This is a genomic window from Microbacterium paulum, assembly GCF_015707995.1.
Taxonomy (GTDB): Bacteria; Actinomycetota; Actinomycetes; order Actinomycetales; family Microbacteriaceae; genus Microbacterium; species Microbacterium paulum.
This window is the reverse complement of the sequence record NZ_JAAGRY010000003.1, coordinates 1-55,100: the sequence shown is the minus strand read 5'-3', so window position 1 is coordinate 55,100 and position 55,100 is coordinate 1. Positions and strand designations below refer to the sequence as shown.

The following is a 55,100-nucleotide window of genomic DNA, read 5'->3' as shown; positions in this document are numbered from 1 at the left end:
GTCGATGGTCGGGTCGTTCTCGGGCATTCCCGCAGTCTATTCCCGCGCCGCGACGCGCTCGTGCGCGAGACGCACAAGGAGTGCCGCGAGCTCTGAGATGTCATCGACACGAATCTTCGCCGCCGTCTCGCCCGCGCCCACCCGCACGCCGAGGTCACCGGGCCGGAGCGCGCGGAGCGCGTCTTCGTCGGTGACGTCGTCGCCGGCGAACAGCACCCCGGTCGCGCCCGTGCGCTCGCGCAACCACGCGACGCCCGCATCTTTGCCCTCGGTGCGGAACGCGTACTCGACGATGTGGTGCCCCGTGCGGCGGCGCCACTGCGGCGCGCGCGCGGCGACGAGGGCGTCGACGGATGCCTCCACCCCGGCGCGGTCGCTCGGCGCGACCGTGCGGGTGGGCACCGCGAAGCCGAACGTCTTCGGTTCGATCCAGGCGCCCGGTACGTCGGCGACGAGATCTTCGGCCTCGGCCCGCAACCGGTCGCGCAGGGCGAGCGCCGCGGCGTCGTCGGTGCGAGGGAGCTCGCCAGCACCCGGCACCCAGTGCTCGGCGCCGTGCGAGCCGACGAGCAGGATCGGCGAGTCGTCGTCGTGCTCGGCGATCACCCGCAGATCGGGCAGGCTCCGCCCCGACACGAGCGCGACGGTCGTGTCGGGCGCGGCCACGAGGGCGGCGACCGCGTCGCGCGCGGCGGGAAGCATGCGCGCCGCCATCGGTTCGTCGACCAGGGGTGAAAGGGTGCCGTCGAAATCGAGGGCCACGAGCAGGCGCGGCGTGCGGGCGAGGGCGGCCAGAGCCTCGTCGTCGCTCATGCGCGCGTGTCCTCGGTGCCCTCGGCGTCCTCGGTGCCATCCGTGCCGTCGCTGTCGCGGGCTTCGCGGACGGCCGTGAGGTCGTGCAAGAAGGACCGCGACCAGTCGGCCACATCGTGGTCGCGGACGCGGCGGCGGAGAGCCCGCATGCGGCGGCGCTGCTCGGTGACGGGCATGTCGATCGCCGTGACGATGGCATCCTTCAGCCCGTCGATGTCGTGCGGGTTCACGAGCACGGCCTGGGTGAGCTCGTCGGCCGCGCCGGTGAACTCACTCAGCACCAGCACGCCGAGCCCGTCGACACGGCTCGCGACGTATTCCTTCGCGACGAGGTTCATGCCGTCGCGCAGGGCCGTCACGAGCATGACGTCGGCCGCGAGGTAGAGCGCCACCATCTCCTCACGCGGGTAGGCGTGGTGCAGGTAGCGGATCGCGGTGTGCCCCACGGTGTCGTGGTCGCCGTTGATGCGTCCCACCGTGAGCTCGATCTCGTCGCGCAGCTGCATGTAGGCCGCGACGCGCTCCCGGCTGGGGCTCGCCACCTGCACGAGGGTGACGTCCTCGACGTCGAGGCGGTGCTCCCGCAGCAATTCGCCATAGGCCTTCAGCCGGTGCCCGATGCCCTTGGTGTAGTCGAGTCGGTCGACGCCGAACAGCACCGTCTTCGGATCGCCGAGGCTCTCGCGGATCTCACGCGCCCGGGCCTGCACATCGGGCCGGCGGGCGAGCTCGTCGTAGGCCGCGGCGTCGATCGAGATGGGATACGCCTTCGCGATCGCGGTGCGCACGCCGCCGTCCGCCGTCGGCACGCGGATCGAGCCGGCCTTCGTCTCGAAGCCGAGCCGCCGCCGCACCGCGCGGGCGAAGTTGCCCGCGTCGGCCACCCGCTGAAAGCCGATCACGTCGGCGCCGAGCAGGCCCTCGAGCACCTGCGTGCGCCACGGCAACTGCGCGTAGATGCCGTAGGCGGGGAACGGGATGTGGTGGAAGTACCCGATCACGACGTCGGGGCGAAGCTCACGCAGCAGACGCGGCACGAGCTGCAGCTGGTAGTCGTGCACCCACACCGTGGCATCCGGCGCGGCGGCCGCCGCCGCCGCGCGAGCGAACCGCTCGTTCACCCGCACGTACGCGTCCCACCACTCGCGGTGGTAGGCGGGCGGCGAGATCACGTCGTGGTACAGCGGCCAGATGGTGTCGTTCGAGAAACCCTCGTAGAACAGCTCGACATCGTCGGTCGAGAGCGCCACCGGCGCGAGCCGCATGCCGTCGAACTCGAACGGTTCGACCTCGATGCCCGGCTGACCGGGCCAGCCGACCCACGCTCCGCCGGTCGACTGGATCATCGGTTCGAGTGCCGCGACGAGCCCGCCGGGCGAGCGGCGCCACCCGTCGTCATCTCCCGATCGATCGACCGGAAGGCGGTTGGAGACGACGACGAAGTCTGCCTGGGCAGTGGTGTCCATGATGCTGTTCCCGGCGCCGGCCGCGGTGGCCTCGCGCACGAGGCTCCTCTCGGCGGGCGTGTCTCCAGGCTAACGTGGAGGTATGCGCATTTTCTTCGGGTCGGGCCTGCTGTCGTCGATCACCAGCGGTCTGGCGCTGCTGCGCGCGGCGCGTGACGATGCGCCGTTCACCTGGCGTCAGGCGCTCGCCTGGCTCAGCTGGGGCATCACGCTCGCCCTCGCGATCGGATCGGTCGTCGACGCGCGACGGGCATCGCAGGGAAAGCTGATCCCGACCGACTCGCCGGTCCACGGCGACGAGCAGAAACTCCTCGAGAAGCGTCTGCGCCGCTGAGCCGGAGCCCCCGGATCGTCAGCGCCGGCAGGTGCAGCGGTCGGCGACCGCGACGCCCGCGAGGGCGCTGTCGACATGCTCGCCGCAGCCCGCCCAGGTCGTCTTGCCGCAGTTCGCGCACGTCACCGGGTAGCACATGGGATCCTCCGCACTCGTGGAGACTCCATCGTACCGATGCGCCCGCGCGCCAGGCGTCAGAGCGCGAGCTCGTAGTGGATGAAGCCGGTGCACGAACCCGACCGGCTGCCCGAAGTCGTCGCGGGCGATCGCGCCGTGCAGGCCGTCGGCGGCGGCCGCCCCGCCGCCTGCCGCGCCCCGTGGCTCGTCGTGTCAGCGGCTGAGGATGAGCGCCTCGCCCTGGCCACCACCGCCGCACAGGCCCACCGCAGCGGTGCCGCCGCCGCGGCGCACCAGCTCGTGCACGGCGTGCACGACGAGGCGGCCTCCCGACGCACCGATCGGGTGACCGAGTGCGATGCCGCCGCCGTGCACGTTGACGACGTCTTCTGAGATTCCGAGCTCGTGCTGGGAGTGCACGATGACCGCGCCGAAGGCCTCGTTGATCTCGACGAGGTCGAGGTCGGATGCCTGAAGGCCCTGCCGCTCGAGCGCTTGAGCGATCGCGCGCGCCGGCTGTGCGTGGAGCGAGTTGTCGGGGCCGGCGACCTGACCGGCGGCGCCGACGACCGCGAGCACGGGCCACGCGCGCTCGTCGGCGTGCGCGCGCGTCGTCAGCACGACCGCCGACGCGCCGTCGGAGATCTGCGAGGCGTTCCCCGCGGTGATCGTGCCGTCCTTGGCGAACGCGGGCCGGAGGTTCGCGAGCGTTTCCTCCGTCGTCTCGGGCCGGATGCCCTCGTCGGCGGTCACGAGCCGTGGGTCGCCCTTCCGCTGCGGCACCTCGACCGTGACGATCTCGGCGTCGAACAGACCGTCGCGCTGCGCCGCCGCGGCGCGCTGGTGCGACAGCGCCGCCACGCGGTCCTGCGCCTCGCGGGTGATGTGGAAGGTGGGGTTCAACCGTTCGGTCGAGGCGCCCATGGATTCTTTGTCATAGGCATCCGTCAGCCCGTCGTAGGCCATGTGGTCGAGCACCTCGACGGAGCCGTACGACCAGCCGTCGCGCGAACCCATCAGCAGGTGCGGGGCGCGGGTCATCGACTCCATGCCGCCCGCGACGACGACGCGAGCGTCGCCGGTGGCGATCATGCGCTTCGCGTCGATGATCGCGGTGAGGCCCGACAGGCACACCTTGTTGACGCTCGACGCGGGAACGTCCCACCCGAGGCCGCCGGCGAGGGCGGCCTGGCGGGCCGGGTTCTGCCCCGAGCCGGCCGGAAGCACCTGGCCCAGGATGACGGCGTCGACCTCGGCGGGGTCGATGCCGCCCTGCGCGAGGGCACCGGCGATCGCGAAACCGCCGAGCTCCGGGGCGGTGAACGAGGCGAGCGCGCCCTTCAGGCGGCCCTGCGGCGTGCGGGCGGCGGCGACGATCACGATGTCGTCGGGTGCGGTGCGGTCGGTCATGCGATCTCCTTCAGCGAGTCGGCGATGCGGAGGGCGGGCTCGGTGGCCGCAACGACCTCGTCGACGGTGACGCCCGGCGCGGTCTCGACGAGCACGAGTCCATCATCGGTCACATCGATGACGGCGAGATCGGTGATGATCCGATCGACCACGCCGCGCCCGGTGAGGGGCAGCGAGCACGCGTCGACGATCTTCGCCGACCCGTCGCGGGCGACGTGCTCCATGAGCACGATGACCCGCCCGGCGCCGTGGACGAGATCCATCGCCCCGCCCGGACCCTTGACCATCTTCCCGGGGATCATCCAGTTGGCGAGGTCGCCGGTGGCCGACACCTGCATGGCGCCGAGGATCGCGGCATCGATCTTGCCGCCGCGGATCATGCCGAAGCTCAGCGCCGAGTCGAAGAACGCGGCGCCGGGCAGCACCGTGACGGTCTCTTTGCCTGCGTTGATGAGGTCGGGGTCGACGTTCTCTTCGGTCGGGTAGGGTCCGACGCCGAGAATGCCGTTCTCGGACTGCAGCACCACCGTGACACCGGCGGGCACATAGTTCGGGACGAGCGTCGGCAGACCGATGCCGAGGTTCACGTACGAGCCGTCGGCGAGCTCGGCGGCCGCGCGGGCGGCCATCTCGTTGCGGGTGAGTGCCATGTCAGGCTCCTTCGGGGATGTTGCGGCGCGTGCCGTCGGAGTTCGTCAGGGCGCTCTCGACCGACACGGTGCGCCGCTCGATGCGCTTCTCGATGCCCGTACCGACCTCGACGATGCGGTGCACGTAGATGCCGGGCAGGTGGATGCTGTCGGGGTCGAGCGCGCCCGCGGGCACGAGCTCTTCGACCTGGGCGATGCAGACGCGCCCGGCCATCGCGGCCAGCGGGTTGAAGTTGCGCGCTGCTTTGTGGAACACGAGGTTGCCGTGCACGTCGCCGCGCGCCGCGTGCACGAGGGCGTAGTCGGTGACGATCGCCTCTTCTAGCACGTACTCGCCCTCGGCGCCGCCGGGCGCGAACGTGCGCACGTCTTTCTGCGGGGATGCCGCGGCGACCCCGCCCTGCCCGTCGTAACGTCGGGGCAGACCGCCCTCGGCGACCTGCGTGCCGACACCCGTCTGGGTGTAGAAGGCGGCGATGCCCGCTCCCCCGGCGCGCAGCTTCTCGGCGAGCGTGCCCTGCGGGGTGAGTTCGAGTTCGAGCTCACCGGAGAGGAACTGCCGTTCGAACTCCTTGTTCTCGCCGACGTACGACGAGGTCATCTTGCGGATGCGCTTGGCGTTCAGCAGCACCCCGAGACCCCAGTCGTCGACGCCGCAGTTGTTCGAGACGATCGAGAGGTCGCGCGTGCCCTGGGCGAGCAACGCCTCGATGAGGGCGATGGGGTTTCCCGAGAGGCCGAAGCCGCCGACGGCGAGCGAGGCGCCGTCGGGGATGTCGGCGACCGCGTCGGCCGCCGAGACGTAGGTCTTGTCGATCACGTGTACTCCCTTGTTCGTGTCGCCCCTCCATCGTGCGCGCCCCTGCGCCCGATCGCACGCGGACGTTTGCCATGTGGTCGCTCTCGCGCGTAGTGTCCACATCATGGACACCGCTGTCACGAGAACCGTCCCGGGCGCGCAGGCGGTCGCACGCGCCGCCGCGCTCCTCCGGCTCGTGACGGGGGCAGGCGATGAGGGTATCTCCGCCGCCGAGCTCGCCCGTCGCGCCGACCTGTCGCGTCCGACGGCGCACCGCCTGTTGAGCGCCCTCCGCCACGAGGGGCTCGTCGACCAAGACGAGCAGACGGGCAGATGGATGCCGGGGCCCGAGTTGTACCTGATGGGCACTGTGGCGGCATCCCGCTACGACATCACCGCCATCGCGCGCGACATCGTGCGCTCGCTCGCCGTGCGCACCGAAGAGAGCGCGTTCCTCTCGGTGCGTCGCGGCGACGAGACCGTCTGCCTGATCCGCGAAGACGGCAGCTTTCCGATCCGCTCGTTCGTGCTGTCGGAGGGCGTGCGCTTTCCGCTCGGTGTCGCCTCGGCGGGCCTCGCGATCCTGGCGTTCCTGCCGCCTCACGATGTGGACGCCTACTTCGAGCGTCACCCCGAACTCGCCGAGCGGCACGGGTCTTCCCATGCCGAGCCGCGCTTGCGGGCGCGCCTGCGCGAGACGCAGGCGCGCGGGTTCGCCCTCAATCCCGGGCTCATCGTCGAGGGCAGCTACGGCCTCGGCGCTGCCGTGTTCACGAAGACGGGCCACCCGCAGTGGGCGCTGAGCCTCACCGGGGTGGAGTTCCGCTTCTCGCCCGAGCGGATCACCGAGCTCGGCCGGCTGCTGCTCGCCCACGCGCACCAGCTCTCCACGCGCGTCGCCGCGGGCGCGCGCTGAGCCTTAAGCCCGAGAAACACGTTTGCGGTGGTGTCTCAGCGCGCGAGTGGTCTCTCGGCGGGCGCCTGCGCGAGCTCACGGCGGGCGAGCGCGGCCAGGCGCGCGGCGCCGGCGTCGCTCAGCACGACCGTGTAATGGTTGAAGTCGGGCCAGCGCTCGTGCACGATCGCCGGATTCGCGGCGAGAAGTCCCTGCAGATACGGCTCGGGGTAGAGCCCGGGCTCTTCGTTCTGCAGACCGCGCGGCACCGTGACGAGGGTCGCCGGGCGATGAAGCGCCGCGACGGCGTCGGCGATCGTCGAGGTCGTGTTCATGTCGATCGTGTCTTCGACCGTCGTCGCGTACGACGTCGCGGGCCGCAAAAGCAGGCCACCACTGGCGCTGGACTCGCCCACCGCGGGCACGAGATCGTAGGCGAGATACCGCTCCAGCGCGGGAGACCAGTCGTTCTGGAACGCGGGGTGCGGCCGCCAGAAGTCGAGGTAGTCGGCCGTCGAGTCGAACCGCAGGGTGAGGCGTGCGGCGGTCGGGCCGAGGATCACGTCGACGAGCTCGTCGGGCGAGAGACCGGCGGGCGCGTCGAGCGGCAAGCCGCCGTCGACGAGCACCAGCCGCGCCACGAGATCGGGATGCCGCGCGGCGAACACCATCGCGACGAAGGCGCCCATCGAGTGGGCTACGACGACGACGGGGCCGAGGCCGAGCCCGCGCGAGACGGCGGCGAGGTCGTCGGCGTGCCGCACCATACCGGCGGCGCCCTCGAGCTCGTTGCTGCGCCCGCGGCCGCGCAGGTCGGGGGCGACGATCCGCACTCCCGGCAGCTGCTCCGCCAGCAGCTCCCACGCGAGGTGCGATGACGTCACGCCGTGGATCGCCATGATGGTGGGCGCGTCGCCACCGGGCTCGCCCGCGTCAGAGGCATCCCACACCCCCACCTGAAGGTCACCGCCCGGCACGGGCACGGCGACGGCGCGCGCCGGCCTGCTCATCGCGCCGTCCACCCGCCGTCCATCGTGAAGCTCGCACCGGTGACCATGCCGGCGCGATCCGACACGAGCCAGCCGGCGAGCGAGGCGACCTCGTCGGCCTCGACGAGACGCTTGACGACCGTCTCGGTGAGCATGATCTTCTCGACGACCTCGCTCTCGGCGATGCCGTGCAGCGCCGCCTGATCGGCGATCTGCTTCTCGACGAGCGGGGTGCGCACATACGCCGGATTGATGCAGTTGCTCGTGACGCCATGCGGGCCGCCCTCGAGCGCGGTCACCTTCGACAGCCCTTCGAGTGCGTGCTTGGCCGCGACGTACGCCGACTTGTAGGCGCTCGCGCGCAGCCCGTGCGCACTCGAGACGTTGACGATGCGGCCCCAGCCGCGTTCGTACATGCCCGGCAGCGCGGCGCGGATGAGCAGGAACGGCGACTCGACCATCAACCGGTGCATGAAGCGCCAGCGGTCGGGGTCGAACTCGTGGATGGGTGCGACGGTCTGGATGCCGGCGTTGTTCACCAGGATGTCGACGTCGAGAGCCAGCTCTTCTTGGGCCGCGGTGTCGGAGAGATCGACGACCCACGCTTCTCCACCGACGGCGTCCGCCACCTCGTGCGCCGCGTCGGCGTTGAAGTCGGCGACGATGACGGTCGCCCCGCGCCCCGCGAACTCGTGCACGCACGCGAGTCCGATCCCGCTCGCACCGCCGGTGACCAGGGCGCGGCGGCCCTGCAGGTCGTACTCAGGCATCCGTCGCTCCTTCTGTCGCGTCGCCGCGCACGGCGAGGGCATTGCGGATGAACCGCATCATGTGGTCGATGATCTCGTCGGGCATCGCCTCGGGCGGGCGCCCCGCGCCGTCGCGTTCCCACAGCAGAAAGCGCATGCCGATGAGCTCGCCTGCGCCCATGAGGGCCCACGCGGTCACCTCGGGGTCGAGCGCCGCGTCGACGTCGCCGTCGTGCTGCGCGGCGCGCAGACCGGCCTCGTAGCCTTCGACGATGCGCGTATAGTGCAGCCGCAGCATGTCGGGTGAGACGAACTCGGCCTCGCGCACGACGCGGTAGAGCGCGGGGTGGGCGGCCGTGAACCGGAAGAACCCCTCGAACCCGGCGCGTTCGGCGTCGATGCGGTTGCTGGCCCCCGCCATCGCCTCGGCCATCGAGTGCCGCACCCGCCGGTTCAGGTCGACGACGAGCTCTTCGAAGATCTGCTGCTTGCTGTCGAAGTACAGGTAGAACGTGCCGAGGCCGATGCCGGCGCGCTCGGTGATCTTCACGATGGATGCCTCGTGGTACCCGAGACCCGCGAACACCTCCTCTGCCGCTTCGAGCAGTTTGCGCCGGGTCGCTTCGCCGCGCTTGGTGAGGGGTTTGCCCGTCGCAGACAGCGCTGCGACGGGTGCGAGCGACGCGTCGGCACCGAACGGCGCCGTCTGGTCGAACTGCTCGGTCGTGGTCATGCGGTGTTCCCCTTCACGAGCTCCGCCGCGCGTCGGCGCAGGCGGGAGCGGGCGAGTTTCTCGATGGTCGATTTCGGCAGCGCGTCAACGAAGGCGATGCGCACGGGCACTTTGAACCCGGCGAGTTCGGTGCGCGCGTGCGCGAGCAGTTCGTCCTCGCCGAGTGTGCGGCCCTCGGCGCGCACGACGAACGCGACGCCCCGCTCACCCCACACGGGATCGGCGACACCGACGACCGCGGCTTCGGCGACGGCGGGGTGCAGGCCGAGCGCGCGTTCGACCTCGGCGGGCGCGACGTTCTCACCGCCCGAAATGAAGATGTCCTTCAGCCGGTCGACGACGCGGAAGATGCCCTCGTCGTCGCGGTGCACGATGTCGCCGGTGCGCAGCCAATCACCGACCCTCGTGCGCGCTGTCGCGTCGGGATCGTGCAGGTAGCCGGCGAAGACGCTCGGCCCTCGTACCCACAGCTCGCCCGTCGCGGGGCCGTCGAGCACGAGTCCGGTCGACGGGTCGGCGACGCAGACGTCGACGTGCGGGTAGGGGCGCCCGACGGCGCCCGGCAGGCGCGCGCTGTCGGATGCCGGAAGGCACAGCACGTTCGGCGCCGCTTCGGTCAGTCCGTAGCCCTGGGTCAGCGGAGCACCTGCGGCGGCCCACCGCGCGGCGAGCTCGTGGGGCACCGTCGCTCCCCCGACGAGCACCTGGCGCAGCGGCCCCGAGGCGATCTGCGCGAACGCGGGGTCGTCGGCGAGCAGACGGTACTGCGTGGGAACGCCCATCATCGCGGTGACCCCCGCTCGGCGAGAAGCTGAAGAACACGACGCGGCTGGAACGACCGCTCGAGGACGACCGTGGCACCCACCCACCATGCCAGCAGCGGCTGACAGTTCCAGGCTGCGACATGGAACTGCGGCAGCATCGACAGCACGACGTCGTCGGCGGTGAGCTGCTGCGCACCGGCGAGGGCCAGGTTGTTCCAGAAGCAGTTGCCGTGCGTGAGCACGACGCCCTTGGGCGCCGCTTCGCTGCCCGACGTGTAGATGACGAGCAGCGCGTCGTCGTCGCGGACGGCCCGCGCGGGCACGGCGGGCCCGACGCGATCGGGCACGGATGCCTCGACACCGGTCGTCCCCAGGACGGTGACGGACGGGCGCCCCGGGGTGCGATCGAGCGCTTCGGCGGCGATGCCCTCGTATTCGTCTTCGACGAGCACCAGGGCCGGCTCGGAGCGTTCCAGCACGTCGGCGAGCTCGCGCGGCGTGAGACGCCACGACAGCGGCACGAAGGCGACGCCGCTCTTCGCGCAGGCGAAGAACGCGACAACGTGGTCGATCGAGTTGCCCGAGATCGTCGCGACGCGGTCGCCCGGTCCGTAGCCGGCGCGTCGGAGCGCGAAGGCGAGCTCGCACGCGCGCTCTTCGAGGTCGGCGTAGCCGATCGTCACCCCGCGGTCGTCGATCGCCGGGTGATCGGGTGAGGCGGCGGCACGGTCGGTGAGCCACCGGCCGATGGTGTGCGCGCCGTCGGGCTCGGCGCTGCCATCGGCGTGTGCGGCGCCGCGCGGGTCGGCATCCAGCGCGGTGCCGCGCGCCCCGGCATCCGTCTCGCGCTCAGCCTGCGCGTTCACAACTTCACCTCGACGGGCTCGTCGAGCTTCTCGTCGACGTCGGCGAGCTGGCGAAGCGGCGAGCGGGTGCGCTCACCGCGGCGGCGCCGCACCCACGTGTCGACGGTGCCGGCGATGCCGCCGGGCAGGAACATCACCACGAGGATGAACAGCGCGCCAAGGATGAACAGCGGCTCGGAGAGCGGGATGCGCAGCACGTCGGGCAGGGCGTGGATCCAGTCGGCGCGGGCGAGCACGGTGAGGCGCTGATCGAGGATCGTGTAGAGCACACCGCCTACGATCGCACCCCAGCGGAATCCGACGCCACCGAGCACCACCATGACGAGCACGGTGATCGTCAGGTCGGCTCCGACGCTCGAGGGCTGCGTGCCCGACTGCAGCAGCATGTAGGCGACGCCGGCGAGTGAGGCGCACAGCGCCGCCACGACGAACACCGTCAGCTTCGCCCGGTAAGGACTCAGCCCGAGCACCTGCACGCGCAGCTCGTTCTCGCGCGTGGCCTGTGCGAGGTGGCCGAGCCGGGACCGGTCGACCCACAGCACGACGAGGTAGACGATCACGAGCACGGCGAGGGTCACCCAGTAGAGGTTCCGCGTGTTGACCACCCCGACGAGCCACTCGGGCACCTGCGCGGTGGGCAGGCGCATGCCCTCTTCGCCGCCGGTGATCTGCTGGTTGCGGCGCACGAGCACTGATCCCGCCTGGGCGAAGGCGAGGGTCACCATCGCGAACGGGATGCCCGACACACGCATCGAGATCGCGCCGGTGAACAGGGCGATCGCCAGCCCGCCGACGAGGGCGATGATGACGCCCGGCCAGAGCGGCACCCCGAGGTACTGCAGGGCGATGCCGAGGCCGTACGCACCCGCTCCGAAGTAGAGCGCGTGCCCGAACGACAGCATGCCGCCCGTGCCGAGCAGCAGGTTGTACGAGAGTGCGAGCGCCGCGAACACCATGCACAGCGACAGCAGCGCGAGGGTGCCGGGCGTGTAGGTGGCGCCGGGCAGGATGCCGGGGATCGAGATGTTCAAGAGCGGCAGCAGCGCCATGAAGACGACGAGCACGGCGCCCGCGACGAACGGCAGGTACCGGCCGGCGCGGCCGCGGACGAGGGTGGGCACCCCGGTGGTGACGGTCATGCTTTCCTCCCCATGAGGCCGCTCGGTCGCACGAGCAGGACGACGGCGAGCAGGGCGACGACGATGAAGTCGCCCGTGCCGTTCAGATAGACGTTGGCGAACTGCTGCAGTACGGCGACGAGCACCGAGGCGATCGCGGCTCCGGTCAGCGAGCCGAGCCCGCCGATGACCGTGACGATGAAGGCGAAGATCAGGAGCGTCGCACCGAGGTGCGCCGAGACGAACGTCGTGTAGTGCATCGCGAGCACGCCGCCGATGCCGGCTGCCGCGCCCCCGATCGCGAAGACGAGGGTGAAGCTGCGCCGTACGTCGATGCCGAGCGCGGTGACCATCGCGCGGTTCTCGACGCCGGCGCGGATGATCATGCCGTAACGCGTCTTCTTGAGGAACAGCACGAGGGCGACGAGCACGAGCGCCGCCGCGATCATGAGCACCCAGTAGGTGTTCGGGATGCGGGCGCCGAGCACGTCGGTGGTGCCCTTCAGCCAGCTCGGGCCGGCCACCGTGATGGCATCCGTGCCCCAGATCCCCTCGAACAGCGCGACCGCGGCGAACGAGAGCCCGACCGTGACGAGCACCTGCTCGATGTGACGTTCGTACAGGGGACGGATGAGCACGAGTTCGGTGAGGGTCGCGAAGATCGCACCGACGACGGCGCCGACGAGCACCGAGGCGAGGAACGAGCCCCACGATTCGGTGCCGAGCGCGCGGGCGACCTGCCAGCCGACGAGTGCGGCGAGGGTGAGGAAGGCGCCGTGCGCGAAGTTCAACACGTGCATGAGGCCGTAGATGAGGCTGAGGCCCGAGGCGACGAGGAAGTACAGCGCACCGAGGCCGATGCCAGTGATGAGGATCAGGACGATGCTGCTCATGCGTGGGCCTCCGCGCTGACGCCGAGCAGGCGCATCGTGAGCGCCTCGTCGTCGAGGATCTCGCGTGCCGGCCCCGTGTGCACGACACGCCCACCGGCGATGACGACGGCGCTGGTCGCGAGGCGGCGCACCACGTCGAGGTTCTGTTCGACCAGCAGGATCGGAACGATCGTGGATGCCTCTTCGAGCGCGTCGGCGACTTCGTCGACGATCTTGGGGGCGAGCCCCTTGGTCGGCTCGTCGACGAGCAGGATGCGGTTGTCGTTGAGCAGCGCGCGGGCGACGGAGACCATCTGCTGCTGCCCGCCCGACAACGTGCCGGCCTGCTGCGCGCGCCGCGCGACGAGGTCGGGGAAGAGTTCGGCGACGAAGGCGCGCCGCGGGTTGGCCTCGCCGCGCAGGCGCGACCCGCGCTCCGCGAGGGCGAGGTTCTCGGCGACGGTGAGCCCGGCGAAGACCTCGCGGTCTTCGGGCACGTACCCGACGCCGCGCTGCACGATGCGGTGGGTGGGCAGGCCGTCGATCCGCTCGCCCGCGAGGGTGACCTCGCCCTGGCGGTGGATGAGCCCCAGGATGCCGCGGATCGTGGACGTCTTGCCTACGCCGTTGCGCCCCAGCACCGCGGTGATGCCGGTGGCGGGGACCTCGAAGCTGACGTCTTCGACGACCTGCTGGCCGGCGATCGACGCGCTCAGGTGCGAGACGGTGAGGATCGGGGTCGGCGCGGGGGCGTTCATGCCGCGCTCCCCTGCGCCCGACCGAGGTAGGCGCTCTGCACGAGGGTGTTCTCCATGATCCTCTGGGGGGTGTCGAAAGCGATGATCGAGCCGGCGTACATGACGGCGACGCGCTCGACGAGACCCATGAGCACGTCGATGTGGTGCTCGACCATGAGGACCGTGCACCCGGTTTCGCGCTGCAGGTCGCGGATGTTGTCGACGAGGCCGGCGACGTCGCCCGAGGCGACGCCCGCCATCGGCTCGTCGAGCAACACGATCTTCGAGCGCGTCGCGAGCAGCACCGCGATCTCGAGCTTGCGCTTGTCGCCGTGCGAGATGTCGCCGGCGGCGGTGTCGAGTTTGTGGGTGAGTCCGACCTTGGTCAGCTGCTCGAGGGCGTGGGCTGTCGCGGCATCCGTTCGGCGCGGAAATCGCACGAGCGAATAGTTGCCGCCGAGCGAGACCTGGGCGGCCAGGCGCACGTTCTCGAGCACGCTGAGCCGTGGGAAGAGGCTCGAGGTCTGAAACGTGCGCCCCAGTCCCGCCCGCGCCCGCTCCGGAACGGAGCTGCGGGTGATGTCGTCGCCGTCCATCACGATGCGACCCTCGGTGGGCCGCGCGACACCGGAGATCACATTGAACAACGTGGTCTTTCCGGCTCCGTTGGGGCCGATCACGCCGACGATGCTGCCGGGTGCGACGTCGAGATCGACATCTTTCAGAATGGTGGCGCCGCCGATCTTCAGGCCGAGGCCTTCGATCCTGAGCGCGGACGGGAGTGGGGTGCTCATCGTGGTGCTATGCCTCGCTCGTGCGCGTCTACTGCGCTTCGGCCGGGGCGACGTCGTCCGCCGGGACGGTCTTGACCAGTTCCGGAATGAACGATCCGGCGTCCGCGACGAGCCTCACCTGGTACATGTCCTGCAGCAGGGCGTGGTCACCGGCGCGCACCGTGAGCGAGCCCTTGGGGCCGTCGAACGTGAAGCCTTCGAGCGATGCCACCATCGCGTCGACGTCGCCCTTGCCCTCCTTGATGGCCTGCACGACCATGATGGCGGCGTTGAAGCCGTCGGGGGTGAAGAGGTCGGGGGTGCCGCCGGCCTTCTCGACCGCGTCGATCATCGCCGTGTTCACGTCATTGTCGGGTGCTCCCGGGAAGTAGTAGTTGAGGAAGCTGATCTTCTCGGATGCCTCGCCGTAGGCACCGAATGTCGCCGAGTCGCCGAGGCCCGTGACCACCGGCACCGCGTCGAGCACGCCCTGCTGGCTCATCGCCTGCCACATCGCGCCGGAGGTCGCTCCGGCCCACGCCACGAACACGAGGTCGGGGGTGCCGGCGAGCACCTGCTGGGCGAACGGCGTGAACTCGGTGACGTCTTCGGCGACCAGCACACTCTCGACGGTCGCACCCTTGCCGCCGAGGATGGCGGTGACGGCGGCGACGTTGCCCTGACCGAAGGCGCTGTTCTGGGCGAGCACCGTGATCTTCTTGCCCTTGACGTCGCCGAGGAAGGTGCCGGCCGTCGCAACGTCTTGCGCCGACTGGCGGCCGCTGCGGAACGTGTAGCCGTTGATGCCGGTGAGCGCGTCGGCGGCGGCGGGGCCCGAGATGAACAGCACCTTGTTCTGCCCGGCCTGCTCGGCGACCGCGGCGGCGACGCCCGACGAGGCGCTGCCGGCGAGGATGTTCACGCCCGAGCCGATGAGCTCCTTCGCGGCGCCGACGGCGGTGTCGGGGTCGCCCGCGTCGTCGCGGTAGTCGACGGTGATCTTGGTGCCGCCCACCTCGTTGGTGCCGCCGGTGGCGTAGTCGAGCCCGGCCTTGAAGCCGTCGAGGTACTGCTTGCCGTAGCCGGCGAGCGGTCCGGTTTCGCTCGTGATGACGCCGACGGTGATGTCGGCGGGGCCGGCGGCGCCCGAGCCCGAGGCGTCGGGGGTGGCCGCGGTCGGCGCGCACGCCGACAGGGCGAGGGCGGCCGTGGCGGCGAATGCCATCACGACCCCAGGGAGCAACTTCTTCGTAACCCGCATGTGCGTGCCTTTCACCGTTGGAAGGTAGACCTGAGATGTGATTCAGGTAGTGCCATCTTGTTCGGGCCGCCGGTCCGTGTCAAATGCAGCACGCGCGGCATCCATCACGATCCGGTAACCGCGCGGCGGCATCCGTCATTACATACCTGCGGTATATACTGGCGGTATGCAAAACGAAGACGATCTCCTTCGTCTCGTCCTCGGGGCCCACGCGCTCGCGCGCGTCGCCTCGCTCGAGACCCGAAACGAAGCGCCGGCGGCGCAGTGGCGCACACTCAGCCTGCTGCGCGAGCACGGCCCGCAGCGCATCGGCGACCTCGCTGCGCTGAGCCGCGTGACCCAGCCCGGCATGACGCGACTCGTCGCGCAGATGACCGAGGCGGGGCTGCTCGAACGCGGGCACGACGAGCACGACTCGCGGGCCACGGTCGTGTCGGTGACTCCGGCGGGCCTCACCGCGCTCGACGAGTGGATTCAGGTGCTCGGTGCCGCCCTCGCCCCCCGCTTCAGCGATCTCGACGCCGACGACTGGGCCGCGATCCGTCGCGCAGCCGACGTCGTCGACGCGCGCACGCGCACGGCGGAGGTCACCCGATGAGCGCCGCCGCGAAGGTCAGCGTGTGGCGCCAGCCCGCTCAGGTGTGGGCGGTCGCCTTCGCCTGTGTCATCGCCTTCATGGGCATCGGGCTGGTCGATCCGATCCTTCCCGCGATCGCCGAATCACTGCAGGCCTCCCCCGTCGAAACCGAGATGCTCTTCACCAGCTACCTCGTCGTCACGGGTGTCGCGATGCTCTTCACGAGTTGGATCTCCTCACGCATCGGCACGAAGGCGACGCTTCTGATCGGTCTCGGCCTGATCGTGGTGTTCGCGCTGCTGTGCGCCCTGTCGGGCAGCGTCGACGCGATCATCGGCTTCCGCGCCGGGTGGGGTCTCGGCAACGCCCTGTTCATCTCGACGGCGCTCGCGACGATCGTCGGCGCCGCCTCGGGCGGGTCATCGGCCGCGATCATCCTCTACGAAGCGGCCCTCGGCCTCGGCATCGCGATCGGCCCCCTCGTTGGCGGCGTGCTCGGCGAGATCAGCTGGCGCGGCCCGTTCTTCGGCGTCGTCGTGCTCATGGCGATCGGGTTCATCGCGGTGCTCGCGCTCGTCCGCAACTCGGGCGAGAAGCGCACGCCGGTGCCTCTTTCGGCTCCGTTCCGGGCGCTGCGCCAGCCGGCGCTCGCGGTGCTCGCGATCGCCGCGCTGTTCTACAACATCGGGTTCTTCGTGCTGCTCGCGTTCTCGCCCTTCCCGCTCGGGTTCGGGGCGATGGGCATCGGCCTGACGTTCTTCGGCTGGGGTGTCGCGCTCGCCGTCACGAGCGTGTGGGTCGCGCCGGTGCTCCTTCGAACCATGAAGCGCAGCACCGCCATGCTGATCGTGCTGCCCCTGCTGGCCATCGACCTGATCGTCGCCGCGCTCGTCGTCGAATCGGCGCCGGCGCTCGTGGCCTGCATCATCGTGGGCGGCCTGCTGCTCGGCCTGATGAACACGATCCTCACCGAATCGGTCATGGAGGCCACCGACCTGCCGCGCTCGGTCGCGTCGTCGTCGTACTCGGCTGTGCGCTTCCTCGGCGGCGCCGCCGCCCCGCCGATCGCCGCCGCCCTGTGGCACGCCTTCAACGCCTCGGTGCCGTTCTGCTTCGCCGCGGTCTCGGTGCTGATCTCGGCCGGTGTGATCCTGTTCGGTCGCCGCGCCCTGCGCAGAATCGACGTGCACGAAGCGGATGCCACCGAAGAGGCGGCCGCCGTGCTCGTGGGCGACGCCGCCTGACCCACCGATCGAAGTTCACGACAACGGCCCCGGAGTGATCCGGGGCCGTTCTCGTGGCTGCTACGCCGCTCCGGCATCGTGCGGCGCCGCGGGAGATCCCTTCGCGATCAAAGGAAAACACCCGGTCAGAATCCGTGGATTCCTACCGGGTGTTTCTCACCGGTGCACCCCCTGGGACTCGAACCCAGAACCCACTGATTAAGAGTCAGTTGCTCTGCCGATTGAGCTAGAGGTGCGTTCCGCGGCCGCCTGATCCGGTGAAAACCAGTGGGGCGAACCGAGGGACAACGTTACCATCACGACGGCGTTCATCGCCAATCGAGCATGCGGCGCCCCGTATTCTGGTGAGGTGACCTCCCCCGCCGCATCTGCTTCGTGGAACGCGCCCTTCGACGGCGACCTGACGGACGATCTCGCTCTCGCGCTGCGACTGGCCGACGCGGCCGACGCGGTCACGATGGCCCGTTTCGACGCCGCCGACCTCGACGTGCAGGTGAAGGCCGACGCGACGCACGTCACCGAGGCCGATCTCGCGACGGAGCGCGCGATCCGAGGCATCCTCTCGACCGAGCGCCCCGGTGACGGCGTGCTCGGCGAAGAGTTCGGCACGAGCGGCGACCCGGCGCGGCAGTGGATCATCGACCCCATCGACGGCACCGCGAACTACCTCAAGGGCATCCCGATGTGGACGACCCTCATCGCCCTCGCGATCGACGGCGTGCCGCGCGTCGGCGTGGCGAGCCAGCCCGCCCTCGGGCGGCGCTGGTGGGCGGCGACAGGGCTCGGCGCCTGGACGAACACCCCCGACGGCGAACCGGCGCGCCTCGCGGTGTCGGGCGTGACGAACCTCGCCGATGCGAGCGTCAGCTTCCAGTCCATCGCCCAGTGGGACGAGGTGGGCCGCTCAGACGATCTGCTGCGGCTCAGTCGTGCGGTCTGGCGCGATCGCGGCTACGGCGACACCTGGCCATACATGCTGCTCGCCGAGGGGCGCCTCGAGTTCGTCGCGGAGTTCGGCGTCAAAGAGTACGACATCGCCGCTCTCGTGCCGATCGTCATGGAGGCGGGCGGCCGCTTCACCGACATCGACGGCGCCGACAGCATCGCCTCGCGCTCGTCGCTCGCGACCAACGGCGCCCTGCACGAAGATTTCCTCGCCCTCCTCACCACCCCCTCCCCGACCGGACCCACACGATGACCCTCCCCCGCACCCGCTCCACCGTCCTCGCCGCCGTCGCCTCTCTGAGCCTCGCCGCGATGCTCCTCACCGGCTGCAGCACGAGCGCCGCACCCGCCCCCACAGAGACGGTCGGCACGGATGCCCCGACGACGGCCCCGACCGAGGTCGTCACCGAGCCCACGGCATCGCCGACGACGACGGCCGAAGCCGTGACGTGCGAAAACCTCGTGCAGGAAGACCTGCTCGCCGAGCTGCAGGCGAAGGGGTGGACGGCCAAAGAGACGCCGTTCGCCGCCGGCGGAGTGACCCTCACCAAGGGGCTGCAGTGCACCTGGGCCGACTACGCGGTGCCGTCGGGCAACCTGATGATCTTCGGCTGGGCGCCGATCACCACCGACCAGGCCGCGTCGATGCAGCGGGGGCTCGAAGCCAAGGGTTGGCGGCGCGAAGAGAGCGGCGACGTCGTCTACATCACCGAAGACCCGACGCAGGCCCCGACCACCGACGAGAACGGGTACGGCATGACCTACGAGTTCGGTGACGGCTGGGTGACGGTCGCCGACCTCAAGCAGAGCCTCCTGCTGATCCAGCGCCCCGCGAGCTGACGGGGGCCGCACACGACGAAGGCCGGGCCCTGCGCGGGCTCGGCCTTCGTGGCATCCACATATCGTGTGACAGCGGCGTCGTGGAGCTGGGGGGAATCGAACCCCCGTCCAGCGCTGAAATGCTGCGTCTTCTCCGGGCGCAGTCTGTGGAGACGTTCTGCTCGGCTCCGACCTTTGTCACAGACACCTAAGTCGACGAGCCCAGTCTCAGAAGAGTCCCGCGTGACGTCGAGACCCCGTCACACAGCAAGATCCCTAGATGACGCCAGGGTCCGTGGCGGGATCACCCACGGTCTGACGGACTATCGGACTCGCTTAGGCAGCGAGGGCGAAGTCGTTGCGCTTTGCATCGGCAACTATTGGTTCGCAGAGATCGTTTACGAGATAACCCTGCATCCTCGGCCCGCTTCCCGCAGCGTCACAGGCGCTGTCGAAACCGATCAGCCCCTGGAGCCTGTCAGCCTTTCGGCCTCGCGGCAGGGTGAGCCACTGTCACACTGTGGAGTTGCATGCTCGGGTGCCGAAGCATCCGAGCGTTACAGTCTACCCCATGAGCCATGTCACCCTCACCGTGCGCGGAGAAGCGCAGACCCGTGTCGCCCCCGAGCGGGCCGTCGCGCACGTGAATGCCTCGGTCGACGGCGCCGCCCGCGGCGAGGTCGTCGAACGCCTCGCCGCCCTCGCCGAGCCCGTGCGCACAGGGCTCGCCTCACGCAAAGACGCAGGCTCCGTCGCCGACTGGTCGAGTCAGCGCGCCTCGGTCTGGTCGGACCGGCCGTGGAATGCCGACGGGAAGCAACTCGACCTCGTCCATCACGCCTCGGTCGAGATCACGGCGACGTTCACCGACACCCTCGCCCTGTCTGACTGGCTGAACACGGTCGCGGCCGTCGACGGCCTGCAGGTGGGCGCCGTGCAGTGGGAGCTCACCCCGGAGACCACCGCACGGATCGAGCGCGAGACGGCCACGCGTGCGGTCGCCGTCGCCATCGAACGGGCGACCGCCTACGCCACCGCTCTCGGCAAGAGCGCGGTGACCCCGATCGAGATCGCCGACACCGGCCTGCTCGGTAACGGCGCGTCGTCGAACCCGGCACCGCGCATGTTTGCCCGCGCCGCATCGGCCGACATGGCGGCGCCCGCCGTCGATTTCCGCCCGGCCGACATCGTCGTCACCGCCGCCGTCGAAGCGCGCTTCACCGCGAGCTGAGGGTCTGCACGCCGGCCGCGGTGCGCCGGACTCAGTCGCCGAGTCGATTGCGAGAGCGCATCGCCCGTTCGGCCTCGCGCTTGTCTTCGCGCTCACGGATGGTCTGGCGCTTCTCGTACTCGCGCTTGCCCTTCGCGACCGCGATCTCGACCTTCGCGCGCCCGTCCGAGAAGTACAGCTTCAGCGGGATCAGCGTGTAGCCACCGGCGCTGATCGCGTGCGAGAGCTTGATGATCTCGGCTTTGTGCAGCAGCAGTTTGCGCGTGCGCTTGGACGAGTGGTTCGTCCAGTGCCCCTGCGAATACTCCGGAATGTGCACGGCATCGAGGTAGGCCTCCTCACCGTCGATGTAGGCGTAACCGTCGCTGAGGTTGGCGCGCCCTTCGCGCAACGACTTCACCTCGGTGCCGGTGAGCACCAGGCCCGCCTCATAGGTCTTCTCGATGGCGTACTCGTGGCGCGCGCGACGGTTGGTCGCAACGACCTTCTCCCCGCGTTCCCTGGGCATGGTGACTCCTTGATCCGGATGCCGCAGACACGGCAGCCCGTCAGTCTACCCCTTCACGGGGCAGCGCCCCTCGTCAGGCGCGCAGCCAGCGGCGTATCGCGAAGCCGGCCGACAGCGCGGCGAGCACGAGACCGATCAGGATGATGATGGGGATCACGACCGCGGCATCCCACACATTCACCCAGTCGGTGATGAAGGTGACCCGACCCTGCAGGTAGCCTTCGACACCGAAGTGCACGCCCGCGAGGATGGCGCCGCCGGCGAGCACCGAACCGATGAACGCGGCGAACACGCCCTCGAGGATGAATGGTGTCTGGATGAACCTGTTCGACGCACCGACCAGTCGCATGATGCCGACTTCGCGTCGTCGCGCGTACGCCGACAGCCGGATGGTCGTCGCGATCAGGAGCACCGCCGCGATGAGCATGAGCACGGCGATGCCGACCGCGATGTAGGTGGCGATCGTCAGCGCAGAGAAGAGCGGTTCGAGGTACTGCATCTGGTTCTTCACCGCCTCGACGCCCTGCGTGCCGGTGAAGGCCTCGGTGATGACATCGGACTTGCCCGGGTCGACGAGCCCGACCCAGTAGGTGTCGCCCAGCTGTGCGGGTGTCACATAGTCTTTGTACTCGTCACCGTAGAGCGCGATGAGGTTCTGATACGCCTCGTCGGCCGATTCGAAGCGCACATCGCGGACGATCCCCTCGAGCGCCGGGCTCGCGAGGCGGTCTGCGACGACCTGGCGCTGCTCGTCGTTCGCTGCGCCGTCGGCGCAGGTCGTGGCCGTGGAATCGTCGCGACACATCACGATCGATACCTGCGCGCGCTCGGCCCAGTACGACTGCATCTTGCCGATCTGCATCTGCATGAGCATCGCCGCACCGACGAAGGTCAGCGACACGAAGGTCACCAAGATGACCGAGATCACCATCGAGGCGTTGCGCCGCAGGCCCGAAAGCGCCTCGGCGAGGATCAGGCGCACTCTCACGAGGTCGGCCCCACTTCGTCGTCGTCAGATGCCAGGCCCAGCCGGTCGGCGACGCCGAGACCGTCGAGGTCGAGACCCTCGATCTCTACGGCGGGCGCGGCGATGTGGATGGGGCGCGTAGAGGGAGCCGGCTCGGACGGCGGCGCGTCGGCGGGCTCTCGCGTGAGAGGCGGCTGCGTGAGCGGCGGCGACACCTCCGGGGCGACGGCCACTGCGGCTGCGACGGCCGAAGCCGCGACCGCGTCTGAGACCGCCTCGGCCACCGCGGCGGCGGGGACGGCGGTCGTGCCGTCGACGGTCGATGCGGCGATCTCGCGCTGCAGCTCGAGCACCGCGGTGAGGGCAGCGGTCGCCGCGGCGCCCTTCTCCTCTTGCGGGGCGAGCGTGGGCAGCGACGAGCGGTCGCCGTAGCCGCCATGGCGGTCGTCGCGCACCATCACGCCGCCCTTCAGCTCGATGACCCGTCGCTTCATCTGGTCGACGAAGCCGGCCTCGTGCGTGGCCATGACCACGGTCGTGCCGCCCTCGTTGATGCGGGCCAGCAACTGCATGATGTCGATAGAGGTGGCGGGGTCGAGGTTTCCGGTCGGCTCGTCGGCGAGCAGGATCTGCGGCCGGTTCACGATGGCACGGGCGATCGCGACGCGCTGCTGCTCACCGCCGGAGAGCTCGTGCGGCAGGCGCTTCTGCTTGCCGTCGAGGCCGACGAGGGTGAGCGCCTCGGTGACCGCCTGCTGGATGTAGGCCCGCGACGAGCCGATCACCTGCAGAGTGAAGGCGACGTTCTGAAAGACGGTCTTGTTCGGCAGCAGCCGGAAGTCCTGGAACACCGATCCGATGTGCCGGCGGAAGTACGGCACCTTGCGGGTCGACAGGGTGTGCAAGTCGCGCCCGAGCACGACCACGCGTCCCTCGCTGGGGGTGTCCTCGCGGAGGATGAGGCGCAGGCACGACGACTTGCCCGACCCCGACGCGCCCACGAGGAAGACGAACTCCCCGCGCTGCACTTCGAAGTCGACGTCGCTCAGCGCCGGCTTGTTCGTCCCGCGGTACTTCTTGGTGACGTGCTCGAACCGGATCATGACCCGACGAGCCTAAGCGGGCGGGCGCGGGATGCCGGGCGACGCGCCCGCGCGTCGCGGTTCCCGCGGCGCGTCAGTCGTCGTCGTCTTTGCGCTTGCGCCAGCGGATGCCGGCCGCGATCAGGCCGTCGAGGTCGCCGTCGAAGACGACGGCGGGGTTTCCGACCTCGTAGCCGGTGCGCAGGTCTTTCACCAGCTGCTGGCCGTAGAGGAAGTACGAGCGCATCTGGTCGCCCCAGCTCGCCGTGATCGTGCCGGCGAGTTCCTTCTTCTTCGCCGCCTCTTCTTCACGCTTGAGCAGGAGCAGGCGGGTCTGCAGCACGCGCATCGCGGCGGCACGGTTCTGGATCTGGCTCTTCTCGTTCTGCATCGAGACGACGAGGCCGGTGGGAAGGTGCGTGATGCGCACAGCGGAGTCGGTGGTGTTGACCGACTGGCCACCGGGGCCCGACGAGCGGAAGACGTCGACGCGGATGTCGTTCTCGGGCACCTCGACCTCGACGGCCTCTTCGAGCGCGGGGATCACTTCGACCGCCGCGAACGAGGTCTGGCGCTTGTCGGCGCCGCCGAAGGGGCTGATGCGTGCGAGGCGATGCGTGCCGGCCTCGACCGACAGGGTGCCGTAGGCATACGGGGCATCCACTTCGAAGGTCGCCGACTTGATGCCGGCGCCTTCGGCGTAGGACGTGTCCATGACCTTGACGGAATACTTGTGCCGCTCGGCCCAGCGCAGGTACATGCGCAGCAGCATCTCGGCGAAGTCGGTGGCGTCGTCGCCGCCCGCACCCGAGCGGATCGTCACGACCGCGGGGCGGTCGTCGTACTCGCCGTCGAGGAGCGTCTGCACCTCGAGCTGGCCGATGACCTCTTGCAGGTCGGAGATCTCACGCCGCGCCTCGGCGGCCGTGTCTTCGTCGTCCATCTCGAGGGCGAGCTCGACGAGCACGTCGAGATCGTCGAGACGCTGCTCGACGTCGGTGACCCGCTTAAGGTCGGCCTGGCGGTGACTGAGGGCGCTCGTGACCTTCTGGGCCTTCTCGACGTCGTCCCACAGGTCGGGGGCGCCGGCCTCTTCGGAGAGCCGGTCGATCTCGGCGCGGAGCGCCGGAACGTCGACCACCGCCGCGATGTCGGAGAACGTGGCGCGCAGGGCCTGGATGTCGGCGGAGGGATCGAAATCAAGCATGACAGTCCAGACTAACGTGGATGGGATGACGGATGCCTCCACCCCCGAGTCGATCCGGAGGATGATCCGCCGGCTCGCCCCGGTGATCTACGGCCCGACGGTGCTCTTCGCCCTCGGCGAGGGCGCGGTCATCCCTCTGCTGCCGATCTTCGCGGCGAACCTCGGCGCCGATGTTCCGACGGCGGCGCTTGTCGCCTCGGCGCTCGTCGTCGGGCAACTTTTCGGAAACCTCCCTGCCGGGTGGGCCGTCGCCCGCATCGGCGAACGGGTGACGATGGCCGTGGGCGGCGTCGTCGCGCTCCTCGGCGTCGTCGGGCTCGCCCTCGCGCCGAACCTGCTCGTGCTGACGGCATCCGTCTTCGTCATCGGGCTGAGCGCCGCCGCGTTCGGCCTCGCGCGGCACTCGTTCATGACCACCCGGGTGCCGCTCGAGTTCCGTGCGCGCGCGCTGTCGCTGCTCGGCGGCACCTTCCGACTCGGCATGTTCGTCGGCCCGTTCCTCGCGGCGCTGCTGATCGGCGTGTTCGGCGACGAGCACGCGACCGTGTGGTTCTTCGGGGTGTGTCTCATCGGCGCGGTGCTGCTGGTGCTGCTCGGCCCCGACCCCGAGCTGCAGGTCGCGGCGCCGCGGGCGAGCGCCCGAGACCCGCGCATCGCCGAAGACTCGGGCGAGCCGGTCACCGGAGCGATCCCCACCCCCGAACGCGTCGGGGTCTTTCGCACGATGTGGCTGCACCGCGGCGTGCTGGCGCGGCTCGGCATTGCGGCCGCGTCGCTGTCGGCGGTGCGGTCGGCGCGCCAAGTGGTCCTGCCGCTCTGGGGCGTGTCGATCGGTCTCGACGCGCAGACCATCGCGCTCGTGGTGGGTGTGTCGGGCGCGATCGACTTCGCCCTGTTCTACGCGAGCGGCCAGGTGATGGACCGCTTCGGGCGGCTCTGGGCGGCCCTTCCCGCGATGATCCTCATGGGTCTCGGATTTCTCGCGCTCTCGTTCACGCACGATCTGCCACAGGCGGCGATGTGGTACGCCCTTTTCGCCGCGGTGCTCGGTGTGGGCAACGGCCTCTCGAGCGGCATTCTGCTCACCCTCGGCGCCGACGTCGCCCCGCAAGACGACCCGGCGCCCTTCCTCGGGTCGTGGCGCACGCTCACCGATGCCGGCGGAGCGATCGCCCCACTGCTCTTCTCCGCGCTGTCGGCGGCGTTCTCGCTCTCGGTCGCGACAGGGGCGATCGGCGTGGTGGGCCTGCTCGGCGCAGCGGCGTTCGTGCGCTGGGTGCCGCGCTTCGTGCCGCGGGCGCGGCCGGGCTCGCCCGACTGACGCGGCGTCGCTTTGCGCCGGTTCAGCGAAGCGCCGTGCGGCTCGTCGCCGTGGCCTCGATCGTCCATCCGTCGGGAACGAACACGGTCAACACCGGTGGATGCCACACGGTTTCGACCCGCACCCGCGCCGAGACGCCGTCGGGGGTGCCGGCCTCGACGAGCGTGGCCGTGCCGAGCGCGTCGATGATGTCGGATGCCTGGTCGTACACGCCCTCGTCGGTGAGCCGCGCCGAGGCGGAGCCGCCGTCGACGGTGAGGGTGAAGCCGTCGGCCCCCGCCAGCGCAGCGGCGTCGGCCGCGGCATCCGCCCGCTTCTGCGTCAGATACAGACTCGTGGAGTCGACGCACACGAGCACGAGGGCGATCGCGAGCAAGGCGTAACCGAGCGTCAGGAGCAGCACGGAGCCCTCGTCGTCGGGGGCGTCGGCGTCGGGTGTGCGCGTGGTCACGGCGCCACTCCCCAGAAGCGCGACACGCGCTGCACCGAGGCCGCCTCGACGGGCACGCGGGCGAGCTGGTCGAGGCCGAGCACCGCGGGAACGAGCGGCAACGGCACCGAGGTGCGCACGGTGACCGACAGCATCGCGCCGGCCGCGGGGCATTCGGGCGACGATCGGTCGCAGTCGATCGAGACGCTCACCGCGGCGGGGTCGAGGCCGTATTCGGCGACGATCGCGTCGAGCACGCGCTTTCCGCGGGCGTCTGCGGTCGCCGCGTCGGGCGATTCGGCGATCGTGCGCGCCAACTGGCGCGCGCCCGTCTCGACACCGAGCGACTGCCCCTGGATCAAACCGAGCGCGACGATGAGATACACGATCGGCACGAGCAGCACGAGGCCGACGAGGATGAACTCCAGTGCGGCCGAGCCCTCGTCGGAGCCCTGGCCGTCGCCCGTCATGTGTTGCGCTACCGAGCCCGCCTCCGGGGTCGCGGGCAGATCAGTCGAAGCTCTCACGCGGCGCATACGCGGTCACCTCCATTCCGGACGGGATGCCCAGCAGTCCCACGAGCGGGAATGTCGCGACCACCGTGACCTGCACCTCGGGGCCTGCGGCACCGTCGGTCGCCACGGCGCTGACCTGGGCATCCAACGCCCCGCCCACCGCGGCGCTGATGAGCCGCGTCGTGCGTACGGCGCCGTCGGCGGGCTCGGTGTCGGCGAGAGCGCCGTGGTAGGCACCCTCGACGGCCGCGTCGTGCACGACGTTGCGGACGTAGACCGCGAGCGCGAGTTGCAGCACCCCGAGGGTCAGCACCGTGAGCAGCAGCCCGACGAGAACGAACTCGACCGGCGCCGAACCGGTCTCATCGCTCAGGTCGCGGCCGCTGCGCGCGCTCTCCCGCTCAAGGCACCGCATCGCGGGTCAGAGCCCCGAGACGCGGCTGAGGGCCTGCTCGAAGAGGTCGGCCAGTGCCGGCCCGGCGAGGCTCCAGATCGCGACGACCAACCCCGCCGTCATGAGCGTGACGAGTACCCAGCCGGGAACGTCGCCGCGCTCGTCGTCGATCGTGTCTGTCAGGGCGGCGCGCAGCCGTCCCCATACCGTGCGGATCATGTCCGCCTCCTTCCGACCGTCGCCGGTCATGAGATTCCGAGCTTGAGCATGACGATCCCCGGGAACACGGCGAACAGCACCGACAGGGGAAGGATGAGGAAGACGAGCGGCAGGAGCATGAGGATCTCTTTGCGGCCGGCCGACTCGATGAGTGCACGCTTGGCGTCTTCGCGGGCGTCGACGGCCTGCTCCTGCAGCACCTGCGCGAGTGGCGCACCGCGGTCCATCGCCGCGACGAGGTGCTCGACGGCACGCGACAGTGCGGGCACGTCGACGTTCTTGGCGAGGCCGAGCAACGCGTCGGAGAGGTTCGAGCCCGTGCCGCTGGCGAGCACGGCGGCCCGCAGCTCTTCGGTCAGCACGCCCGAACCGACCTCGCCGACGCGCCGCAGCGCGTCGCGGAGGCCCTCACCGGCGGCGAGGCACAGCGCGAGGAACTCCAGCACGGTCGGCAGTTCGTCGTCGATTCGCGCGATGCGGCGCCGGGCGCGCGTCGTGAGCCGCTGCTCGCAGATGACGATCGCCGCGACCGCCCCGAGCGGCGGCAGCAGTACGGCGACGAGCCCGCCGCGCCCACTGAGGGTGAGGACGACGGCGAGCACACCGCCCAGAGCCAGCCCTGCGACCGCCCAACCCAACTGGGTGGCGCGGAACCCGACGACATCGGGCGCGAGCCCTGCCTGCCGCAGCCGCTGCGCCAGCGCGTCGCCGTTGGCGCCGCCGCCCCACCCTCTGGCCAGTCGGTCGCGCGCCGTGCGCCACCCTTGCCATGCGGGGAGGGGATGCAGCGGCGTGAGCCCCACCGGGTCGGCCACATCGCGCACGTACGGCGCGATGCGGCGGCTGAGGCTCGGCGCGGCCCACCGCGGAATGCGCTGCGCGATGAGGAGCGCCCCCGCGGCGAAGGCGGCGCCGAGGATGACCGCGCAGGCGGCGACCGTGACCGGGCTCATCCGAACCACCGCTGCGGTTCGGGCAGGCGCCCCAGCCGGATCGTGAGCCGATACGCGAGCACAGACACGACCGCCCCGGCGAGCACGACGACGACGCCCGCGGGAGTGGAGTAGGCCGCGGCGCCCTCGGGCCGGATCGCCAGCAGCCCCAGGACGATCCACGGCGCGACGACGCCGACGACGGCGGCACCGCGCACCCAGGACTGCCGAGCCTCGACTTCGGCGCGGAGCGTGGCATCCGCCCGCACCGACGACGAGAGAGCCCGCAGCACGCTCGTGAGTTCGGTGCCTCCCACGTGCCGGGCCATGCGGAGCGTCTCGATGATGCGATCGGCGACGGGATCGGCGAGCGTCGCCTTGAGGCGCAGGGCGCTCGAGTCGAAGTGACCGGATGCCGCCATGTCGGCCGCGAACCGCGAGAACGCCCCGCGCAGGGCGGGCGGTCCGCTGACCGCCAGCGCCGCGACGGCGTCGGGGAGAGACATGCCGGCACGCACCGCCGAGACGAGAAGGTCGCAGACATCCGACCACAGCGCGCGGCGCGAGCGGCGCAGCCGCCGTGCTCGCGCCTTCAGCCACGAGAACGGCGCCGCCGCGCCGGCTGCACCGGCGACGAGCGCAACGGCGGGGAGGCCCGTCACCAGCCACGCCGCCGAGGCGCAGACCGCCGCGAGAACGGCGGCGATCACCCCGGGTCGCGCCGTCGGCGCGTGCGCGAAACCCGCCTCTTGCAGCAGCCGGGCGAGGCGGCCGTCGCTCGTGGGGCTCGAGGTCTTCTCACCCGTAGGCCACAGCCACGGCGAGGCGGTGAGCAACACGCCGGCCGCGAGCACGGCGCCCCAGACGACGGTCATGACGCGACCCGCGCTCGCTCGGCGCTACGCCCCGCCCGGTAGACCGAGCGGGTCTCGACGAGCTGGCCGTCGACGCGGCCGGTCGTCTCGACGATCTCTTCGACGTGGCGGTGTCCGTCGGCGCTGCGTCGGCAGTGCACGACGAGGTCGACGCCGGTCGCGATCGCGGGCACCACGAAGCCCGCGTCGATGTTGCGGCCGGCCAGCAACGGCAGCGCCGCGAGTCGGCGGAGCGCGTCGTCGGCGGAGTTGGAGTGGATGGTTGCGCAACCCGGCACACCCGTGTTCAGCGCGAGGAGCAGATCGAGGGCCTCGGCGTCGCGCACCTCGCCGACGACGAGTCGATCGGGGCGCATGCGCAGCGCCTCTTTCACGAGTCGGCGCAGGCTCACCGCGCCGGTTCCCTCGAGGCTCGGCTGACGCCCCTGCAGCGCCACGACATCGGGGGCGGTCACCGCGAGCTCGAACGTCTCTTCCACCGTGATGACGCGGTGCTCGGGCGGGCAGGCTCCGATGAGCGCCGCGAGGAGGGTCGTCTTTCCGGCGTGCGTGGCGCCCGAGACGAGCACGTTGCGCCCGTCGGCCATCGCCTCGCGCAGCATCGCGGCGATGTGCGCGGGCAGAGCACCCGCGTCGACGAGATCGTCGAGGGTCCGGCGCGCGGCGAGGAACTTGCGGATGTTGACGGCGTAATGCGCGCGCGTGACATCCGGGATCACGACGTGCAGCCTCGACCCGTCCGGAAGTGACGCATCGACGAACGGTTGGCTCAGATCGACCCGGCGCCCGGTCGCGTGCAGCATGCGCTCAACGATGTCGCGCACGGCATCGGCGCTGAGCCGGAGCGGCACCCGCTCGCTGCGCCCGGCGCGGGCGACGAAGATCGTCTGCGGATCGTTGATCCAGATCTCTTCGACCTCGGGGTCGTCGAGCAGGGGTTGCAGCGACCCGTATCCCGTGACGCGGGCGAGCACATCGCGCACGCACGCGGCTTCGTCGTCGATGTCTTCGAGCCCGCGGGCGAGGGCGAAGTCGTTGTGCCGGCGCACTTCGGCGTCGGCGATCTCGGCGGCGCGGCCGGGCTGGCGCACCGGGTCGACCTGCTCGTCGCGCAGCCTGCCGCGCACCCGCTCGGCCACCGCGTCGACGACGGGGGCGGGGAGGACGGATGCGGCGAAGCTCACCCCGGCATCCTCACAAGACCAGCCGCCGCCTGCCGGAGTTATCCACAGCCACACCTTGACCCTGTGGTCAGACCACAAGTAGACTGCGTGACCGTGCTGAGCATCCCCGAAACCCTCGACGCGCAGGCGGCCGCCGCCGTCCACAAGTCCGACGCGCTGCGCTCCCCCGGCCGCTTCCTCGCGTCGGGCATGCTCGCCGGCGCCTACATCGGCATCGGTGTGATTCTCATGGTCGCCACCGCCGGCCCCCTGATCGCCGCGGGCGACGGACTCGCGAAGCTCGTCAGCGGCCTCGTCTTCGGCGTCGCCCTCACCCTCGTCGTCTTCGCGGGGGCAGACCTCCTGACGAGCGCCATGATGATCCTCCCCCAGGGCGCACTGATGCGCGCGATCGGACCGTGGCGCGCGCTCGGCGTGCTCGTGGCGACGCTCGTCGCCAACCTCGTCGGTGCCCTCGTGTTCGCCGCCCTCATCGTCGCCTCGGGCGTGCTGCACGCAAACGCCGCTGCAGGTCAGATGCTTTCCGACATGCTCGCGGCCAAGGCATCCGAAGGGCCCGTCGAGCTCTTCGTCCGCGGCATCCTCTGCAACATGCTCGTGTGCCTCGCGATCTGGATGTGCGCGCGGGTGCGCTCCGACGTCGCGAAGATCCTCCTGATCTTCGCCGCGATCCTCGCCTTCATCTCCTCCGGCTTCGAGCACGTCGTCGCCAACATGACGACTTACGGCATCGGCCTCTTCTCCGGCGACCCGAACGCGACTTGGGCCCTCTTCGGCACGAACCTGCTCTGGGTCGGCCTCGGCAACCTCGTCGGCGGTGCCCTGATCGTCGGCGTCGGTTACTGGGTGATCGGCGGTTCCCCGCGGATGCCTCGCACCGACGCCCACGCGTCAGCAGCACACGCGCGCGCAGGCGTCGCCGAACCGGCCCCGGTAGACTGAGCACTCCCCCGCGGGAGTGGTGAAATCGGCAGACACGCAGGATTTAGGTTCCTGTGCCTTCGGGCGTGTGGGTTCAAGTCCCACCTTCCGCACAGGGTGACGCAGGTTACGCTCTAACCGTCTGCGCCGCCGACACCTTCCCCGCCCACCGACACTGACGGGACCTCCGTGCACTCTCTGGCCCTCATCCCGTGGCTCGACCCCGCGGCCATCATCGAAGGCGCAGGCCCCTGGGCACTGCTGGTGGTGTGTTTCATCGTCTTCGCCGAGACCGGTCTGCTGATCGGTTTCTTGCTGCCGGGCGACACGCTGCTCGTGATCTCGGGGCTGCTGTCGCACTCGACCGACACGCTCCCGCACGGTGTGTTCGGTCTGAGCGTCTGGTGGGTCGCGCTGCTCATCGGTCTCGCCGCGTTCCTCGGCGGCGAGGTCGGGTACTACATCGGCCACAAGGGCGGTCCGGCGGTCTTCGAGCGGAAAGACTCGGGCCTGTTCAGCAAGAAGAACGTCGACCGCACGAACGCGTTCTTCGAGAAGTACGGCGGGCTCACCGTCATCCTCGCCCGGTTCGTGCCGATCGTGCGCACGTTCGCCCCGGTCGCGGCGGGCGTCGGCCACATGCCGTGGCGGCGTTACACGCTCTACAACCTCATCAGCGCGATCCTGTGGGGCTTCGGGCTCACGATGTTCGGCTACCTGATCGGTTTCATCCCGCCGGTCGCGACGTTCGTCGAGCACTACATCGACCTCATCCTGCTCGCCGCCGTCGGAGGCACCGCTCTCGTCACCCTGTGGCACTACTTCTCGGAGCGCCGCAAGGTGCGCCAGGAGCGCGAAGCCGGCATCACGGCACAGCCCGCCGAGCCGATCGACGGCGACCTGCCCGCCTGAGGCTCCCCCGAATCAGGACGCCTTCTTCGCCTTCGTGCCGGGCTTCGCACCCTTGGCGGGTCTCGCACCCTTCGCCGTCTTCGACGCGGTGTCGGATGCCTCCGCACCGCGCGCCCCGTCGTCGCCGGCCGACTCGGCGCGCGCGGCACGGCTGCGCTCGACACTGGCCTTGAGGGCCGCCATCAGGTCGATGACCTCGCCCCCGGCATCCTTCTCGGCCTGCTCACCGAAGGTCTCGGCGGTGTCGAGCGCATCGCCCTTCTTGAGCTTCGCGTCGATCAGGGTGCGGAGCTCGTGCTGGTATTCGTCGACGAACTGGTCAGGGTCGAAGTCGCCCGAGAAGCTCTCGACGAGAGATGCCGAGAGTTCCAGCTCTTTCGCCGAGATCTTCACGGGCTCGTCGAGGGCCGGGAAGGCGGGCTCGCGCACCTCGTCGGCCCAGAGGAGCGTCTGCAGCACGAGCACGTCGCCCCGCACGCGCAGCGCCGCGAGCCGCGTCTTCTGCCTGAGCGAGAAGCGCACGATCGCGGTGCGGTCGGTCTGCTCGAGCGTCTGACGCAGCAGCACGTAGGCCTTGGGTGAGGTCGAATCGGGTTCGAGGTAATAGGCCTTGTCGAGCGTGAGCAGGTCGATCTGGTCGCTCGGCACGAACTCGACGACCTCGATCTCGCGCGACCGCTCGGCGGGGAGCGAGGCGATGTCGTCGGCGGTGAGCACGACGGTGCGCTCACCGTCGTCGTAGGCCTTGTCGATGTCGGCGTAGGGCACGACCTCGCCGTCGAGTTCGCAGATCCGCTGGTAGCGGATGCGCCCGCCGTCGGCGGCGTGCACCTGGTGCAGCGGCACGTCGTGGTCTTCGGTGGCCGAATACACCTTGACCGGCACATTCACGAGCCCGAAGGTCAGCGCGCCTTTCCAAATCGTTCGCATCACCCCAGTGAACACCGCGCGCGCCGGTCGGCGCCAGGGCCGGGGCGAGCGGAGGTGCGCGGATGCCGCGGGGTCGCGCCCGCTACCCTGACGACATGCCCACGCGCGGTCAGCTCGTCGAGATCGACGGCCGGCGCCTGCGCCTGACGAACCTCGACAAGGTGCTGTACCCCGCCACCGGCACCACCAAGGGCGAGGTGATCGACTACTACTCGCGGATCGCGCCCGCCCTGCTGCCGCACCTGCGCGGTCGTCCCGTGACCCGGCTGCGGTGGCCCGAAGGCACGGGGCATCCGCCCTTCTTCGCGAAGGATCTCGAGGCGGGCGCCCCCGACTGGCTCGGGCGCCACCCGATCGACCACTCCGGCGGCGCGAAGGACTATCCCGTCGTCGACGACGTGGCGGGGCTGGTGTATCTCGCCCAGGTCGCGAGCCTCGAACTGCACACCCCGCAGTGGCGGTTCGAACCGCCCGCCGGTACGGAGGGCGGTCGAGGAAAGCCCGATCGGCTCGTGCTCGATCTCGACCCCGGTCCCGGCACGGGGCTGGCCGAATGCGCCGAGGTCGCCCGGTGGGCGCGCGAGATCTTGCACGGCGTGGGCATGCAGCCCCTGCCCGTGACGAGCGGGTCGAAAGGCATCCATCTCTATGCGGGCCTCGACGGCACGCGCACGTCGGAGGAGATCTCGGCGTTCGCGCGCGAGCTGGCGCGCGCTCTCGAGGCCGATCACCCCGACCTCGTCGTCAGCGCTATGACGAAAGCGGTGCGCGCGGGCAGGGTGTTCGTCGACTGGAGTCAGAACAACGCCGCGAAGACCACCATCGCCCCCTATTCGCTCCGCGGGCGTGCGGAGCCGACGGTCGCCGCGCCTCGCACCTGGGCCGAACTCGATGCGCCCGAGCTGCGCCAGCTGCGCTTCGACGAGGTACTCGCGCGCGTCGCCGCCGACGGCGACCCGCTCGCCCCCGTCGAACCGGATGCCTCGCACGCGCTCACCTCGTACCTCGCCAAGCGCACGCGCGGCGCGACCCCCGAGCCCTTCCCCACTCCCTCCACTCCCCCCGCTCCCCTCACCTCCCCGAGCCGCTATGTTTCGTCCGAGCCGCTACGCTCCGGCCCGCCAGAACATGGCGGCCCGGACGAAACGTGGCGGTTCGTGATTCAGGAGCACCATGCGCGGCGGCTGCATTACGACCTGCGGCTCGAGCGGGACGGGGTGCTCGTGAGTTGGGCGGTGCCGCGCGGGGTGCCGGACTCCCCCGACCGCAACCACCTCGCGGTCATGACCGAGCCGCATCCGCTCGAGTACCTCGACTTCGCCGGCACCATTCCCGCGGGCCAGTACGGCGCGGGCAGGATGACGGTGTGGGATGCCGGGGTGTACGACACCGAGAAGTGGCGCGACGACGAGGTCATCGTCACCCTGACCGGCCGACCGGGCGGGCCGCTCGGCACCGCGAAACTTGCCCTCATCCGCACCTCGGGCGCCGGCGAGAAGTCGCAGTGGCTGCTGCACCGGATGGCATCGGATGCGTCGCGCCAGCCGGAACCCGCGCAGCGCGCGCCCGAGGCGAAGACCCACCGACCGGATGCCGCGACGAAGGCGACCACCGCGCCGACCTCCCCGAGCGCGGGGGCGGGCGCCACGGGCGACGCGCCGATGCTCGCGACGGCCTCGACACCGGCGCTCGCGGCGGCGGCCGCCGTGCGGTGGGGCGAGCCGTGGGTCGAGTTCAAATGGGATGGCATCCGCGCGATCGGCACGTGGGACGGGAGCCGGCTCACGCTGCGGGCGCGGAGCGGCACCGACATCACCGCCCGCTACCCCGAACTCACCGGTATCGACGCAGGACTCGGTCACGAGCCCGCCGTCGTCGACGGCGAGATCGTGGCACTCGACGCGTCGGATCGGCCGAACTTCACGAGGCTGCAGGCGCGCATGCACCTCACGAAGCCGCGCGAGATCGAGCGCGAGGCATCCCGCACCCCCGTACGCTTGCTGCTCTTCGACGTACTGCGGCTCGGCGACGACGACGTCGCGTCGCGGCCGCTCCGCGAGCGCCGAGCGCTTCTCGAACGCATCACGCGAACCCCCGCACCGGCAGTCGTGCTACCGCCGGTGACCGACGACCTCGATGCGGCCCTCGACGCCGCGCGCGAGCTGTCGCTCGAGGGCGTCGTGCTGAAGAACCCGGCGTCAAGGTATCGGCGCGGCGCACGGTCGGAGGACTGGCTCAAGGTCAAACTCACCCGCACGCACGATGTCGTCATCGGGGGCATCCGGCCCGGCCGTGGTGCGCGTGCCGGGTCGATCGGCTCGCTCCTGCTCGGCATCCCCGCCGCCGACGGCCTGCACTACGTGGGCCGGGTCGGCTCGGGGTTCAGCGACCGCGAGCTCGCCCGCCTCGACGCGCTGCTGCGGCCGCTCCGCACCGACGCCGACCCGTTCCTCGACGTGCCGGCAGCGGATGCCTCGGATGCCCTGTGGCTGCGCCCCGAGGTCGTCGGCGAGGTCGAGTTCGCCGAGTTCACCCCCGGCGGCACGTTGCGCCACGCCCGCTGGCGCGGCGTACGCGCCGACATGTCACCCGCGGACGTCGCCCGGGACTGAGGTCACGGGGAGCTGCGCGCGCGCCGCGGCCCCGACCGTCGGAGTCGGCGTGGCGGTCGGCGAACCGACGAACACCCCGACGACGTCGCCGTCGAGCACGAACTGCAGCGCGGTACCGCCGCCGAATCGATCGCGCAACGGCTGCGGAGAGTCGTCCCCGACGACGAGCTCGGCCGTCGCGGGGAAGCTCCCCGCCCGGCATCCCGTGTAGATGGCCCCCGAGATCGCTCCGTCCGCGCTGAGCTGCTCGTCTGAGAACACGAGAAGGCACTCGCCGTCGCTGCCCTGAGCGAACGGCGCCCACGGGGTCCGCACCACGGTCAGCCCTTCGAACGCGAAGGCGCGCATGGTCTCGCCCCCCACCCCTTGCCTCAGCCGATCGCTCGCCTCGAGCGGATCGTCGAGAGTAGCGACCTGCTGCGCGCCCGAGGCGGTGACCACGGGCGAGATGCGGGCGAGGCCGAACACGAGGCCGCCCACGATGACGGCGACCACGGCAATCGATGCCGCCCACGCCACGGCCCACCGGGCCGCGATCGGGCGCGGCTGCCGAGGCGGGGCAGGCACGGCCTCGGGGCTTGTAGCCGCCGCCGCGGAGCCGGACGCGGCCTGCGCCGGAGAGCTTTCCGGCTCGTCGCCGCTCGTGCCGGCGACACCGAACAGCGACTCCGTCACCGCGTCGACGGACGCGGCATCCGTCCGGCTCGTCTCGGCTGCGGCCGTCCGGCTTGCCCCGTCGGTGGTTGTCTGCCCTTCGCGCGCCGCGATCTCGAGATCACGCAGCCGGGCGAGCGCCTCCGGATCGCCGTCGATGTCGGCGGCGGGGCCGTAGGCGCGGGCCCGCAGCGCCGCGAGCTCATCGTGGGGAGAAGTCATCCCCTGCATCGTCGCACACGCCGAAGCGGTGCCGTCAGTGCGCCTCGGGCTCGCGGTGCCCGACGGGCTCGAACTGGAAGGTCGAGTGCTCGACGTCGAAATGATCGGCGAGACACGACTGCAACTGCGACAGCAGCCGCGCACTCCGGCCCGCGGTGAGCACCTCGGGTTCGACGACGACGTGCGCCGTGAACACGGGCGCGCCGCGGGTGAGCTGCCAGACGTGCACATCGTGCACATCGGCGACCCCGTCGGCGGCGAGGATGTGCTCGCGGATCGTCGCGACATCGGTGCCCTCGGGCGCGCGTTCTCCGAGCACGGCGAAAACCTCGCGCAAGAGCGTGATCGCACGCGGCACGATCATGACGGCGATGAGCAGGGATGCCAGGGCGTCCGCCGGCATCCATCCCGTCACGACGATCACGATCGCGGCGACGATGACGACGGCCGACCCGATGAGGTCGCCGAGCACCTCGAGGTAGGCGCCGCGCACGTTGATCGAAGTGCGCTGGGCGGCCGACAGCAGCCACATCGAGATCGCGTTGGCGACGAGGCCGACGGTGGCGACCACGATCATCAGCCCGCCGGCGACCTCGAGCTCGCTCGGGTGCAGCAGCCGCTGGATCGCCTCGATCGCGATCCACACGCACAGCACGATCAGCAGAACGGCGTTGATCAGGGCGCCGAACACCTCGGCGCGCTGGTAGCCGTAGGTGTTCCGCTCGTTCGCGGGGCGCGCCGCGATGACGCTCGCGATCAGCGCGATGACGAGCGCCGAGGCATCCGCGAACATGTGCGCCGCGTCGGCGAGCAACGCGAGCGATCCGGTGAGGATCGCCCCGACGATCTGCACGATCATGACGATCGAGGTCAGACTCAGCGAGATCGCGAGCAGCCGGTGGTTGGCCTGGCCCCTCACCCCGCTGACGTCGTGCGCGTGATCGTGCATGTGTCGAGGCTATGCCCGCCCGGCCGGCGGCACGCGTGTTCGGGCTACTCGGGAATGATCGTGATTCTCACTCGCCGCGCGGAGCGATCGGGGCACGCGGAGCGATCGGGGCACGCGGGCGATCAGAGCGCCCTGAGCGCGCGTTCTGATCAGAGTGCGCCGAGCAACGGCACCAGCGCCGTGAAGGCGCGGGCGCGGTGGGATGCCTCGTTCTTCTCGGCGGCAGAGAACTCCCCCGCCGTGCGCTGCGCTCCACCGGGCTGGTCGTCGGGGATGAAGATCGGGTCGTAGCCGAACCCCCCGGCTCCGGCTGCGGCGCGGGCGAGGCGGCCCGGCCACACGCCCTCGACGACGTGCTCGACGGCGCCACCGGCCGTGCTCGCGCCCGGGATGACGAGGGCGATCGTCGAGACGAACTGCGCGGTGCGGTGCGGGTCGTCGATGTCGGAGAGCTGATCGAGCAGCAGGTCGAGGTTCGCGACGGCGTCTTTGCGATGGCCCGCCCAGTAGGCGGAGAAGACGCCCGGCGCGCCGCCGAGCACGTCGACGCAGACGCCGGAGTCGTCGGCGAGGGCGGGGAGCCCCGTGTGCGCCGCGGCGGCCCGCGCCTTGATGAGCGCGTTCTCGGCGAAGGTCACGCCGTCTTCGACCGGCTCGGGGCCGTCGTAGCCGATGACGGTGAGGTCGGGGCGCGTCGCAGCGACGATCGCGGCGAACTCTTCGACCTTGTGCGGATTGTGCGTCGCGAGGACGACCTGAGCCATCGCTCAGGCCTCGCGGGTCGCGCCGAGTGCGGCGAGCTGAGCCTCACGCAGGTCGGCGCAGCCGGCGACACCGAGCTCGAGCAGCGCGTCGAGCTCGCGCTTGTCGAACGGCGCTCCCTCGGCCGTGCCCTGCACCTCGACGAACAGGCCCCGGCCGGTGACGACGACGTTCATGTCGGTCTCGGCGCGCACGTCTTCGACGTAGGCGAGGTCGAGCATCGGCTCGCCGTCGATGATGCCGACCGAGACGGCGGAGACCGAGTCGATCAGCGGCTTCGCGTTCTTTCCGACGAGGCCTTTCGCTCGGCCCCACTCGATCGCGTCGGCGAGGGCGACGTACGCACCCGTGATCGCGGCGGTGCGGGTGCCGCCGTCGGCCTGCAGCACGTCGCAGTCGATGACGATCGTGTTCTCGCCGAGCGCCTTCGTGTCGACGACGGCGCGCAGGGCGCGGCCGATCAGGCGGGAGATCTCGTGCGTGCGACCGCCGACCTTGCCCTTGATCGACTCGCGGTCGTTGCGGCTGTTGGTCGCGCGCGGCAGCATCGCGTATTCGGCGGTGACCCACCCCTTGCCCTTGCCGGTCAGCCAGCGCGGCACGCCGCCGGTGAACGAAGCGGTGCAGAGAACCTTGGTGCCGCCGAACGAGATGAGCGCCGACCCTTCGGCGTGCGCGCTCCACCCCCGCTCGATGGTCACGGGGCGCAGCTGGTCGACGGTGCGGCCGTCGGCACGGGTGGTGGGCTCGGTCATGGTGTTCCCTTCGGAAGGTCGATGGCACCGGTCTGCACGAGGCGCACGGCGGAGACGCCGCGACCCATCAGCCGGTCGGCGAGGCGGAGGAAGTCTTCGGCCGAGTCGCCGGTCGCCTCGTAGGTGTGCAAGGCCGTGGCATCCGGCCCGGCGAGCAGCCCGCGTGAGACGAGCTGCCGGTAGACGTCTTTGGCGGTCTCGGTGTCGCTCGAGACGAGCGAGACGCCCTCGCCCATCACGTAGCTGATCGCGCCCTCGAGGAACGGGTAGTGCGTGCAGCCGAGCACGAGCGTGTCGACGCCGGCGTGGCGGAGGGGCGCCAGGTACTCCTCGGCGACGCGCAGCACCTCGGGCGAATCGGTGACGCCCGCCTCGACGAACTCGACGAAGCGCGGGCAGGCCTGGGCGAACACCTCGAGGGTCGCGTCGACGCCGAGCATGTCCTGGTAGACGCCTGATCCGATCGTGCCCTCGGTGCCGATCACGCCGATCCGGCGGTTGCGGGTCGTCGACAGTGCGGTGCGGACGGCCGGGCCGATCACCTCGACCACCGGCACGTCGTAGCGCTCGCGCGCATCGCGGAGCATCGCCGCGGATGCCGTGTTGCAGGCGATCACGAGCATCTTGACGCCCTCGTCGACGAGCGTGTCGAGCACCTCGAGTCCGTAGCGACGCACGTCGGCGATGGGCTTCGGGCCGTACGGGGAATGTGCCGTGTCGCCGATGTAGACGATCGACTCGCGCGGCAGCAGTTGAGACACCGCCCGCGCGACGGTCAGTCCGCCGACCCCGGAGTCGAAGATCCCGATCGGCGCGTCCGTCACGATCGTCCAGCCTACCCGGCCGTCGATAGAGTGACGGCATGTCCACGGCACTGCTGACCGACCGGTACGAGCTGACGATGATCGATGCGGCGCTGCGCGACGGCACGGCGGGCCGCCCCTGCGTGTTCGAGCTGTTCGCCCGGCGCCTGCCCGGCGGGCGGCGGTTCGGGGTGGTCGCGGGCACCGGCCGCCTGCTGCAGGAATTGCGCGACTTCCGCTTCGGCGACGACGAACTGCGCTACCTGCGCGACCACGCGGTCGTCAGCCCCGAGACCGTCGCCTATCTCGAGAACTACAGCTTCACCGGCTCGATCCGCGGCTACCGCGAGGGCGAGCTGTACTTTCCCGGCTCGCCGATCCTGACGATCGAGGGCACCTTCGCCGAGGCGGTCGTGCTCGAGACCCTCGCGCTGTCGATCCTCAACCACGACTCGGCCGTCGCGACCGCCGCAGCGCGCATGAGCATCGCCGCCGGCGACCGCCCGCTCGCCGAGATGGGGTCGCGTCGCGCGGGCGAGCGCTCGGCCGTCGCCGCGGCACGCGCCGCCTACATCGCCGGGTTCGGCGCCACGAGCAACCTCGAGGCGGGGCGCACCTGGGGCATCCCGACGATGGGTACCGCCGCGCACTCGTTCACCCTGCTGCACGACACCGAAGAGCTCGCGTTCCGCAGTCAGATCGATGCTCTGGGTGTCGAAACGACGCTCCTCATCGACACGTACGACATCCGCGAGGGCGTCGCGACCGCGATCCGAGTGGCGGGCACCGGGCTCGGCGGCGTGCGCATCGACTCGGGCGACCTGCCCACGGTCGCCGCCGCCGTGCGCACCCAGCTCGACGAGCTCGGCGCCACGGGCACGAAGATCACCGTGACGAGCGACCTCGACGAGTTCGCCATCGCGGCCCTCGCCGCCTCGCCCGTCGACTCCTACGGCGTCGGCACGTCGGTGGTGACAGGCTCGGGGTCGCCCACCGCGAGCATGGTCTACAAGCTCGTCGCACGCCAAGATGCCGCCGGCGGCTGGGTGGCGGTGGCCAAGGCATCCGCCGACAAGGGCTCGAAGGGGGGCCGCAAGGCCGCGTTCCGCACCCTCAGCCGGGGCACCGCGACGAGCGAGCTGATCGCCGTCTCGGACGGGTTCGAGCAGGTCGAGACGGCGGCAGACCACCCCGACGCGCGTCCGTTGCAGGTGACCTTCGTCGACGAGGGTGAGACGGATGCCTCCTTCGAGGGCCCCGGCGGCGTCGCGCTCGCGCGCGCGCACCACGCCGTCGTACGCGAAGAGCTGCCCATCACGGGTCTCGCGCTCAGCCGCTCCGACCCGGCGCTGCCGACCGTCTACGAAGAGGCGTGAGGCTCAGCCCATCAGGGATTCGTAGATCTCTTTGCAGGTGGGGCAGACGGGGAACTTCTCGGGGTCGCGCCCCGGCGTCCACTTCTTGCCGCAGAGCGCCCGCACCGGCTTGCCGGTGATCGCCGACTCGAGGATCTTGTCCTTCTTGACGTAGTGCGAGAAGCGCTCGTGATCGCCGGGCTCGATGTTCTCTTCGCGCAGCAGCTCTTCGAGCTCACGATCGAGCGTGAGGGTGCCGCCCTGTTCCGGGCCACCGGGTTCGTCGAGGGTGCTCATGGCATTCGAGTCTAGCCGCGGGCCACGACGCGGGGGCGGTCAGGTCGACTCGACGAACTCCATCAATCGGCCGCCCCGACGCTCGAAGACCGCCCCTCCGGCGAACACGCCGATGATGAGCACCACGAGCCCGATCGAGAGGCCCGACCAGAGCGCCGGCCAGGCGTCGGCCGCGTCGATCGCGACGGCGCGCCACGCCCACCACAGCACGGGCGTACTCAGCAGCAGCGCCCCGACGAGCACGACGCCCTGCGACAGTCCGCCGTGGGTGCGCTGCGGCTGCTGGAAGGGACTGTCGCCCGGTCGCGAGACGGCGTAGGGCGACATCACCGACGAGATCGACGACAGCCCGGCGCCGCACAAGAAGAGGCTGGCGCAGGCGCCCACCACGGCGGGCAGGATCGCCCAGCGCCCGTGCAGCGAGACCGACAGCGGCACGACGACGGCGAGCGAGGCGACGCCGATGAGCAGCACCGGCACCAGCCGGCCGATCCGGTCGGAGGCCCCGCGCACCGCGCTCGCGACATGCATCCACAGCGCGGTCGAGTCGTAGGCCAGGTCGTTGTGCACGAGCCAGCCGAAGAACAGGGCCATGAGCGGCGCGGGGACGAGGGAGACGTAGGACGTCGGCACGCCGACGATGAGGAGCGGCACGACGACGAGCACGGCGACGACGGGAACGATCGCGAGGTTGACGACATACCGCGGGTCGCGCAGCCAGTAGATGAGGCTGCGGGCGGCGACGCCGCCGCCGGGCGTGCTGGGCGTGAGTGCGAACCAGCCGAGACCGCCGCGCTCGCGCGTGGCCGTCGGGCGCTCGGCGGTCGTCAGCAGCAAGTGCACGAGCCACACCCACAGGCATCCGAGCCCCAGCACCGTCGCTGCCGCGATCGCGATCGGCAGCGCGACCGCCCCGGTGAGAGAGGCGGCGGGAATCGCCCACGCGGCGCCGAGCGGGGTCACCGCGAGCACATCCACCGCTTCGCGGAGCGCCGAGGGCACCTGCCCGTGCCACTGCAGCGACGCGAAGAACAGGACGACGGGAATGACGAGCACGAGCACCGCGACGAGGAACACGCCGGTCAGCTCGCGCGATCGCCGCCCGGGCAACACGAGGCCCGCGAGGGCGAGCGCGACCTTGGCGACGAGGAGGCAGGTGATCACGCCGAGCACCACGGCGAGCACCGTGAGGGGCACGGATGCCCCGAGCCGGATCCACAGGCGCGCGACCGCGATCCCGACGGCGATGAGCGCCAGAACGGGGACGCTGATGATGCCGGCGGCGAGGGTTGAGAGGGCGACCGAAAACGGTGAGAACCCGAACACCGCGAACCGGCGCGGGTCGAGTTGGTCGTCGATCCCGCCCATGAACGCGGCGACGAACACGCCGAGGGTCAGCGCGGAACCCGCGACGACCGTGACGGCGGCCGACACGTCGACCCCCGCGGCCTGCAGCCGCGAGGTGCCGAGGAACACGCCGACCACCACGAGGATCAGGAGCGCCACGCCGACGAGCACGCGCACCCGGTGGCGGGTGTCGCCGCGCAGCGCGCCGACGAGCAGATCGAGCCTCAGTCGGAGAAGGTGTGCAGCCACTCCAGCCCCTCCGCGTCGCCGAGGCCGCCGGCCAGCTCGATGAAGCGCTGCTCGAGCGTCAGGTCGCCGCGCACCGCGTCGACCGTGCCCTGCGCGAGCACCTGACCGGCCACGATCACCGCGACGCCGCTGCAGACCCGCTCGACGAGCTCCATGCCGTGGCTCGAGAGGATCACGGTGCCACCGTGGTCGACGTACGCCGCGAGGATGTCGAGGATCACCGCCGACGACACCGGGTCGACCGACTCGAACGGCTCGTCGAGCACGAGCACGCGCGGCGAGTGGATCATGGCGCCCGCGAGCATGATCTTCTTCGTCATGCCCGTGGAGTAGTCCGACACCGTGCGCCCCAGCGCGTCGGTGAGGTCGAACGCGCGGGCGAGGTCGGCGGTGCGCGACTCGACGACCGAGGAGCGGAGCCCCCGCAGCACGCCGTAGTAGTGCAGCAGCTGGCGACCGGTGAGCCGGTCGAACGTGCGCAGCCGGTCGGGAAGGATGCCCATCTGCCGCTTCGCGCGCGCCGGAGCGGCGCGGAGGTCGATTCCGGCGACCTCGATCACGCCCTGGTCGGGGCGCAGCAGGCCGGCGATCATCGACAGCGTCGTGGTCTTGCCGGCGCCGTTGGGCCCCACGATGCCGTAGAACGTGCCGGCCGGGACCGTGAGGTCGATCCGGTCGACCGCGCGCGTCTGACCGAACGACTTGGTCACACCGCGCATGCGCAATGCCGCGCCCTGCGCGTCGGGGTCGTCTTCGTCGTCGAGGCGAGCGAATGCCACCGCCTCCGCGACATCGGTCGCGGACCGCTCCGCGTCGATCGCGGCCACCTCGTCGAGGGCGTCGTCGAGCTCGAGCGCCGACAACAGCTCAGGCAGATCGAGGTCCGATGTCTCGGCCTCGAGGTCGCGCTCGGGTTCGGGCTCGGAGGCCGGTTCAGGACCGGACTCGGCCGCCGGCGCGGGCTCAACCTCCGGTTCGGCCTCGAGTTCCGGCTCGTCATCGATCCGCGGCTCGGACTCAGCCTCAGGCTCGGGCTCGGGCTCGGGCTCGGGCTCCGGCTCGGGCTCAGTCTCTGGTTCCGGCTCGGGATCAGGCGTGGCCACAGGATCCGGCTGCGTTGCGACCAGCGGTTCCGCCACGGGGACGGCCGAGGTCGGGGTCTCGGTCGCGTCCTCGGCAACGGCGACGTCCTCCACCTCGACGACCGGCTCGACGCCCACGACAGGCTCGACGAACCGCGCCGCGGCGACGGACGCGGGCACCGAGGGCGGCGGCGGGGGCACGGGCGGCAGGTCGCGCGGGACGGGCGTCGAGGCCGCTCGCCGGGGCGTACGGGGTGCCCTCTTCTTGCTGGTCGCGGTCCGCGGAGTGGGGCTCTTCGCGGGGCGTGCCGGTCGCGCGGCCGGGGCGCCGGCCGCGGCATCCGCAGCACTCAATCGGGGCAGCGGTGGGATCGCTGTTTCCCGCGCACCGGCATCATCGTCGGGGAGCGGGAGCGAGGCTGTCACCCGTCCAACCTAGCAAGCGCACCCGACATGCACCCTGGGTATTCCACAGCGTGACGGCGCCCGCTATTGTCACGAAATGGCAACGGACCGGCCACTTCCTGCCTCCTCCCAGTCGTCTTCGTTACCATGTCGAACGGCACGAAGGAGTGTCCAGCTGTCGAACGGACAGTGAACAGATCCTCCAGGAGTACCCCCTTTTGACTCTTCAGACCGTCATCCTCGCCGCCGGCATGGGCTCGCGCCTCGGGCGCAGCCTGCCCAAGCCACTCACCGAACTCGGCGACGGCCGCACCATCATGGGCCAGCAGCACGATAACATCCGCGCGGCCTTCGGTGACGACGCCCGCATCACCGCGGTCGTCGGCTACCGGGCCGAGACGATCATCGACGCGTTCCCCCACGCCGACTACGTGCACAACGAGCGCTACGACCAGACGAACACGTCGAAGAGCCTCCTGCGCGCGCTCAAGGCGACCGGTCGCGGCGGCGTGCTGTGGATGAACGGCGACGTCGTGTTCGACCCGCGCGTGCTCGGCCGCGCGATCGGCTACATCGAGCGCGACCAGTCGTTCGTCACGGTCAACACCGCCCAGGTCAGCGACGAAGAGGTCAAGTACACCGTCACCGCAGAGGGCTACATCAAGGAACTGTCGAAGACCGTCGTCGGCGGCATCGGCGAGGCCGTGGGCATCAACTACATCTCGAGCCGCGACAAGCGAGCGCTCATCGCGCAGCTCGGCCGCGTCGACGACCAGGACTACTTCGAGCGCGGGCTCGAACTCGCCATCGCCGAGAACGGGCTGCTGCTCGAACCGATGGACATCTCCGACCTGTACGCCGTCGAGGTCGACTTCGCCGAAGACCTCGAGCGCGCCAACCAGTTCGTCTGAACGCGATTCGCACAGCGCCCGTTCAGCGGGCGTCCATAGGATCGGCCCCGTCATGGCCAAGGTCCACCGCATCCATTCGATGACCGACGACGCCCCGTGGGCGGGCGGTCTGCCGCCGCAGGGCTCGCCCGAGCATCCGCGGACGATCCGTGCGCTCGACGGCGTGCTGCGCGTACAGCGCCCCGCAGTCGTCGCGCACCTGCGCAGCATCCGACTGCGTCACCCGAACGCCAGCACCGCCGAGATCGTGCGCATGCTCGAGCGCCGGTACCTCGCCGCCGTCACGACCGGAGGCGCGGCGGTGGGGGCGACCGCCGTCGTGCCGGGCATCACCACGGGCGTCACCCTCGCCCTCTCGGGCGTCGAGACGGTCGTCTTCTTGGATGCCACGGCGCTGTTCGCCCAGTCGCTCGCCGAACTGCACGGCATTCCCGTCGACGATCCCGATCGCGCGCGAGCGCTGGTGCTCACCCTCATGCTCGGCCAGGAGGGCGTCGACCTCGTGGCGCAGCTCACCCGCCAGGCGACCGGGCGCGGCGGAACCCGCACGGCCTATTGGGGCGAGCTCGTCACGAAGTCGCTCCCCCGCGCCGCGGTGGGGCCGCTCGTCGACCGCCTCAAGACCGCGTTCCTGCACCAGTTCGCGGCGAAGGGCAGCGCCTCGGTCATCGGCAAGGCCCTGCCGTTCGGCATCGGTGCCGCCGTCGGGGGCACCGGCAACCACCTCCTCGGCCGGCGGGTGATCGTCGGATCGCGGCGGGCGTTCGGCGCGCCGCCGACGACCTATCCGGTCGAGCTCGAGCCGCGCCCCGGGGCGTCGAGGCTCGAGGCATCCGCCTTCGGCACGGCACGCCGCGCGGGAACCGCGATCGGTGCGGGCGGGCGCCGGGTCGCGGGCGCGGTGGGGTCTGCGGTCGGCGGCGCCGTCGGGGCTGTCGCCTCGGCAGCGCCGGGGCGCCGGCGGCGCGGCAAAGACGACGCGGACGATGCGGATGCCACCGGTGCCGGCGAGGATGCCGCGGTCGACGACGTCGCTTCCGCTCCGTAACCCACCGCCTCCTCCCCCGTACCCAGATTTCGCGGGTTCTCCACAGCCTGGCCGATTCCGGCCCGAATCGGCGCGCGGGCGTCGGGAGTGCTCTCTAACGTCGCGGGCATGCTCCGCACTCTCGACGCCTCCCGATCCCGCCCCTACCGTGTGCCGTGGCAGGTCGATCGCCGCGATGAACGGCACCCGGTGGTGCGCAACGCCAGCGGCGAACCCGCCGACTTCGTGCGGGTCTTCCGGCCCGACGGCAGCGGTGAGCACTGGGGGCAGGTGCTGCCGGGCGAAGAGCTGTCGGTGTGTCTCTGCACCGCCGATCCGGGCCAGTTGCGCGTGACGCTCGCCTGGTATCGCTGGCGCACCGATGACGAGTACTGCTGGGCCTTCACGACGTGATCGGGGGCTCAGCCCACCCCCGCCGTCAAGGCGCACAATGGGGTCATGGGAATCTTCCAGAGCCGCCCCGAAGAGCCGGACGAATGGGCCGGGCTGCCCGCAGAGCCCTGGGAGCCGCGCGTTCCCGGCGAGGTTCTTCCTTCCGCCCCGATCGACTCGCTCGACCCACTCGACCCCGCGGCCCTCGGCTGGGGTGGGGCGCTCGACGCGGCCGCGACGGGCCACGCGTTCGTCGCGGTGCCGATCGAGACCACGGCCCTCGACGCGGGGTTCGCCGACGACGCCGGGTCGGGCGCCGACGCCGGCTGAGCCTGGGACAGGCGGCATGCCGGCGCGGTTAGGCTCGATGCGTGGCCGCGCTCCTGATCACCCTGCTGTTTCTCAACGCCCTCTTCAACGTGGTCGCGTGGCCCCGGTTCTATGGCCGCGTCGCGAAAGACCCGCGCGCACATGATGCCGCCGGGCGGCCCACGCGCTTCCTGATCGTGCACGCCGTACTGATCGGCATCGCGCTGCTGCTCGCGGCGGCGTCGGCGGTCGCCGCGATCGTCGCCCTCGTCGTCGGCGTCTGAGCCGCGAGCGCGCGGATCAGCCCACTCGGCGCGCTCCCCCGACGCACTAGCGTGGAACGCATGGACGCCACCCTCGAGAGCCTTCGACTCTGGCTGCCCCGCCAGCGGTGGTTCGCCGGGTCGACCGTCGCGCCGCGCCTGCGCGTGATCGGGGAGTCCCCCCTTGAGAGCGCCGACCCGCTCGTGCGCGTGCGGGTGTTGGTCGTCGTCGACGACGCTCCGGCGAGGCCCGTCGTCTACCAACTCCCTCTCGTCGAGCGACCGGCCGGCGACACCGACATCCTCCCCGGGCTCATCGCCGTGCGCGACGACGGCTCGGCGCTCATCGACGGACCGCACGACCCCGCGTTCACCGGCGCCTTGCTGCGACACGTCGCGCCGGATGCACCACACCCCACGGCCGAGGTCTTGAGTGGCGAACAGTCGAACACGTCGATCATCTATCGCTTCGCGGACGCACCCGGCCTCACCCCGGTGATCTGCAAAGTGTTCCGGGTGCTGCACGCGGGGCTCAACCCCGACATCGAGCTGCAGAGCGCGTTGGCCGCAGCCGGCTCACCGCACGTGCCGCGGGTCGTCGGCCGCATGGACGGCTCGTGGGGCGATCCCGAAGATGCGACCCTCACCCTGCACGGGTCGCTGGCCTTCGCGCAGGAGTTCTTCCCCGGCGTCGACGACGCCTGGCGCGTGGCGCTCCGCGCGGCGCGCGAGGGCGTCGACTTCGCCGACGCGGCGGATGCCCTCGGTCGCACGACCGCCGAGGCGCACCTCGACCTGGCCCGACTGTTCCCGAACCCCGAAGCGGGCGCCGACGAACGCCGCGCGATCGTCGGGTCGTGGCACCGACGCCTGTCGATCGCGCTCGACGAGGTGCCGCAGCTGGCACCGTTCGCCGCTGACATCCGGTGGCGCTACGCGGCGGCAGAGGCGACCGACTGGCCGCGCCTGCAGCGCATCCACGGCGACTACCACCTCGGGCAGGTGCTGCAGGTGCGGGGACGCGGATGGGTGCTGCTCGACTTCGAGGGCGAGCCGATGCGTCCGATGGGCGAACGCAGCGCACCCGACCTGGCCCTGCGCGACCTCGCCGGCATGCTGCGCTCCTTCGACTACGTCGAAGGATCACTCGCGCTCGCGCGCGCGCAGACATCCGCTCCGGATGCCACCGACCGGCCCGACCCCGACGACGACAGCGCCCGCGCGTGGGCCGCCGCGGCCCGCTCGGCCTTTCTGGGCGGCTATCGCGCCGCGACGGGTGCTTCCCCGCAAGGCGCCCTGCTCGACGCCCTCGAACTCGACAAAGCCGTGTACGAGGCGATCTACGAGGCGCGCCACCGTCCCGACTGGTTGCAGATCCCGCTGTCGGCCGTCGCGCGGCTCTCGGCACGGTGAACCCGCGGGCCGCCCGGCGGCGCTGACCAGCCGCGCGCGGTCACTCGTCGTCGAGCTCGGCCGCCTCCGCGACATCCGCCGACTCGTCGTCCGCACCCGTCGACGCGAGGTGCCAGTACTCCCAGCGCTCCATGAGCACCCGGATCGCCCCTTCGAACCGCGCTGTCGCCGCCCCCGGCGACGTGTCACCGAAATAGCGGCGCACCCACCCGTCGAGGGCGCTGACGGACTCGGGGTCCGACAACAGGCGCGCCGCCTCGTCGACGATCCGCGGCGCCCCATCGGCCGTGAGCCACTCGGCCTGCGAGAGGTACCCGTGCGTGTCGATGAGCGCCTCGGGGTCGACCGGGCGCGTCACCATCAGCGGCTTGTCGGCGGCGAGCCGGTCGTAGACCATCGCCGAGATGTCGACAACGGCGACGTCGGCCGCGGCGAGCTGCCAGCCGAGCTCGGGCCGGGCGTCGTAGACGTGCTGCGCGGTCGGATCGACGGCGTTCGCCGCGGCGATCGCGGCGATGATCCGCTCGTTGGCCGCACCGTACTCGGCGTCGACCACCCCGGAGCGCGGGTGCGGACGATAGATCAGGCGATGCGCGGGCGACGCGAGGATGCTCTGCGCGAGCGCCTCGCCGTGCGTGCGGATCGACCCGTAGTGCGCCGAGGGACGGTCGCCTTCCCAGGTCGGCGCATAGAGCACGACCGTGCGCTCGTCGGGCGTGTAGGGCAGATCGCCCGCGTAGTAATCGGCTTGCGGGCGACCGATCTCGATCGTGCGCTGGTCGATGTCGTAGTCCCACAGCACCCGCGACAACCGCTCACGGGCGGCGTCGCCGGCGACGAGCGCGTAGTCGTAGGCCTTGAACTGGTTGGTGGTCATGTACATCTTGTCGGACTCGCCGTGGTTGATGAACACGTGCCAGCGACGGCCGTACCGGAACATCTGGAAGTTGCGGGTGTTCTGGTTGACGTACAGCACGACGCGGATGTCTTGAGAGGCGACGTAGTCTTCGAGATCGCGCACGGTGGGCACGAACGCGACCGGGAGCGCGTCGTCGGCGAGCAGCGCCTGTGCGCCCGTGGCACTGCGGGAGAGCACGACCACCGGCCACGTGCGGGCGAGGTGCTGCAGCGGGCGGTACCACTGACGGAGCTGGTACATGTTCACTTCGCCGTCGGCGAAGTACACCGCGACGCGGAAGTGCGCGGTGGGTGCGGGTGCGCGCCGGGCCAGACGCGACCGCACGTCGCGGGTCGCCGCGCGAGCGCGCAACGCGCGCCGCACGAGGGCGAGCGCTTTGCCGGCATCCGATATCAGTCCCACCCCACCAGCCTAACGAGGCGCCCCCCGGGGGGCCGATGTGTGCGGCGTGACATGATCGACGGATGCACGTGCACACCCCCGGCCAGCGCGATGCCCCCGTTCCCGCGACCGGTTCGGGGGTCAGCTTCGTCATGCCCGTGCTCAACGAGGAGCGCTATCTCGACACCGCCGTGGCGAGCGTGCTCGCCCAAGAGGTCGACGGCCCGTTCGAACTCATCCTCGCGCTCGGTCCGTCGACCGACGGCACGGATGCCCTCGCGCAGCGCCTCGCCGCGGGCGACGAGCGGATCCGTCTGATCTCGAACCCCGCCGCCGACATCCCGGTCGGCCTCAACCGCGCGATCGCGGCGTCGGTCTATCCGACGATCGTGCGGGTCGATGCGCACTCCGCGCTCGAACCGGGCTACACCCGCCGTGCGATGGCGACCCTGGCGCGGATGCGCGCGGCGAACGTCGGCGGGGTGATGCGCGCCGAGGGCCGCACGCCGTTCCAGCGCGCCGTGGCGCACGCGTACAACTCGCGCATCGGTCTCGGGGGCGGCGCGTACCACTCCGGCGGAGCGGACGGCCCCGCCGAATCGGCCTACCTGGGCGTCATGCGCCGCGCGGTGCTCGACGAGGTGGGCGGCTTCGACGAGACGATCCGTCGCGGCGAGGACTGGGAGCTGAACCTGCGCATCCGCCGCGCCGGCTACCGCGTGTGGTTCGATCCCGACCTGGCGGTCGCGTATTGGCCGCGCGAGCGGTGGAGCCGGCTCGTGCGGCAGTTCCGCTCGACCGGCACGTGGCGCGGTGAGCTCGTGCGCCGTTACGGGCGCCGCAACTCGCTGCGCTTCTTCGCGCCTCCGGCACTGCTCGTGGTCACAGCCCTCGCGCTCGTCGTCGCGATCGCACAGCTGACCGGCCTGCTGCACGGCGTCTGGTCGGTCATCGCTTCGCTCGTCTACGTGCCGCTGGTCGCCTACCTGCTCGTCGTCATCGGCTATGCCGGCAGCCGGCGCGCGGGCCCGGGCCTTCGCGAACGCCTGTGGGCGCTCGTCGTGATCCCCTCGATGCACCTCGCTTGGGGCGCGGGCTTTCTCGGCGGTGCCGCGCGCGGCGCGCGCGAGAACGTCGACACCTCGCGACTGCGCCGCAACACGCCGCTCCCCTGATTCCGCCGTGCGCCGACCGCTCCGTTGTGCTGACGGTCAGCGGGCGTCCGGGTCGGGTCAGCGGTCGACGAAGCCCTGGTCGAGGATGCGTGCGACGACCCGCTCGGCAGCGTGTCCGTCGTCGCGCAGGTTGAACCGGGCGCGCCAGTCGGCGTAGCGGTCGACGTACGCCGCCGGGATGCCGTCGCTCGCGAGGGCCTCGGTGAGTTCGGCCTGCGTCGTCGTGAGCGGGCCGGGTGCGTGCGCCACGAGGTCGAAGTAGAACCCGCGCAGCTGCTCGCGATAGTGCGCGAGGTCGGGGGCGAAGAAGAAGATCGGCTTGCCGGTCGCGGTGAAATCGAACATCACCGACGAGTAGTCGGTGACCAAGGCATCAGCCACGACGAGCAGGTCGGACATGTCGGGGTACGCGGTCACGTCGAGCACCCGGGCGCCATGCGCGTCGCGCCCGGGAAGGATCGTGCGGGAGTGGCCCCGCACGAGCACGATCGCGCCGGTGTCGGCGGCGAGCCGGGCCGGATCGAGGTCGTCGATCATCTCGTCGCGATCGTCGCGCCACGTGGGCGCGTAGAGCACGACGCGTTCGTCGGCGCCGATGCCGAGAGCCGCGCGGGTCGCCGTTCCCCCGTCCGCGCCCTTCAGTACGTCGTTCCGCGGATAGCCCTCGACCCATACCGGGCGCCGCAGGAACGCGTAGGCCTTGCGCATGATCCGCTCACCGTACGGGTTCTGTGCCAGCAGAACGTCCCAGCGCCGGCTCTCGCGCAGCACCGCGAGGGCCCGCCGGGGGTCGAAGCCCGGCCGGTGCAGCGCCAGTCGCTTGAGCGGAGTGCCGTGCCAGGTCTGCAGCACGACCTGCCCGGGCCGGCGCTCGTATCGCCGACGCAACCAGTCGTTGACGACGAGCAGGCGCGCCTCGCCACGCGCGCGCCACCACTGCGGGCTGCCCTCGACGACCGGAACGGCCCCGTCGGGCACCTCGACCGAGAGGTCGACGACGCTCCAGTACCGTGTGACGCCGGGCGCCACACGCGCGAGTTCACGGTCGATGGCACGCGGATTGCAGCTCGCGTTGCGCCCGTAGAAGCTCTCGAAGAAGACCGCGTTCTCGAGCCCGCCCGGGCGGTTCGCGTAGCGCCGTTCGAGCGCCGCCTGGCCCTCGCCCGACTCGTAGGCGGGATCGATGGGCGGGGCGACGTGCAGCACACCGTCATCGAGTCGCACGCGCAGCGTCGGGGTCATCGTCTCGTCGATCGTCGCGTCGACCGGCACCGGCTCGCCGTCGGCGGCGGTGACGCGGACGACGTAGTCGCCGCTCGGCAGCGGAAGGAGCGGCCCGCTCCAGCGTGACGCCGCGAGGGGCAACCGCGCCGTCCACGTCACCCCGCGACCGGTGAGCGATCCGTCGACACGGGCGCGCCGGCCGTCGAGCACCGCAGCCTGCGGACGCGCGCCCGACCCCGAGAGCACGAGTGCGGGGGTGGCGCCGGAGTCGTCGATGCGGGCTGTCGCGGTCATGAGACCCTCTCGGTGAATGTCACGAGCTGCCGGATCGCCCGGTACACCCGTTCGGTGTTGCGCCCGTCGCGGAACGCGTGCACGCGCGCGCTGAGGGCGTCGCCGCGCCGCACGCGCTCGGCGCGCACCGACGGGTCGGTGAGGAGCGCCCGCAGCTGCGCGAGAATCGTCGCCCAGTCGGATGCCGCATCGTCACCCGCCACGTCGGCGTAGGTGCCGTAGAAGCCGCGCGAGCGTTCGTAGGCGGCGAGGTCGGGGGCGTGGAAGAGCGTGGGCACGCCGGCGAGGGCCGCGTCGAAGGCGAGCGAAGAGTAGTCGGTGACGAGCGCGTCGATACCCGGGAGGAGCGGCGTGATGTCGGCCACGACCTCGCTGCCGAAGCCGTGCACCCGGGGCCCCTCGAGCGCGCCGCCGCCCCCACCGAGGTGGTGCGAGCGCACCAGCAGCAGCGCGCCCGTCTGGGCCAGCAGCGTCTGCAGGCCCGCCAACTCGACGCCGTTCGGCGGTGCGGGATCGGGCGCCCCGTCGCGCCACGTCGGGGCGTACAGCACGACCGGAGCGTCACCGCCGACGCCCGAGGCATCGCCGAGCAGGGCCCCCAGGCGCGCGCGGGCCGCCAGGCGCCGCTCCGCCGCGGTGCCCTGCGAGAGGGTGTCGGTGCGGGGCTCGCCCGTCACCGGCACGCGGCGCGTGTCGAGTCCGAACGCCGACTCGAGGCGCCCCCGCACGAGTTCCGACGCGGCCGGCAGCACCCTGATGCGGTGCTGCGTGCGCCGGTACAGCGCGCCCAGCACGCGTGCGGCGGCACCCCGCGCGATCGGCAGCGGGCTCGCGGTCGTGACCGCGGCATCCAGCCCGATCCGTTTCAGCGGGATGCCGTGCCAGAGCTGCACGATCACCCCGCCGGTCGCCGCGTAGCGGTTGACGTCGCCGAAGCCGTGCGAGATCACGATCACCCGCGCGCGGGCCGTCGCCCAGAACCCTCGCAGGGACTGCTTGGCGACGGAATGGATGCCGAGGCGGCGCGCCTCGGCGCCCTCGTCCGCCGATCCGGTGAGCCAGAGCGTGCGCTCGCCGCGGTCCGCCGCGAAGCGCTGCAGGGCGAGCCCGCCGTCGGCGACCCCCACGGCCGAGCCGAACACCCAGACGTCGCTCGTACGCGGGATCACGAGGGTCGCCGCGCGCCCCAGTGCGTAGAGCGGGATGCGCAGGATCTTTCCGGCGTTGCCGGCGCCGAACGAGAAAGACGCCACCGTGCGAGCCTATCGCGCGGTGACGTCTGTTCTCCGGTGCCCGTGCGGGCACCGCTCTCTGCCTTACTGTGTCAGCGTGCCGAGGGTGACCTCCGCCGAGACCGTCTTGCCGTCGCGGACGTAGACGATCGGCGCGGTGCTGCCACCGGCGAGGGCCCGCACCTGCGCGGTCAGGTCGGTGGCGTTGGTGATCGGGAACCCGTTGAACGAGGTGACGATGTCGCCCTTCTTCAGGCCCGCGGAGGCTGCAGCACCGCCAGGGGTGACGTCGATGATGTACGCGCCCACCATCGTGGCGTTCTCCTGCGCGGCCGCGTCGCCGACCATGGCACCCAGCAGACCGTGCGTGGCCTTGCCGTCGCTGATGATCTCGTCGGTCACGCGCTTGACGATGTCGGACGGGATCGAGAATCCCACGCCGATCGAGCCGGCCTGACCGGACGAGTTGGACCCGCCCGTCGACGCGATCGCGACATTGATGCCGATGAGCTTGCCGTCGCCGTTCACGAGCGCGCCGCCGGAGTTTCCCGGGTTGATGGCGGCGTCGGTCTGGATCACCACGATCGAGATGGATCCGTTCGCCGACTGCTGCTGGCCCTGACCGAAGTCGAACTGGAACGGCGACTCGCCTTGGCCCTGCTCCTGCGGGTCGCCCTCGGGAGCGGCCGACGAGGCGATCTGGATCGAGCGGTTCAGTGCGCTGACGATGCCGGTCGTGACGGTGTTCGACAGCCCGAGCGGTGCGCCGTCGGCGACCGTCGGGTCGCCCACGTTGAGCTTGCTCGAGGCGGCGAACTCGATCGGGGTCAGGCCCGATGCGTCCGTCAGCTTGATGACGGCGAGGTCGTACGTCGGGTCGGTGCCGACGATCGTGGCGGCGTAGACCTTGCCGTCGGAGGTCGTCACGCGCAGCGTGGCATCCGCCGTCTCGCCGTCGAGCGTGACGACGTGCGTGTTGGTGACGACGTAGCCGTCGGCGGTGAGCACGACGCCCGAACCCGTGCCGCCCGACGACCCCGATGTGACCGAGATGGTGACGCCGGAGGGCACCACCTTCGCGGCGATGGCGGTGGTCTGGTTGACCGACTCGGTGTTGTTGACGATCGACGGGCCCGTCGTCACGACGGTCTGCGACTGCGGGAAGAACGACGCGCCGGCCGCGGCAGTGCCGATGCCCGCAGCGCCGCCGACGAGGGCCGCGGCGACCATGATGCCGACGACCTTTCCCGCACCGATCTGGCCCGAGGACTGTCCGGGCGCGGAGCCCTGGTTCCCGCCCTCCGTGTGGGCCTGCGGGGTGGACGGTCCCTGCGCGCCGGGGTGCCCCGGGTGACCCGCGTGCGCGGGGTGGGTGCCGTACGGGGTCGTGGACGCAGCGTGCGCGGATGCCTCGGCGTACGACGGCACGCGCGGCGCCGTGTACGGGGGCTGCGCGGCGTACGCACCGTCGCCCTGCGACGCGTGCGGGGCCCCGGCGCTCGGCGCGG

At 71.0% G+C, this 55,100-nt stretch carries 58 protein-coding genes, 2 tRNA genes, 1 other RNA gene and 1 pseudogene (1 of these 62 running past the window's edge); 20 read left to right on the top strand and 42 right to left on the bottom strand.

The window, feature by feature from the left end; genetic code table 11:
* The 3 genes in view from ilvD to G3N18_RS01550 are tightly spaced (at most 9 nt apart) and all read right to left on the bottom strand, a layout consistent with a single transcriptional unit that may run on beyond the window.
* On the bottom strand, positions 1–27 hold the beginning of the coding sequence (ilvD, locus tag G3N18_RS01560) for a dihydroxy-acid dehydratase (protein WP_196382558.1). It extends 1,680 nt beyond the left edge of the window; only the first 27 of its 1,707 coding nucleotides appear in the window; the start codon lies at positions 25–27; its stop codon lies beyond the left edge, outside the window.
* Positions 28–36: 9 nt separating this feature from the next.
* A complete protein-coding gene (gene otsB, locus G3N18_RS01555) occupies positions 37–813 on the bottom strand; it encodes a trehalose-phosphatase (protein WP_196382557.1) in 777 nt (258 codons plus the stop codon).
* Positions 810–2,279, bottom strand: coding sequence for an alpha,alpha-trehalose-phosphate synthase (UDP-forming) (locus G3N18_RS01550; protein WP_196382599.1), 1,470 nt, complete (start codon positions 2,277–2,279; stop codon positions 810–812). The genes otsB and G3N18_RS01550 overlap by 4 nt, the downstream gene beginning before the upstream one ends.
* Positions 2,280–2,361: 82 nt before the next feature.
* Between G3N18_RS01550 and G3N18_RS01545 the strand changes: the two genes are divergently transcribed.
* Entirely contained in the window at positions 2,362–2,613 is a 252-nt protein-coding gene (locus G3N18_RS01545; RefSeq protein WP_196382556.1) for a hypothetical protein, read from the top strand.
* Positions 2,614–2,943: 330 nt separating this feature from the next.
* Here G3N18_RS01545 and G3N18_RS01540 read toward each other — a convergent pair whose 3' ends face one another.
* The 3 genes from G3N18_RS01540 to G3N18_RS01530 are packed head-to-tail and all read right to left on the bottom strand — an operon-like array spanning position 2,944 to position 5,610.
* The gene (locus G3N18_RS01540; RefSeq protein ID WP_196382555.1) at positions 2,944–4,140 is read right to left on the bottom strand and encodes an acetyl-CoA C-acetyltransferase; all 1,197 of its coding nucleotides are present in this window, start codon (positions 4,138–4,140) and stop codon (positions 2,944–2,946) included.
* Entirely contained in the window at positions 4,137–4,790 is a 654-nt protein-coding gene (locus tag G3N18_RS01535; protein WP_196382554.1) for a 3-oxoacid CoA-transferase subunit B, read from the bottom strand. The genes G3N18_RS01540 and G3N18_RS01535 overlap by 4 nt, the downstream gene beginning before the upstream one ends.
* Position 4,791: 1 nt before the next feature.
* A complete protein-coding gene (locus G3N18_RS01530; RefSeq protein WP_196382553.1) occupies positions 4,792–5,610 on the bottom strand; it encodes a 3-oxoacid CoA-transferase subunit A in 819 nt (272 codons plus the stop codon).
* Between the two features lie 103 nt (positions 5,611–5,713).
* Between G3N18_RS01530 and G3N18_RS01525 the strand changes: the two genes are divergently transcribed.
* Complete coding sequence (locus G3N18_RS01525; protein ID WP_196382552.1) at positions 5,714–6,505, top strand: IclR family transcriptional regulator; 792 nt, start codon at positions 5,714–5,716, stop codon at positions 6,503–6,505.
* A 35-nt stretch (positions 6,506–6,540) separates the two neighbouring features.
* Here G3N18_RS01525 and G3N18_RS01520 read toward each other — a convergent pair whose 3' ends face one another.
* The 10 genes and pseudogenes from G3N18_RS01520 to G3N18_RS01480 all read right to left on the bottom strand — a co-directional run bounded on the left by G3N18_RS01520 (position 6,541) and on the right by G3N18_RS01480 (position 15,346).
* On the bottom strand, positions 6,541–7,494 hold the full coding sequence (locus G3N18_RS01520; protein WP_196382551.1) for an alpha/beta hydrolase: 954 nt from the start codon (positions 7,492–7,494) through the stop codon (positions 6,541–6,543).
* On the bottom strand, positions 7,491–8,243 hold the full coding sequence (locus tag G3N18_RS01515; RefSeq protein WP_196382550.1) for a 3-hydroxybutyrate dehydrogenase: 753 nt from the start codon (positions 8,241–8,243) through the stop codon (positions 7,491–7,493). The genes G3N18_RS01520 and G3N18_RS01515 overlap by 4 nt, the downstream gene beginning before the upstream one ends.
* Positions 8,236–8,955 (bottom strand): TetR/AcrR family transcriptional regulator, encoded by a 720-nt coding sequence (locus G3N18_RS01510; protein ID WP_196382549.1) that lies wholly within the window; start codon positions 8,953–8,955, stop codon positions 8,236–8,238. Before G3N18_RS01510 ends, G3N18_RS01515 begins: the two co-directional genes overlap by 8 nt.
* Positions 8,952–9,326, bottom strand: a complete 375-nt coding sequence (locus G3N18_RS15960) for an AMP-binding enzyme (RefSeq protein WP_338038159.1) — start codon at positions 9,324–9,326, stop codon at positions 8,952–8,954. The genes G3N18_RS01510 and G3N18_RS15960 overlap by 4 nt, the downstream gene beginning before the upstream one ends.
* A gap of 120 nt (positions 9,327–9,446) precedes the next feature.
* Positions 9,447–10,402 (bottom strand): annotated as a pseudogene (locus tag G3N18_RS01505) (long-chain fatty acid--CoA ligase); the annotation flags it as partial.
* 179 nt (positions 10,403–10,581) lie between these two features.
* The gene (locus G3N18_RS01500; protein ID WP_196382548.1) at positions 10,582–11,724 is read right to left on the bottom strand and encodes a branched-chain amino acid ABC transporter permease; all 1,143 of its coding nucleotides are present in this window, start codon (positions 11,722–11,724) and stop codon (positions 10,582–10,584) included.
* Positions 11,721–12,596 (bottom strand): branched-chain amino acid ABC transporter permease, encoded by an 876-nt coding sequence (locus tag G3N18_RS01495; protein WP_196382547.1) that lies wholly within the window; start codon positions 12,594–12,596, stop codon positions 11,721–11,723. Before G3N18_RS01495 ends, G3N18_RS01500 begins: the two co-directional genes overlap by 4 nt.
* Positions 12,593–13,333, bottom strand: a complete 741-nt coding sequence (locus G3N18_RS01490) for an ABC transporter ATP-binding protein (RefSeq protein ID WP_196382546.1) — start codon at positions 13,331–13,333, stop codon at positions 12,593–12,595. The genes G3N18_RS01495 and G3N18_RS01490 overlap by 4 nt, the downstream gene beginning before the upstream one ends.
* Positions 13,330–14,106 carry an ABC transporter ATP-binding protein gene (locus G3N18_RS01485; RefSeq protein WP_196382545.1) on the bottom strand — a complete coding sequence of 259 codons (777 nt, stop codon included), beginning with the start codon at positions 14,104–14,106 and terminating at the stop codon, positions 13,330–13,332. Before G3N18_RS01485 ends, G3N18_RS01490 begins: the two co-directional genes overlap by 4 nt.
* Before the next feature lie 28 nt (positions 14,107–14,134).
* Positions 14,135–15,346, bottom strand: a complete 1,212-nt coding sequence (locus G3N18_RS01480) for a substrate-binding domain-containing protein (RefSeq protein ID WP_196382544.1) — start codon at positions 15,344–15,346, stop codon at positions 14,135–14,137.
* Positions 15,347–15,512: 166 nt separating this feature from the next.
* On the opposite strand from G3N18_RS01480, the gene G3N18_RS01475 reads away from it, so the two are divergent.
* Positions 15,513–15,944 (top strand): MarR family winged helix-turn-helix transcriptional regulator, encoded by a 432-nt coding sequence (locus tag G3N18_RS01475; protein WP_196382543.1) that lies wholly within the window; start codon positions 15,513–15,515, stop codon positions 15,942–15,944.
* A complete protein-coding gene (locus G3N18_RS01470) occupies positions 15,941–17,167 on the top strand; it encodes an MFS transporter (protein ID WP_196382542.1) in 1,227 nt (408 codons plus the stop codon). The genes G3N18_RS01475 and G3N18_RS01470 overlap by 4 nt, the downstream gene beginning before the upstream one ends.
* Before the next feature lie 163 nt (positions 17,168–17,330).
* Here the strand turns inward: G3N18_RS01470 and G3N18_RS01465 are convergent.
* A tRNA-Lys gene (locus G3N18_RS01465) sits at positions 17,331–17,403 on the bottom strand.
* A gap of 113 nt (positions 17,404–17,516) precedes the next feature.
* On the opposite strand from G3N18_RS01465, the gene G3N18_RS01460 reads away from it, so the two are divergent.
* Together G3N18_RS01460 and G3N18_RS01455 are read left to right on the top strand one after the other, a co-directional pair.
* A complete protein-coding gene (locus G3N18_RS01460) occupies positions 17,517–18,365 on the top strand; it encodes an inositol monophosphatase family protein (protein ID WP_196382541.1) in 849 nt (282 codons plus the stop codon).
* Positions 18,362–18,952 (top strand): nitrate ABC transporter substrate-binding protein, encoded by a 591-nt coding sequence (locus G3N18_RS01455; RefSeq protein ID WP_196382540.1) that lies wholly within the window; start codon positions 18,362–18,364, stop codon positions 18,950–18,952. Before G3N18_RS01460 ends, G3N18_RS01455 begins: the two co-directional genes overlap by 4 nt.
* A gap of 78 nt (positions 18,953–19,030) precedes the next feature.
* On the opposite strand, the gene ssrA is transcribed toward G3N18_RS01455, so the two are convergent.
* Positions 19,031–19,400: a transfer-messenger RNA gene (gene ssrA, locus G3N18_RS01450) on the bottom strand.
* Positions 19,401–19,502: 102 nt separating this feature from the next.
* On the opposite strand from ssrA, the gene G3N18_RS01445 reads away from it, so the two are divergent.
* Entirely contained in the window at positions 19,503–20,162 is a 660-nt protein-coding gene (locus G3N18_RS01445; protein WP_196382539.1) for an SIMPL domain-containing protein, read from the top strand.
* Between the two features lie 31 nt (positions 20,163–20,193).
* On the opposite strand, the gene smpB is transcribed toward G3N18_RS01445, so the two are convergent.
* The 4 genes from smpB to prfB all read right to left on the bottom strand — a co-directional run bounded on the left by smpB (position 20,194) and on the right by prfB (position 23,926).
* Entirely contained in the window at positions 20,194–20,670 is a 477-nt protein-coding gene (gene smpB / locus G3N18_RS01440; protein WP_196382538.1) for an SsrA-binding protein SmpB, read from the bottom strand.
* Positions 20,671–20,743: 73 nt separating this feature from the next.
* A complete protein-coding gene (ftsX, locus tag G3N18_RS01435) occupies positions 20,744–21,658 on the bottom strand; it encodes a permease-like cell division protein FtsX (protein ID WP_196382537.1) in 915 nt (304 codons plus the stop codon).
* Entirely contained in the window at positions 21,655–22,740 is a 1,086-nt protein-coding gene (ftsE, locus tag G3N18_RS01430) for a cell division ATP-binding protein FtsE (protein ID WP_196382536.1), read from the bottom strand. The genes ftsX and ftsE overlap by 4 nt, the downstream gene beginning before the upstream one ends.
* Positions 22,741–22,813: 73 nt before the next feature.
* On the bottom strand, positions 22,814–23,926 hold the full coding sequence (gene prfB / locus G3N18_RS01425; RefSeq protein ID WP_196382535.1) for a peptide chain release factor 2: 1,113 nt from the start codon (positions 23,924–23,926) through the stop codon (positions 22,814–22,816).
* 25 nt (positions 23,927–23,951) lie between these two features.
* Between prfB and G3N18_RS01420 the strand changes: the two genes are divergently transcribed.
* On the top strand, positions 23,952–25,247 hold the full coding sequence (locus G3N18_RS01420; RefSeq protein ID WP_420827076.1) for an MFS transporter: 1,296 nt from the start codon (positions 23,952–23,954) through the stop codon (positions 25,245–25,247).
* A gap of 22 nt (positions 25,248–25,269) precedes the next feature.
* Here G3N18_RS01420 and G3N18_RS01415 read toward each other — a convergent pair whose 3' ends face one another.
* The 7 genes from G3N18_RS01415 to G3N18_RS01385 are packed head-to-tail and all read right to left on the bottom strand — an operon-like array spanning position 25,270 to position 29,796.
* Positions 25,270–25,698, bottom strand: coding sequence for a pilus assembly protein TadG-related protein (locus G3N18_RS01415; RefSeq protein WP_338038143.1), 429 nt, complete (start codon positions 25,696–25,698; stop codon positions 25,270–25,272).
* On the bottom strand, positions 25,695–26,147 hold the full coding sequence (locus G3N18_RS01410) for a TadE family protein (protein ID WP_230403725.1): 453 nt from the start codon (positions 26,145–26,147) through the stop codon (positions 25,695–25,697). The genes G3N18_RS01415 and G3N18_RS01410 overlap by 4 nt, the downstream gene beginning before the upstream one ends.
* Positions 26,148–26,187: 40 nt before the next feature.
* Positions 26,188–26,607 carry a TadE/TadG family type IV pilus assembly protein gene (locus G3N18_RS01405; RefSeq protein WP_196382533.1) on the bottom strand — a complete coding sequence of 140 codons (420 nt, stop codon included), beginning with the start codon at positions 26,605–26,607 and terminating at the stop codon, positions 26,188–26,190.
* A 6-nt stretch (positions 26,608–26,613) separates the two neighbouring features.
* Positions 26,614–26,805, bottom strand: a complete 192-nt coding sequence (locus G3N18_RS01400) for a hypothetical protein (RefSeq protein WP_196382532.1) — start codon at positions 26,803–26,805, stop codon at positions 26,614–26,616.
* A 26-nt stretch (positions 26,806–26,831) separates the two neighbouring features.
* Complete coding sequence (locus tag G3N18_RS01395; protein WP_196382531.1) at positions 26,832–27,758, bottom strand: type II secretion system F family protein; 927 nt, start codon at positions 27,756–27,758, stop codon at positions 26,832–26,834.
* Entirely contained in the window at positions 27,755–28,612 is an 858-nt protein-coding gene (locus tag G3N18_RS01390) for a type II secretion system F family protein (protein WP_196382530.1), read from the bottom strand. Before G3N18_RS01390 ends, G3N18_RS01395 begins: the two co-directional genes overlap by 4 nt.
* Positions 28,609–29,796: an ATPase, T2SS/T4P/T4SS family gene (locus G3N18_RS01385; RefSeq protein WP_196382529.1), complete on the bottom strand. Its 1,188-nt coding sequence runs from the start codon at positions 29,794–29,796 to the stop codon at positions 28,609–28,611. Before G3N18_RS01385 ends, G3N18_RS01390 begins: the two co-directional genes overlap by 4 nt.
* A gap of 87 nt (positions 29,797–29,883) precedes the next feature.
* On the opposite strand from G3N18_RS01385, the gene G3N18_RS01380 reads away from it, so the two are divergent.
* The 3 genes from G3N18_RS01380 (at position 29,884) to G3N18_RS01370 (ending at position 31,629) form a co-directional block, all read left to right on the top strand.
* Positions 29,884–30,738 carry a formate/nitrite transporter family protein gene (locus tag G3N18_RS01380; RefSeq protein WP_338038142.1) on the top strand — a complete coding sequence of 285 codons (855 nt, stop codon included), beginning with the start codon at positions 29,884–29,886 and terminating at the stop codon, positions 30,736–30,738.
* Between the two features lie 10 nt (positions 30,739–30,748).
* A tRNA-Leu gene (locus G3N18_RS01375) sits at positions 30,749–30,830 on the top strand.
* A gap of 76 nt (positions 30,831–30,906) precedes the next feature.
* Positions 30,907–31,629, top strand: a complete 723-nt coding sequence (locus G3N18_RS01370) for a VTT domain-containing protein (protein WP_196382528.1) — start codon at positions 30,907–30,909, stop codon at positions 31,627–31,629.
* Between the two features lie 12 nt (positions 31,630–31,641).
* On the opposite strand, the gene ku is transcribed toward G3N18_RS01370, so the two are convergent.
* The gene (ku, locus tag G3N18_RS01365; protein WP_196382527.1) at positions 31,642–32,559 is read right to left on the bottom strand and encodes a non-homologous end joining protein Ku; all 918 of its coding nucleotides are present in this window, start codon (positions 32,557–32,559) and stop codon (positions 31,642–31,644) included.
* A 95-nt stretch (positions 32,560–32,654) separates the two neighbouring features.
* Here ku and G3N18_RS01360 point away from each other — a divergent pair, with 95 nt between their 5' ends.
* Positions 32,655–35,171 carry an ATP-dependent DNA ligase gene (locus tag G3N18_RS01360; protein ID WP_196382526.1) on the top strand — a complete coding sequence of 839 codons (2,517 nt, stop codon included), beginning with the start codon at positions 32,655–32,657 and terminating at the stop codon, positions 35,169–35,171.
* Here G3N18_RS01360 and G3N18_RS01355 read toward each other — a convergent pair.
* The 5 genes from G3N18_RS01355 to murI form a co-directional block, all read right to left on the bottom strand.
* The gene (locus G3N18_RS01355; RefSeq protein WP_196382525.1) at positions 35,145–36,047 is read right to left on the bottom strand and encodes a spermidine/putrescine ABC transporter permease; all 903 of its coding nucleotides are present in this window, start codon (positions 36,045–36,047) and stop codon (positions 35,145–35,147) included. The two genes, G3N18_RS01360 and G3N18_RS01355, sit on opposite strands and share 27 nt — an antisense overlap.
* Positions 36,048–36,081: 34 nt before the next feature.
* Positions 36,082–36,996, bottom strand: a complete 915-nt coding sequence (locus G3N18_RS01350; RefSeq protein ID WP_196382524.1) for a cation diffusion facilitator family transporter — start codon at positions 36,994–36,996, stop codon at positions 36,082–36,084.
* 149 nt (positions 36,997–37,145) lie between these two features.
* Positions 37,146–37,760, bottom strand: coding sequence for an RdgB/HAM1 family non-canonical purine NTP pyrophosphatase (gene rdgB / locus G3N18_RS01345; protein WP_196382523.1), 615 nt, complete (start codon positions 37,758–37,760; stop codon positions 37,146–37,148).
* Between the two features lie 3 nt (positions 37,761–37,763).
* Entirely contained in the window at positions 37,764–38,513 is a 750-nt protein-coding gene (gene rph, locus G3N18_RS01340; RefSeq protein ID WP_196382522.1) for a ribonuclease PH, read from the bottom strand.
* Positions 38,510–39,337 (bottom strand): glutamate racemase, encoded by an 828-nt coding sequence (gene murI, locus G3N18_RS01335; protein WP_196382521.1) that lies wholly within the window; start codon positions 39,335–39,337, stop codon positions 38,510–38,512. The genes rph and murI overlap by 4 nt, the downstream gene beginning before the upstream one ends.
* A gap of 38 nt (positions 39,338–39,375) precedes the next feature.
* On the opposite strand from murI, the gene G3N18_RS01330 reads away from it, so the two are divergent.
* Positions 39,376–40,692, top strand: a complete 1,317-nt coding sequence (locus G3N18_RS01330; RefSeq protein ID WP_196382520.1) for a nicotinate phosphoribosyltransferase — start codon at positions 39,376–39,378, stop codon at positions 40,690–40,692.
* A 3-nt stretch (positions 40,693–40,695) separates the two neighbouring features.
* Here the strand turns inward: G3N18_RS01330 and G3N18_RS01325 are convergent, their stop codons facing one another.
* From G3N18_RS01325 to G3N18_RS15955, 3 genes are read right to left on the bottom strand one after another with little or no spacing between them, the layout of a single operon-like run.
* A complete protein-coding gene (locus G3N18_RS01325) occupies positions 40,696–40,968 on the bottom strand; it encodes a DUF3039 domain-containing protein (protein WP_196382519.1) in 273 nt (90 codons plus the stop codon).
* 39 nt (positions 40,969–41,007) lie between these two features.
* Positions 41,008–42,564, bottom strand: coding sequence for a hypothetical protein (locus G3N18_RS01320; protein ID WP_196382518.1), 1,557 nt, complete (start codon positions 42,562–42,564; stop codon positions 41,008–41,010).
* Positions 42,540–44,072, bottom strand: a complete 1,533-nt coding sequence (locus tag G3N18_RS15955) for an ATP-binding cassette domain-containing protein (RefSeq protein WP_338038138.1) — start codon at positions 44,070–44,072, stop codon at positions 42,540–42,542. The genes G3N18_RS01320 and G3N18_RS15955 overlap by 25 nt, the downstream gene beginning before the upstream one ends.
* 197 nt (positions 44,073–44,269) lie before the next feature.
* Between G3N18_RS15955 and G3N18_RS01310 the strand changes: the two genes are divergently transcribed.
* The 6 genes from G3N18_RS01310 to G3N18_RS01285 all read left to right on the top strand — a co-directional run bounded on the left by G3N18_RS01310 (position 44,270) and on the right by G3N18_RS01285 (position 48,367).
* Positions 44,270–44,962 (top strand): phosphocholine cytidylyltransferase family protein, encoded by a 693-nt coding sequence (locus G3N18_RS01310; protein ID WP_196382517.1) that lies wholly within the window; start codon positions 44,270–44,272, stop codon positions 44,960–44,962.
* Between the two features lie 52 nt (positions 44,963–45,014).
* On the top strand, positions 45,015–46,010 hold the full coding sequence (locus G3N18_RS01305) for a hypothetical protein (protein WP_196382516.1): 996 nt from the start codon (positions 45,015–45,017) through the stop codon (positions 46,008–46,010).
* 108 nt (positions 46,011–46,118) lie between these two features.
* Positions 46,119–46,403, top strand: a complete 285-nt coding sequence (locus G3N18_RS01300) for a hypothetical protein (protein ID WP_196382515.1) — start codon at positions 46,119–46,121, stop codon at positions 46,401–46,403.
* A gap of 45 nt (positions 46,404–46,448) precedes the next feature.
* On the top strand, positions 46,449–46,712 hold the full coding sequence (locus G3N18_RS01295; RefSeq protein ID WP_196382514.1) for a hypothetical protein: 264 nt from the start codon (positions 46,449–46,451) through the stop codon (positions 46,710–46,712).
* Between the two features lie 41 nt (positions 46,713–46,753).
* Positions 46,754–46,975: an SCO4848 family membrane protein gene (locus G3N18_RS01290; RefSeq protein ID WP_196382513.1), complete on the top strand. Its 222-nt coding sequence runs from the start codon at positions 46,754–46,756 to the stop codon at positions 46,973–46,975.
* A 60-nt stretch (positions 46,976–47,035) separates the two neighbouring features.
* Positions 47,036–48,367: a maltokinase N-terminal cap-like domain-containing protein gene (locus tag G3N18_RS01285; protein WP_196382512.1), complete on the top strand. Its 1,332-nt coding sequence runs from the start codon at positions 47,036–47,038 to the stop codon at positions 48,365–48,367.
* 40 nt (positions 48,368–48,407) lie between these two features.
* On the opposite strand, the gene G3N18_RS01280 is transcribed toward G3N18_RS01285, so the two are convergent.
* Positions 48,408–49,688 (bottom strand): CDP-glycerol glycerophosphotransferase family protein, encoded by a 1,281-nt coding sequence (locus G3N18_RS01280; protein WP_196382511.1) that lies wholly within the window; start codon positions 49,686–49,688, stop codon positions 48,408–48,410.
* Between the two features lie 62 nt (positions 49,689–49,750).
* On the opposite strand from G3N18_RS01280, the gene G3N18_RS01275 reads away from it, so the two are divergent.
* Positions 49,751–50,842: a glycosyltransferase family 2 protein gene (locus tag G3N18_RS01275; RefSeq protein WP_196382510.1), complete on the top strand. Its 1,092-nt coding sequence runs from the start codon at positions 49,751–49,753 to the stop codon at positions 50,840–50,842.
* 57 nt (positions 50,843–50,899) lie between these two features.
* Here G3N18_RS01275 and G3N18_RS01270 read toward each other — a convergent pair whose 3' ends face one another.
* The 3 genes from G3N18_RS01270 to G3N18_RS01260 all read right to left on the bottom strand — a co-directional run.
* The gene (locus G3N18_RS01270) at positions 50,900–52,360 is read right to left on the bottom strand and encodes a CDP-glycerol glycerophosphotransferase family protein (RefSeq protein ID WP_196382509.1); all 1,461 of its coding nucleotides are present in this window, start codon (positions 52,358–52,360) and stop codon (positions 50,900–50,902) included.
* Positions 52,357–53,613, bottom strand: a complete 1,257-nt coding sequence (locus tag G3N18_RS01265; protein ID WP_196382508.1) for a CDP-glycerol glycerophosphotransferase family protein — start codon at positions 53,611–53,613, stop codon at positions 52,357–52,359. Before G3N18_RS01265 ends, G3N18_RS01270 begins: the two co-directional genes overlap by 4 nt.
* A gap of 63 nt (positions 53,614–53,676) precedes the next feature.
* A partial coding sequence (locus tag G3N18_RS01260) for a S1C family serine protease (RefSeq protein ID WP_206692861.1) occupies positions 53,677–55,100 on the bottom strand: 1,424 nt, incomplete at its 5' end.

Coding starts and splice junctions, on each gene's coding strand:
- G3N18_RS01355 (WP_196382525.1), bottom strand. CDS start 36,047: ATGACTTCTCCCCACGATGAGCTCGCGGCGCTGCGGGCCCGCGCCTAC.
- G3N18_RS01480 (WP_196382544.1), bottom strand. CDS start 15,346: ATGCGGGTTACGAAGAAGTTGCTCCCTGGGGTCGTGATGGCATTCGCC.
- G3N18_RS01285 (WP_196382512.1), top strand. CDS start 47,036: ATGGACGCCACCCTCGAGAGCCTTCGACTCTGGCTGCCCCGCCAGCGG.
- G3N18_RS01490 (WP_196382546.1), bottom strand. CDS start 13,333: ATGAACGCCCCCGCGCCGACCCCGATCCTCACCGTCTCGCACCTGAGC.
- G3N18_RS01295 (WP_196382514.1), top strand. CDS start 46,449: ATGGGAATCTTCCAGAGCCGCCCCGAAGAGCCGGACGAATGGGCCGGG.
- G3N18_RS01470 (WP_196382542.1), top strand. CDS start 15,941: ATGAGCGCCGCCGCGAAGGTCAGCGTGTGGCGCCAGCCCGCTCAGGTG.
- G3N18_RS01525 (WP_196382552.1), top strand. CDS start 5,714: ATGGACACCGCTGTCACGAGAACCGTCCCGGGCGCGCAGGCGGTCGCA.
- G3N18_RS01550 (WP_196382599.1), bottom strand. CDS start 2,279: ATGGACACCACTGCCCAGGCAGACTTCGTCGTCGTCTCCAACCGCCTT.
- G3N18_RS01275 (WP_196382510.1), top strand. CDS start 49,751: ATGCACGTGCACACCCCCGGCCAGCGCGATGCCCCCGTTCCCGCGACC.
- G3N18_RS01350 (WP_196382524.1), bottom strand. CDS start 36,996: ATGCACGATCACGCGCACGACGTCAGCGGGGTGAGGGGCCAGGCCAAC.
- G3N18_RS01325 (WP_196382519.1), bottom strand. CDS start 40,968: ATGAGCACCCTCGACGAACCCGGTGGCCCGGAACAGGGCGGCACCCTC.
- G3N18_RS01330 (WP_196382520.1), top strand. CDS start 39,376: ATGTCCACGGCACTGCTGACCGACCGGTACGAGCTGACGATGATCGAT.
- G3N18_RS01395 (WP_196382531.1), bottom strand. CDS start 27,758: ATGAGCCCGGTCACGGTCGCCGCCTGCGCGGTCATCCTCGGCGCCGCC.
- G3N18_RS01410 (WP_230403725.1), bottom strand. CDS start 26,147: ATGACGGGCGACGGCCAGGGCTCCGACGAGGGCTCGGCCGCACTGGAG.
- G3N18_RS01545 (WP_196382556.1), top strand. CDS start 2,362: ATGCGCATTTTCTTCGGGTCGGGCCTGCTGTCGTCGATCACCAGCGGT.
- G3N18_RS01270 (WP_196382509.1), bottom strand. CDS start 52,360: ATGACCGCGACAGCCCGCATCGACGACTCCGGCGCCACCCCCGCACTC.
- G3N18_RS01390 (WP_196382530.1), bottom strand. CDS start 28,612: ATGACCGTCGTCTGGGGCGCCGTGCTCGCGGCCGGCGTGTTGCTCACC.
- G3N18_RS01445 (WP_196382539.1), top strand. CDS start 19,503: ATGAGCCATGTCACCCTCACCGTGCGCGGAGAAGCGCAGACCCGTGTC.
- G3N18_RS01500 (WP_196382548.1), bottom strand. CDS start 11,724: ATGACCGTCACCACCGGGGTGCCCACCCTCGTCCGCGGCCGCGCCGGC.
- G3N18_RS01485 (WP_196382545.1), bottom strand. CDS start 14,106: ATGAGCACCCCACTCCCGTCCGCGCTCAGGATCGAAGGCCTCGGCCTG.
- G3N18_RS01510 (WP_196382549.1), bottom strand. CDS start 8,955: ATGACCACGACCGAGCAGTTCGACCAGACGGCGCCGTTCGGTGCCGAC.
- G3N18_RS01520 (WP_196382551.1), bottom strand. CDS start 7,494: ATGAGCAGGCCGGCGCGCGCCGTCGCCGTGCCCGTGCCGGGCGGTGAC.
- G3N18_RS01305 (WP_196382516.1), top strand. CDS start 45,015: ATGGCCAAGGTCCACCGCATCCATTCGATGACCGACGACGCCCCGTGG.
- G3N18_RS01495 (WP_196382547.1), bottom strand. CDS start 12,596: ATGAGCAGCATCGTCCTGATCCTCATCACTGGCATCGGCCTCGGTGCG.
- G3N18_RS01475 (WP_196382543.1), top strand. CDS start 15,513: ATGCAAAACGAAGACGATCTCCTTCGTCTCGTCCTCGGGGCCCACGCG.
- G3N18_RS01455 (WP_196382540.1), top strand. CDS start 18,362: ATGACCCTCCCCCGCACCCGCTCCACCGTCCTCGCCGCCGTCGCCTCT.
- G3N18_RS01540 (WP_196382555.1), bottom strand. CDS start 4,140: ATGACCGACCGCACCGCACCCGACGACATCGTGATCGTCGCCGCCGCC.
- G3N18_RS01535 (WP_196382554.1), bottom strand. CDS start 4,790: ATGGCACTCACCCGCAACGAGATGGCCGCCCGCGCGGCCGCCGAGCTC.
- G3N18_RS01300 (WP_196382515.1), top strand. CDS start 46,119: ATGCTCCGCACTCTCGACGCCTCCCGATCCCGCCCCTACCGTGTGCCG.
- ku (WP_196382527.1), bottom strand. CDS start 32,559: ATGCGAACGATTTGGAAAGGCGCGCTGACCTTCGGGCTCGTGAATGTG.
- G3N18_RS01405 (WP_196382533.1), bottom strand. CDS start 26,607: ATGCGGTGCCTTGAGCGGGAGAGCGCGCGCAGCGGCCGCGACCTGAGC.
- smpB (WP_196382538.1), bottom strand. CDS start 20,670: ATGCCCAGGGAACGCGGGGAGAAGGTCGTTGCGACCAACCGTCGCGCG.
- prfB (WP_196382535.1), bottom strand. CDS start 23,926: ATGCTTGATTTCGATCCCTCCGCCGACATCCAGGCCCTGCGCGCCACG.
- rph (WP_196382522.1), bottom strand. CDS start 38,513: ATGACCGAGCCCACCACCCGTGCCGACGGCCGCACCGTCGACCAGCTG.
- G3N18_RS01400 (WP_196382532.1), bottom strand. CDS start 26,805: ATGATCCGCACGGTATGGGGACGGCTGCGCGCCGCCCTGACAGACACG.
- G3N18_RS01420 (WP_420827076.1), top strand. CDS start 23,952: ATGACGGATGCCTCCACCCCCGAGTCGATCCGGAGGATGATCCGCCGG.
- rdgB (WP_196382523.1), bottom strand. CDS start 37,760: ATGGCTCAGGTCGTCCTCGCGACGCACAATCCGCACAAGGTCGAAGAG.
- otsB (WP_196382557.1), bottom strand. CDS start 813: ATGAGCGACGACGAGGCTCTGGCCGCCCTCGCCCGCACGCCGCGCCTG.
- G3N18_RS01360 (WP_196382526.1), top strand. CDS start 32,655: ATGCCCACGCGCGGTCAGCTCGTCGAGATCGACGGCCGGCGCCTGCGC.
- G3N18_RS01515 (WP_196382550.1), bottom strand. CDS start 8,243: ATGCCTGAGTACGACCTGCAGGGCCGCCGCGCCCTGGTCACCGGCGGT.
- ftsE (WP_196382536.1), bottom strand. CDS start 22,740: ATGATCCGGTTCGAGCACGTCACCAAGAAGTACCGCGGGACGAACAAG.